Consider the following 57379-nt stretch of genomic DNA (forward strand, 5'->3'; position numbering starts at 1 on the left):
AAATTATCGATTGGTCACTCAGTTCATTGAAATCATTTTGATACCGAAGTATCTGTTTGCCTTTGCTTATAAAAGCGAAAACAAACTTAGTGATATTCATCAACGAGTGCCCACACAGATTGATAGGTTTAAATTGTTAAAGAGCTTTTCTTCGTTGTGACTTACATCACTTCGGAAGAGGCGGCCATTCTAGCGACTTAATTCTCAGTGTCAAACACTTTTTGAAAATTAATTTCTACTTTCTAAAAGTAGAAGCGAAATATCGCTTTAAGCTAGTTGCCGAACTAACATTCTTCGCTGAAGCCTTGTGGCGTCTGCCGTGTCAGTGAGGCGGCATTATAGAGATGCTCCTCACATTGGCAAGCTTTAATTGAAAATAAATAGAGAAATAAGTGTTAAGCGAGCAAATATCGCCCAAAGCCTTATTTGTACAAAAATATACGCATTTTTATACAAAATACCCACAAGCACCTGTGGATAAATCAGCTAGTGCTATCAAAAAAGTAAGTAATCCTAGCCCTTGGGTTTAAGTATTCTTGCACCTGCTGTGGCAACTTACTTGGATGAACTGCGCTCTCAATCTTTATCCCCTTACTTGCTAGGTCGATGATCGGGGCTTGAGTGCTAGGCACGCTCGGGTCATAGATCAAAACATTTGGGTAAAGGATATGTTCCGCATTCACTGAGATAACAATGCCAATAGATTCATTGGACAACTGAACCACCGTTCCTGGCGGATACACTCCCATAAGCTTCACCAAGTGATTCAAATTTTCATGACTATAAAGATGTTTGCAGCTCTTATATAGATGAGACAGTGCTAGATAAGGGATTTTCTGCTCAGCAGCCACTCTATTATGACATAGGGAATCAAAAGCATTCGCGACCGCAACCACTTTGGCAAACTCATCTATTTCATGTTCTTTCAGGCCTTCTGGATACCCTGAGCCATCATTCATTTCATGATGCTGAGCAATAACTTTATGAACACTCTCAGGCATTCCCTCTATCGCACCTACTATATCTACACCATATTTAGTATGTAGCTTGAGGTAATTCGCTTCTGGGACTGTTAATGGTGTCTGCTTGCGAAGAATAGCCACCGGAATTTTCACTTTTCCGATGTCATGGAAAAGAGCACCCAATGCCAACTCTTTTAGTTGATCGCTATCGTAACCTTTCGCTTTACCGATCAATAGAGCAATAACCGAAACATTGAGTGAATGAAAATAGAGATCTTCAAACTCACCTTGGCCCGTCATTAAATGCAGTGAGACATTATCATCACTTAAAAACTTGTCGACGATGTCATCAACTAAAGACTTCACTTCTTCTGCTGCGTCTAAAGGACGGTTTCTTATCTTAGTCATGATGGCGCGCATGCGTGCAAGAGAGCGTTCAAACTCTTTTTCACAATGACTAACTTTTCGGCGGTATGAGCTCAGCGTTTCGATTCGCTCACGTTTATGCTTCCACATAGCCTCTGTTTCTAATGAAACATCTGACGCTTCATCTAGAGGTTCTAACGCTGCTTGCTCAACGGGTAGAGGTGCTGTATCGCTTTGACTAGGGTTTATATAGACGTGCTTGATACCGAGATGACGGATAACTCGAACTTGTTCTTCATCTTTGATTTTAAAGCTATTAAATAAAAATGGGTGTTCATTCCACTTAACCGGTAATCGTATATGTAGGCCCGGTTGAATACGGTCCACTGTAATTTTTATGCTGCCCATTTTATATATAACTTTGATTATAAAACTCTATTTATAATTCTAATCAAATGAGGCAGCAATTTCATTATGCAACTTTGCGCATCAGTTCATTGAGTCGCAATGTATCATCCAGCGCATACCAAACTTATCTTCGACTTTACCAAAGCGAGCTCCCCAGAATGTATCAGCCAGGGGCATCATCACTCTTCCACCCTGTTCTAACCTTTCGAATATTTGCTCTTGCGTTGCTATATCTTCTGTAACCAATGATAAAGCGAGATTGTTGCCTTGAAGCTCTTTTGCGTGAACACCATCTGACATCATAAGTTTCATACCAAAGGCTTCAAATTCAGCGTGCATAACCCAATCAGGCTCTGCCCCTTCAACCACTTGTGGTGCGTCTTTAAAATGTTGTTTAGAAAGAATGACGCCACCAAAACATTTTCTATAAAACTCTAAAGCTTCGTCGCAACGTCCATCAAAAAAAAGGTAAGGGGTCAGTTTCAGCATAGATATCTCCTTGTTGTCTATATAAAACATAGACAACAGAAGATAAATTGAAAGGTAATCTTATGATTTATTTGAGATAAAATTTCTATAGCTTAAAACACTAGTCAAATGGAAACAGTGACGTTTGATTACGCCCTGATTGTTTCGACTGGTAAAGTGCTTTGTCTGCAGATTCCAGCCACTCCAAATGACTCGCGATACAAGATGATAATTCACATACTCCTAAGCTAATCGTAAAATTAATAGGGCCTGAGGAGGTATCAACGCCGTACTCTTCCACTCTTTTACGTAACCGTTCAGCAAAGTAATGCGCTTGATCTGCTGTTGTTCCAGGTAACAATACCGTGAACTCTTCACCTCCGTAACGACCACAGAGATCAGAGTTCCTTGCTGTTTTCTTAAGTAGGCGAGCAGTTTGTCGGATGACTTCGTCACCAGCTCCATGACCATAGGTATCATTCACTTTCTTGAAATGGTCAATATCAAAGATCACTAACGTCGATGGCTGGGTTAATAGCTTTGCACTTTCGTATTCTTTAGATAAGCACGATTCCCAATACGCTCGATTGAATAACCCCGTTAATCCATCTGTGCGGCTCATCGTCGAGAGTCGTTCATTTGAATCACGCAATTGCAGTTTACTGCTCGCGACATCCGACACATCTTGCACCATCACGCACACATGTGAAACGCGCCCATTTAACGATGTTAAAGGTGTCATCACTAAATTCTGGTACATGTTGATACGTTGATGTGACAACGGTGAATAGTTCTTAAAGTCGAAGATATGAGGTCTATCTTCCCAATTTGAAAAGATCCGGCTTTTAAGTTCACTACAAGCGGCAATTTGAGCTTTAAGCCACTCTTCAGGAAGATTGGGGACGACATCAAATAGATTTTGATGCAGGATTTTATCGCCATTGATGCCACTGTAGCTCTGCATAAAGCTATTCCACAGGCATACATTATGCTCTATATCTAACACCACTAGCCCAACATCAATGGTATCCATGACTTGTAAAGCCCAGTGCAATTCATCCATTTCGAAGGTGATTTGGCTCATTACAACACCTCCATCAAACGGTATAGAGTCTCAACTGACTCACCATCTAGAAGCAATAACACTTCACACTCGAAATCCAGATTTTCAGCAAGGTAGGTGAATTCTACAGTAAATGCGCTTTGCTCTACATGGTGGATGGATAAGAACTCATCTTGCTCATTTTTCGCCACTGTCACGGGTTGACGCAGCGAAAAATCAACGACTAACTGACTGGCTAGAGAGTTCAAGTAGGTAGAAACCAACAAGTTGGCAATATTAAGTATCATCTCATTATGGTTCGACTCAGTAGTCGGAAAACCTAGAGCATGCCCTAATCCACCTATATCTTGTCCTCTCATGCAGACTAAGGACTCGCCATGAATACCATTACCCACAAACCGCTGAGTCACGGCGTGTACTGAGTCTCTGTGCAAGGCATCAGCAATGATCATGTTCAACTCACTCGCTTCAACGATCCCTACATTCGGCACAGGTAGATCAATAAACTTACCAATACGGTCAGAAATCACCGCTGCGCCTCGCCCAAGAGCAATATTGGTGATCTCTCTAAATTTACTGATCGGATCGATATCGGGCTCTTGTTGAACAAAGTGCTGAGGTTGAACAGCGGAGGGATTTTTAAAAACGTAGCTTTGTATAAGGTGAGCGACTTCGTCTTGATTAAACGGCTTAGCAATAAACGCAGATGCGCCAAGCTCCATGCATCGTCTTTTGGCCTCTTGCTGAACATCACCAGAGATCACTACTACATCAGTGCTTATTGCGTAGTCTTGCAAATATTGAAGCACTTCGTAGCCATCCATCTCAGGCATAGTGAGATCGAGAAACATCAAGTCGATCTTGTTTTCAATAACTGTCGCAATTGCTTCACGCCCATTCGAACACAAAAAGGTTACAATGCCTAAAGCTGCAGGAGATATACAACGCTGAAGAGACTTTCTTGCTAGAGAGGAGTCGTCACAAATGACTATGTTCATACCAATACTCGATTTACGCGTAACATTGAGAGCCTTCAGCTGTACAAGACTCGCGATTAAATCTAACTGTTGTTCAAGACAATGCTAAAGTCGAATTCAAAAGTTGTTGTTTAAACAAACACTAAGACCTCGAGTATTATTTAAAACAATTATGACAGCACCATTATGATACAAAGGTGGAATGATACCAGTTTCACCCTCCCCCTTCTAAAGCGGACCTCTTAGTTTTCCCTCTTATTAATTACAAAACTATCACTAATAAGTAAGATCTTGCTTCCATTTATCAAATGAGGCAAAAATCCACTGAGTCGCTCTTTCTTGCAACAGAATTCAAGCTCAGCGGAATTCCACTTTTCATTTTATGCTCAGCTTAAAAAGCATATTTTTGTTTGATGGGTTCACAAACTAATTGGTATCTCGCATTGGCGGCTTCCACTCCAGCAAATTCAACCATTGCTTCTGAATACCCCATAGCGGTACCAAACTCTTCCATGATATACGGGTCTTCTTTGACGCTCTTTGTTCGCCCCTTTGATAGTTCAACAATGAACTTGGCATAATCTTGATTCTTATCTAACCCTGCAGCCCAGCCAAAACAATGCGCTGCATCTTGCTTAGGAAATTCATTGAAATCTTCTCCCTTCACCTCTGCCATAGCTGTACCTGCGACCAATGCTGTAAGTAATGAAATTCCGGTAATTAATGTTCTCATTCTGTTCGCCTCAATATTTGAATATGAAGCTATAGTAGCGCCCAAGATGTGAATTAAATCTGAACACATTTGTCATGTTTATACTTTTGGGAATTTAAAATTCACAAACACCCAAAACGACGAAAGGCCGCTATAAAGCGACCTTTCTATATATGGTACCGGTTAGGCGGACTGATTGGACAGGCATTCCTGCCGCTACCGCGAAGGCAACGTTTTCGAGACTCCAGATACAACAAAGCCTCAACTTTCGTTGAGGTTCTGTCTTTAAATATGGTACCGGTAGGCGACTTGGCTGGGCTTGCATCCAAGCCGACACGCTGGATTTCAAATTCACAAACACCCAAAACGACGAAAGGCCGCTATAAAAGCGACCTTTCTATATATGGTACCGGTTAGGTGGACTGATTGGACAGGCATTCCTGCCGCTACCGCGAAGGCAACGTTTTCTAGACTCCAGATACAACAAAGCCCCAACTTTCGTTGAGGCTCTGTCATTTAAATATGGTACCGGTAGGCGACTTGGCTGGGCTTGCATCCAAGCCGACACGCTGGATTTCAAATTCACAAACGCCCAAAACGACGAAAGGCCGCTATAAAAGCGACCTTTCTATATATGGTACCGGTAGGCGGACTTGAACCGCCACGCCCGAAGGCAACGGATTTTGAATCCGTCGTGTATACCAATTTCACCATACCGGCATTATCTGGGGGCTATTGCCCTTTCGATGCTTGGCATTATACGTATGCTTATGAATGTCGCAAGTATAAAAACTTGAAATTCCGTGTGTTTGCCGATAATTTCGCCACTAAGTTATAAGCTGTGCGCAATGTCTCTTTCCACTTTTGGGCTTAGCCTATATTCTGACGCCAAATTTTTAAAAGAAGTATAGTCATGACCTCTACTAACACACTGCCACCAGCGGGCATGTTTCGCCGCTTAGGTGCTCTATTCTATGATGCGCTGATTGTCCTTGCTATTGAGATGATGGCCGGAGGCGTCGTTGTTGCTCTGCTCCACGCTCTTATGGCAACGGGACTGTTTAGCCATGCGGGTTATGCCGATGTGAGCGACTTCCTAACCAATCACCCAATTTGGAGCCCAGCTTACACTTTCTACCTTATCGTAGTGTGGTGCTACTTCTTTGTATTCTTCTGGACTCGCGCAGGACAAACTCTTGGAATGCGAGCTTGGAAGTTGCGTGTACAAAACAGTGACGGTTCTGCGATTAGCGTGACTCAAGCACTTATTCGATTAGGCACTTCTGGCTTTGGTTTGGCGAACTTATGTGTTCCGTTTGATCCTAAAAAACGTGGCTTCCATGATATCTGGGCGAAAACACAAGTTGTAGTATTGCCAAAGGCACAGTAGCAATTACACAAACTCATTTCAGAGACAAAAAAGGGAAGGCACTCGCCTTCCCTTTTTTCATCTATAACTTTCGCCTTAGTAGCATCACAGCAATACCAAAGAATACGATGCTTGGCGCCACCGCTCCAAACACAGGAGGTATCTGATAAACCAAGCTGACGGGTCCAAAGAACTCACTGGATATATAGAAGGTAAAGCCCGCAATTACACCCGACAAAATTCTCGCACCCATGGTTACACTTCGTAGTGGTCCAAAGATAAACGAGAGTGCCATCAACATCATAACGGCAATAGATAAAGGCTGTGTTACCTTACGCCAGAAAGCGAGCTCATAACGAGACGCATCTTGTTCAGAAGCTTGTAAATAAGAGACATAATCATATAAGCCACTTAACGAAAGCTCTTCTGGCTTCACAGTAACAATCGCCAGTTTGTCGGGAGCAAGTGAGGTTTGCCAAGAATAACTCGGTAAGCTCTCTTTGGTGATTTGAACATCGTCCTCGAATGATGTGATCTGCACATCTGACATCGTCCACGTATTGTTACCGTCGTAATCAACCTGCTCAGCGAAGATAGTCGACTGTAGCTGTTTGTCTTGGTCAAAGCGCCACATGTTCATACCATACAACCTTTCATCATCTACCTTGGCGATAAAGATAAAATCGTTGGCATCTCGAGCCCATACACCACTGCGTGTCGAGACAATACTACCACCTGAGATAGAGATAGCTCTTAAGTCACGAGCCATTTTCTGCGCTTGTGGTGCTCCCCATTGACCAAGCAAGGTTACGATGATCATCAGCGGTACTGCTGTTTTAAGTACCGATAAACCGATATCTAACTTAGAAAAGCCTGCAGCTTGCATAACCACCAGCTCAGAACTCGCTGCTAGCATGCCTAAACCTATCAACGCTCCTAACAGCGCCGCCATAGGGAAGAACATTTCGATATCACGAGGGATACTTAAAAGAACAAAGTATAAAGCCTGAAGTAAATCGTATGTACCGCGCCCTACTTTTCTTAACTGCTCTACGTATTTGATGATTCCAGAGAGACCAACAAACGTGACAAGCACCAAAGCAGTGGTAGAGATAATGGTTCTGCCAATATATAAATCGAGAATCTTAAACACGGCTTAGGCCAACCTTTTCTTCTTGAATTTTTCTTTCATGCGCCTTACTGGCACGCTATCCATAAAGTTTGCAGAGACCGCTACAATCAACAATAAGGCGTTGATTGGCCACATACCAATCGTGGCGGGGATACTGCCCTCTTCTATTGATGACTTAGTCGCACTGATCGCTAAGAAGTACGTTAGGTAGATCAGAATCGCAGGCCCCATTTTGGCGAAGCGACCTTGTCTTGGGTTAACTGCAGACAACGGCACAACCAACATGGTGAGTAGTGGAATACAGATCACCAAGGAGATACGCCACTGTAGCTCTGCCTTAGCATTATTATCTGGATGATTAATAAGTTCCAAAGTTGGGATCGCTTCCCAATCACGGCCTTTCTTCTTCACATCTCGCTGACCAATCAGACCTTCGTACTCATCAAAGTGCGTCATCATATAATCAACACGAGTTGGAACGCCCTCATAGCGAGTACCGTCATACATCGCGATCACTTGTCGTCCGTCACTCAACTCTTTTACATCTCCTGACGACGAGAACATCACACTTGGTAAGATTGAATCGCGAGGCGTGAGCTGTGCAACGAAGACATTTTCAAGTTTATTGCCTTTTATGTCATCGATAAAGACAACCGAAGAACCGTCAGGTGTACTTTCAAATTTACCTTTAGGTAATAAGTCGACACTATTTTCAGCGGCCACTTGCTCATACAACTGTTCAACCTTGTCTTGCGACCATGGTGATAACCAAAGCGAGTTAAAAGCTGCAACACTGGCGGTAATCAAAGCTAAATAAAGAGCCGCCTGAATCAAAAATTTATTACCAATACCGGTGGCATTCATCACCACGATTTCACTTTCAGCATACAAACGGCCAAACGTCAGCAAAATACCGATATAAATACTCAGCGGTAACATCAATAGTCCCATCGCTGGCATGTTCAGGCCAACAATCGATAAAATGAGACTTGCGGGAATATCACCGTCCGAGGCGTCAGCCAAAACACTGATAAATTTTTGGCTAAGAAATACAAGAAAAAGGACAAAAAAGATCGCAAATTGGCTCTTGATTGTCTCGCGGATCAAATATCTAACAATAATCACGCTGAAATTACCTATACAAAACTTGTTTTTTTGATTGAATCACTATAATTTCCCGTTGAACCTTTTATTTTTTAAATTTTTAGCTAAGTGTTAGCGCTCTTCTATAAGGTTAGTTCCATTGTAGGATCCAACAAGTAAGATCGCATTATCTAACATTTAGTTCTATTTGTCTTCAGGATGTAGGAGTACGCATGGAGTTCAGTGTAAAAAGTGGCAGTCCAGAGAAACAACGCAGCGCATGTATCGTTGTCGGTGTATTCGAACCACGCCGCCTTTCTCCTGTAGCCGAACAGCTAGATAAGATTAGCGATGGCTACATCAGTTCACTACTTCGCCGTGGTGACCTAGAAGGTAAACCAGGCCAGATGCTGCTACTGCATCAAGTACCAGGTGTACTTTCAGAACGAGTTCTATTAGTAGGCTGTGGTAAAGAGCGTGAACTTGGTGAGCGCCAATACAAAGAAATTATCCAAAAGACCATCAGCACGCTTAACGAAACCGGCTCTATGGAAGCCGTATGTTTCCTTACTGAGCTGCACGTTAAAGGTCGTGACACTTACTGGAAAGTTCGACAAGCAGTTGAAGCGACTAAAGATGGCCTTTACACGTTCGATCAGTTCAAGAGCAATAAGCCAGAAACTCGCCGCCCACTGCGTAAGCTAGTATTCAACGTACCAACGCGTCGTGAGCTAAGCCTAGGTGAGAAAGCGATCTCTCACGGTCTAGCAATTGCTTCTGGTGTAAAAGCATCGAAAGACCTTGGCAACATGCCACCAAACATTGCTAACCCTGCTTACCTTGCATCTCAAGCTCGTCGCCTTGCTGACGACTTCGACACCGTGACAACTAAAATCATTGGTGAAGAAGAGATGGAAAAACTGGGCATGACTTCTTACCTAGCGGTAGGTCGTGGCTCCAAAAACGAATCTATGATGTCTATCATGGAGTACAAAGGCGCACCAGATTCTGATGCAAAACCAATTGTACTTATCGGTAAAGGCCTAACGTTTGATTCAGGCGGTATCTCACTTAAACCTGGTGAAGGTATGGATGAGATGAAGTACGACATGTGTGGTGCTGCATCTGTATTCGGTACAATGAAAGCACTGGCTAAATTGAACCTGCCAATCAACGTTGTTGGTATCCTTGCTGGCTGTGAAAACATGCCGGGCAGCAATGCTTACCGTCCAGGTGACATCCTAACAACCATGTCTGGTCAAACTGTTGAGGTATTAAATACCGACGCGGAAGGCCGTTTGGTTCTTTGTGATGCACTAACTTACGTTGAGCGTTTCGAACCAGATTGTGTGGTTGACGTTGCAACGCTAACAGGCGCATGTGTTATCGCTCTAGGTCACCACATCAGTGGCGTTCTATCGAACCACAACCCACTTTCTCACGAACTAGTTAACGCTTCTGAGCAAGCAAGTGACCGTGCATGGCGTCTACCAATGGCAGACGAGTACCATGAGCAACTAAACAGCCCGTTTGCTGACATGGCAAACATTGGTGGCCGTCCAGGTGGCACAATCACTGCAGGTTGTTTCTTGTCTAAGTTCACTAAGAAATACAACTGGGCACACATCGATATCGCAGGTACTGCGTGGAAGTCTGGTGCAGCGAAAGGCTCTACTGGTCGTCCAGTCTCAATGCTAGTCCAATTCTTATTGAACCGCAGCGGCCATGAGACTGAAGAGTAATCTTCAAAATAATAAAAAGGGCCTACGGGCCCTTTTTTAGTAATGATGGGAAATTTATTCCTCGCTTTTATCGAGTTTGGATAGCGTTATGCAGACAGCCACTTTTTACATCGTGTCGCCAGACAGTCCTCAAGCAGAACCACAAGGTTTTGCCGAGTACGTGCTGTTTCTCGCTCAGCACTTTGCTAAGCAAGGCGCAAAACTCTATCTAAATTGTAACGACAAAGCGCACGCCGAGAGCCTTGCAGAGATCTTCTGGCAAGTCGAACCCGAGCAGTTTATGGCGCACAACTTGGTTGGTGAAGGTCCAAAGTATGCCACCAATATTGAAATCGGTTACGAGGGCGTGAAGCCTAATTGGAACCGTCAATTGGTAATAAATGTGGCCGATAATCATACAACCTTTGCGAACGCCTTTGCTCAGGTGATAGACTTCGTGCCTTGCGAAGAAAAAGCGAAGCAACTCGCGCGCGAAAGGTATAAAATTTACCGTCAAGCTGGGTATCAATTACAAACGATTGAGATTCAGCATCCATAGTCAAACCTCATAGTTAAAGCTATCTTTGAATTAAGGTTCAAGAAGCTTCACTTATGAAGTTTGACCAAGATTAACCATTCACAGTATCCGTAAAAGAGCACTATGGAAAAGACATATAACCCAACATCAATCGAACAAGCCCTGTATCAGGCTTGGGAAGAGAAAGGCTACTTCAAGCCACACGGTGACACATCAAAAGAAGCTTACAGCATCATGATTCCGCCACCGAACGTCACTGGTAGCCTACACATGGGTCACGCGTTCCAAGACACTATCATGGATACTCTGATCCGTGCTGAGCGTATGAAGGGTAAAAACACCCTTTGGCAAGTGGGTACTGACCACGCTGGTATCGCAACTCAAATGGTTGTTGAGCGCAAGATTGCTGCAGAAGAAGGCAAAACTAAGCACGACTACGGCCGTGACGCTTTCATCGACAAGATCTGGGAATGGAAAAACGAATCTGGCGGCACCATCACTAAGCAGCTTCGTCGCCTTGGCGCATCTGTAGACTGGGACCGTGAGCGTTTCACAATGGATGATGGCCTATCAAACGCGGTTCAAGAAGTGTTTGTTCGTCTATACGAAGAAGACCTAATCTACCGTGGCAAACGTCTAGTTAACTGGGATCCAAAACTGCACACTGCAATTTCTGATCTTGAAGTTGAAAACAAAGACAAAAAAGGTCACATGTGGCACTTCCGCTACCCGTTAGCGAACGGCGTGAAGACAGCTGAAGGTAAAGACTACATTGTTGTTGCGACCACTCGTCCTGAGACAATGCTTGGTGATACTGGTGTTGCTGTAAACCCAGAAGATCCACGTTACAAAGATCTTATCGGTAAAGAGATCCTACTTCCTATCGTTAACCGTCTGATCCCTATCGTTGGCGATGAGCACGCAGATATGGAAAAAGGCACAGGTTGTGTGAAGATCACCCCTGCGCACGACTTTAACGACTACGAAGTTGGTAAGCGCAACAACCTACCAATGATCAACATCCTAACCTTCAACGCAGACATTCGTGATGCGGCTGAAGTCTTCACAACTAACGGTGAAGCGAGCGATGTTTACTCAACAGAGCTACCTGCTAAGTACCACGGCATGGAGCGTTTTGCTGCACGTAAAGCTATCGTTGCTGAATTTGAAGAGCTTGGTCTACTAGATGAAATCAAAGATCACGATCTAACCGTACCTTACGGTGACCGTGGTGGCGTAGTTATCGAGCCAATGCTAACTGACCAATGGTACGTACGCGCTGCACCTCTTGCTGAGCCTGCTGTTAAAGCGGTTGAAGACGGTGAAATCCAGTTCGTACCTAAGCAATACGAAAACATGTACTTCTCTTGGATGCGTGACATTCAAGACTGGTGTATCTCTCGTCAACTTTGGTGGGGTCACCGCATCCCAGCATGGTACGACAACGACGGCAATGTATACGTAGGCCGTACTGAAGAAGAAGTACGTGCAAACAACAACCTTGCACCTGTAGTCGTTCTTCGCCAAGACGACGATGTACTAGATACATGGTTCTCTTCTGCACTATGGACATTCGGTACTCAAGGCTGGCCTGAGCAAACTGAAGACCTGAAGACATTCCACCCTTCAGACGTTCTAGTAACGGGCTTCGATATCATCTTCTTCTGGGTTGCGCGTATGATCATGATGACCATGCACTTCAACAAAGACGAAAATGGTAAAGCACAAGTACCATTCAAGACAGTTTACGTTACCGGCCTAATCCGTGACGAAAACGGCGACAAGATGTCTAAGTCTAAGGGTAACGTACTTGACCCTATCGACATGATCGATGGTATCGACCTTGAGTCTCTAGTAGAGAAGCGTTGTGGCAACATGATGCAGCCTCAACTAGCGAAGAAGATCGAGAAGAACACTCGTAAGACTTTCGAAAACGGTATCGAACCATACGGTACTGACGCACTGCGTTTCACTCTTGCTGCTATGGCTTCTACTGGCCGTGACATCAACTGGGACATGAAGCGTCTTGAAGGTTACCGTAACTTCTGTAACAAGCTATGGAACGCAAGCCGTTACGTACTGATGAATACAGAAGAGCACGATTGTGGCATGTCACTATCTGCTGAAGACCGTGCAAACATGGAATTCTCTCTAGCAGATAAGTGGATTGAATCTCAGTTTGAACTAGCAGCGAAAGAGTTTAACGCTCATCTAGACAACTACCGTCTAGACATGGCAGCAAACACGCTTTACGAATTCATCTGGAACCAATTCTGTGACTGGTACCTAGAGCTAACTAAACCAGTTCTATGGAAAGGTACAGAAGCTCAGCAACAAGCGACTCGCTACATGCTGATCACTGTTCTAGAGAAGACACTACGTCTTGCTCATCCAGTGCTTCCTTACATCACTGAATCTATCTGGCAAAGCGTTAAGCCGCTAGTAGACGGTGTTGAAGGCGACACTATCATGACTCAAGCGCTTCCTCAGTTTAACGAAGAGAACTTCGACGCTGAGATCGTAGAAGACATCGAATGGGTTAAGACTTTCATCACGGCTATCCGTAACCTACGTGCAGAGTACGACATTGCACCTAGCAAAGGTCTAGAAGTGATGATCAAAGTTGCTAACGAGAAAGACGCGGCGCGTATCGAAGCAAACAAGGTGGTTCTGAACTCTCTTGCTAAGCTAGATAGCCTAACTGTTCTTGCTCAAGATGCTGAAACGCCAGCATGTGCGACTAAGCTAGTGGGTCAATCTGAGCTGATGATCCCAATGGCGGGTCTGATCGACAAAGATGCAGAGCTTGCTCGTCTTGATAAAGAAGTGAAGAAAACGCACGGCGAAATCAAGCGTATCGAAGGCAAGCTAGGTAACGAAGGCTTCGTTGCTAAAGCACCTGAAGCGGTTATCGCGAAAGAGCGTGAGAAGCTAGTTGGCTACCAAGAAACACTAGCTAAGCTTGAAGAGCAGAAAGCGACTATCGCAGCACTGTAATTGGTTAATTAACTAACCAATTCAAGCATATAAAAAGGGCAGATGATTCTGCCCTTTTTTGATCCTGTCGTTTCTCTAATGACTACTTTTCAATGAATCAATACGTTCGGAGAGTTCTGGGTGAGAGCTCAACCACGCTGGTATTTCAGCCTCATGTTCAGAGCTCTCTTGTAACAATTCAAACATCTCAATCATTGGTTGATTGGTGCCATGTATCTGCCACATCGAATCCGAGGCAAACCTATCTGCTTCTCGTTCTACATGTTGCGATTGACCGTTGTTAGCAACGAAAACACCGATTCCTGCTAAGTTATCGATAACGCCAGAACTCTCTCCTGTCAGTATCGCGACAGAGAGTGAAAGCAAACTAGAACGCACAATCGTTTTCATGATATGCTGTTGTTCAATGTGCCCCAACTCATGCATCAAGATACTATCCAGCTGCTGCTGAGTTTTCGTTAGCTGAACCAAGTCATCAAGTACGATGATGGTATTGTGGCTCAACGCAAAAGCATTTGCCCCGAGTTCAGAAGAGCGAAACAACAAACGAACGTCCCCATCAATACCCAGCTCTCTCAAATGCCCTTCAAAGCGCTGACGAATCGCAGCTTGCCGCGACAGTGTTAACTCCGATGGTTCAAACAACTGCTCATCGAAAGAGACTAAGACCCGCTCCTCTACTATTTTTGAGACAGAATCTGGAAGGTAAACAACCACTTTATCTGTCAGCCAAGGAATACCATGAGTAAAGGTTCCAATGGTCAAAGCCAGTATTGCGATACAGCAAATTAAGATCGCTGAGACATTCTTTTCAAGCTTGCCCATCCAGTCATGTTGGCCATGCTGTTTAAGAAATGCCGTGAGTTCATCAGATGGTTGCGCCACAAACAACCAACCGTCAGGAAATGTAAATTTACTTGGCGTCGAACCCACACCGGCATTGAATTTCACATCAGCAATGTTAGCTGAACTACGCTGATCGCTGGCATTAATAACCAACATCCCATCGAGCGAAATATCGAGAGTGGCCTCACAGCGTTTTGAGCTGCGAGGCGGATGAGCGACACCGTTCAACATTAACCAATACCAAGGTCGACATCAAAGGCTTGCACAACCTCATCTGAAACGGCTGACTTAACGTTAGAGTCTTGATCGCTTGCAACCAACGAGTCTAAATCACCGTAAACAAAGGTATTATCAGCGAGGTAATGTGTTGTTCGAACCATAACCCAAGGTCGAGCTAAACCAATTGTTACCACCTGAAGTAAGAAGTTCGTTACCACTAAACTGACATAACCTTTAACCGTTAGCGTTGAGGAGAAGCTAAATTGCGACGCTTCCTCAGCATCCTTCCCTTCAAGAACCAACTGCGAGAAAGTGTAGTTACGCACTTTTACTTTAAGGTAAGCGCCAATTGCGAGACCGATAGCAATAAAGGCTAAGTAGTATCCGATCATAAAGGTCACCAAATCGCTGTGTCCCATGAGATCAACAAAAGACTCAGGGTTGCTAACGAGGTTCACTCCCGCAATTGCAACAAAGCTCACCACGACGAGAGCCATTAATACCATCCAAATCAGCGTCGCAATCAAATAGGTTTTAAAATAGAACGAGTTAGTGTAATTAGCTTTAAACTGGCGCTCTCCGTAACGATATCCATTAGCGAAATAGTTTGCGATACCCACTAGTGACCAAGCCTGGAGATAGACATAGGCCGGCAGTAACACCAACATCGCAACAACTCCCGCAATCACATTGAGCTGCATTGCAAACACAACCGCACCCATCGCAGCGACGAAGCCTAAGGTTGCAAGTGTACCACGCCCTAAAATCGCCCAATACGCTCCCGCGAGCGTGCCATGAAACGAGAAATGCACATTGCGGAAACTGGTCATCGCAGAATCAAAGCGCGCATTGCTGCGTGACAATAGAGGTAATAGCAGTACAAACGCCACGATTAAGCCTAAAGATAGCAGAGGTGAGATTTGTTCAGACACAGACCAAATCACCACACAAACGACTGCGATAATTCGCCCCTTTAAGATCTGCATAGGTGTTCCGTGATACTCAAAGCTATCGCCTGCAATTGACGTGTGACCATAGAAATAGCGCTTATTGCGCACTTTCGCCCACGCTGAATAAATCCCAAGCGTAATTACCGATAGCAGGATATTCACAATCCATATGCCAAAGTACTCTTTGCCTTTCCCACTAAAGTGAACTTTAGTCTCCAACTCTTTGGTTTCCATTTTTTACTCCATCTGACGTTTATCATTAATCCATGTACATCTAAGTGCACATTGGGAGAATGCACGCTATAGAAACACGCCGTGCTAATCAATCAGCTGGGTTGATAAATCAAAGGAAGTTATCATAATTTTTATAAATAATTACAAACAGTTAGATGATTTTAATTGATGCATTTATCAGTATTTCTATCGTGACTTTTTTGCGGAGTCTTCCCTGTTTGTTTCTTTGATAGCTTTTACCTATCAAAACAATATTAACTTCCCATTAGATTTAATGATAATTATTCTCAATAATAAACCTATCGAAACACATCAACGATTGAGTAATTATCATGAAAAAGACACTAACCTTTGCAGCACTTCATTTTACTATCGCGTTTAGTGTCGCTTACATTCTGACTGGCGACATTCTAATTGGTAGTTTAATTGCCATGATTGAACCTTCAGTAAATACCGTCGCCTTCTATTTTCATGAAAAGGCGTGGGCTCAGGTCCCTGCGCTAAAAGCTCGTCAATGGATGACTAAATTGAAGACTGCCAGCTTCGCTACCATTCACTTCAGCGTCGCATTTACCGTGGTTTACTTATTAACAGGTGATGCCTTTGTGGGCGGCGTAATGGCCATGTTAGAGCCAACATTGAACACAGTCGCTTACTACTTCCATGAGAAAGTTTGGCTGAAACAAACAAGTAGCCAGACAAGACAACCTCAGTTTTGTTTGCATCAACACGCTTAGTCGCAATATATTGAGTCACTTATCAGTGGCCCATTTTTATAGGCAAAGTATGGAAATTATTGCTGGCTTTAACCTCAGACCAATTCAACCACAAGACAACCCAAGCATTGCTGAGGTGATTCGCCAAGTCTCCGCAGAACACGGCCTCACCGAAGACAAAGGTTATGGGGTTGCTGACCCAACTTTGGATGATATGTACTCTGTCTATTCTCAAGATAATGCGATGTATTGGGTAATCGAGTATCAAGGAAAGGTGGTTGGTGGCGGTGGTTTTGCACCATTAGCCGGTAAGCCGGAGGTGTGTGAGCTACAAAAGATGTATTTCTTAGAGCAGACGCGCGGTCACGGGCTGGCCAAACGTATTGTTGCGCTAAGTCTTAAGCTCGCTGAGCAACAGGGCTATAAGCAGATGTACTTAGAAACGACTGCGTGTTTAGGTGCTGCAATCAAGCTCTATGAGTCGTTGGGTTTTGAACACCTAGACAGTGCTTGGGGAGAGACAGGCCACGACGCATGCGAAGTGGTCATGGCCAAAGCGCTTTAATATAGTGGAATAATAGCGATATTCTCTAATGATATTAGCGCAGAAAGTTGCTCACACATGAAGCTGGGTTAAGGGCAACAAAAGAGCTCTCTTTCTGTCCATCAAGCTCAATCTCTAATTCATACAAATGTTTAGGATTGGGCTTGTTAATGTCAAACACCAGCGGAGCTTCAACCTGGAAAATCACGCCAGTATGCTCGGCGCGTACATCAATCGGCATCACGAGCGTCATCCCATTGAACTTAATTGATGCTGACACCAGTCCCGATTTGAGTGTCTGATAAATCACATCGACTTTGAATTCACAACCACCACCGTGGTGCCAGATCTGCTCAGTCACTACCTGCTCTAGCTTTATATGGCGAACAAACTGTAAGTATGGTGCCTGCCAAACTCCCATACGTGAATCAGACTTAGCTACGAGTGTTGTCGGCGTTGCCTCTTCCATATCTTCTTCAAGTAGCAGCCCCTCTTCTTCCTCAAGGAACAAGATCTCAAAGCGATTACGACCCGCTTGCATGTATGGACGGATATCTTTGCGGTACTCTTCTTGGCTACCATCACAATCGAAGACGGCCACACCATTAAGACGAACCTCAGCAAAATAGTCGACGCCCGCCATAACCAACTCTACGAAAGGGCACGCTAACATTGCATCATCGACTTCAATGTCGTGCATCAAATGCCACTCTTGAGCTGCAACCTCTTCTTCACTTAGCGAGTCTGGGAGTTTTGCGCTCAGCGGTGCAGGAAACGTAATATCATCTTGGGGTATAGAGAGGTCAGTTAATGGCGATATTTGCCAAAGACCATCAAGTTGCAGCCGCATATCATTCCTTGAGCTAGATCAATTTTGACCGCATTATAATGAATACACGCACATAAAGACATTGGTTTTTATACGGACAAAAAAATACCAGCAACAATGTGCTGGTATCTTTCAATTCAGTAGCGAAGTTACTCTTCGTCTTCATCATCTTGTGGGTAGATAGCATCTTCACCTTCGTAGTAAGTGCCCCAACCGTCATAGATGATGTCAAATTTCTCAGCCAGATTAACCAGCTTCTCAACTTGCTCGTCAATCGCTTCTGCATTAAGAGCCGACTGCATAGTCGCATCACAGCAAAGTAGCTTGTTGCCGTCTTCGTCTTCTGTCTCTTCTGCTTCTAATACTTCAAAGCCCATCTTGAATGCTTCAACAACCGCTTTCTCAAGTACATCGAAATCTTCAGCAAATAGGTGGTGCTCAATTTCGTAAAGTGCATCAGGATCGCTACCGTCTTCGATCAATGCTGCAATGATATCGCGAGTCTCTTCCTTTTGAATCTCAATTAATTCTTCTACTGATAGATATTCATCTTCGTGAGACATGTTTCTGCTCCAGAGTGTTGACTATGAAAGGATCAAATTTGATTGCCACGAAATATGGCATGGATCGCGCAGAAAAGCCACCTAGATCATCGGGCAACAGCAAACTTTATCCCTTCGTAAAGCCACTCAAACAGAGCCAAAAGTAAAATCGCAATCACAGAAACAAATATTCAACATATTATTAACCAAAAGCACTTTTAGCATTTCATTTCAACGAATGTTCTGGTTGTGTTTGATTGGAAATGCCTGATTAATCACTGTGAATGCATACATACAATTTGTGTGACTTGCATAAGATCTCGCTCTATTCAATTAAAGTGCATATTAGTGAATAAAAAATCACTTTACCGCTGTTTTTAATTTCTATTTCCCAGATGAATAGCAGCATAGAAACGCAGAAATCGATGATTTGGTTCCAACCCATCAAAACAGTCAGAAAATAACAAATATGGCTCAATGGCAAAACTTTTATCCAAATTTACTCAAATAACCTGTTTTTTCTATCTTTCGCTAGGCTTGCATAATGCGATCAAGCTTGTCATAAATAGACGCTGGATTAAAAGTAAGGATGCAAAATGAGTAAGCTGTACGTTGGCTCCGAAGTCGGTCAATTAAGACGAGTTCTATTAAATCGACCAGAAAGAGCACTCACCCACCTCACCCCTTCAAACTGTCACGAACTTCTTTTTGATGATGTGCTAGCAGTAGAAGCAGCGGGTGAAGAGCACGATGCCTTCGCATCAACACTTCGCAACCAAGGCGTTGAAGTGCTATTGCTACACGACCTATTGGTCGAAACATTGGATGTTTCTGAAGCTCGTGAGTGGCTACTCAATACCCAAATTTCAGATTTTCGCTACGGCCCAACCTTTGCGCGCGATCTAAGAAACTACTTAGCGCAAATGGATAACGAACACCTCGCAACAATTTTGCTTGGCGGTTTGGCTTATTCAGAGCTACCTATCGCTTCATCGTCAATGCTGCCAAAGATGCACCGTCCATTGGACTTTGTGATTGAGCCGTTACCAAACCACCTATTTACCCGTGACACCTCTTGCTGGGTATATGGTGGGGTGTCGCTCAACCCAATGATGAAGCCTGCACGTCAGCGTGAAACTAACCACCTACGTGCTATCTACCGCTGGCACCCGGTATTTGCGGGGCAAGATTTCATTAAATACTTTGGCGATGAAGACCTACACTACGACAACGCTAACATTGAAGGCGGTGACGTATTGGTTATTGGTAAAGGCGCGGTTCTTATCGGTATCTCTGAACGAACCAAGCCACAGGGTGTAGAGAACCTTGCCGCTAGCCTATTCAAGTCAGGCCAAGCAAAAGAGGTTATCGCTATCGACCTGCCTAAGCACCGTTCATGTATGCACTTAGATACGGTGATGACACACATGGATATTGATACCTTCTCTGTATACCCAGAGATCGTACGCAAGGATCTTGATACATGGCGTCTAACACCGAAAGAGAACGGTGAGATGCGTGTTGAGAAAGCGGATAACTACTTGTCAGCGATCGAGGGTGCACTAGGTTTAGATCAGCTTAAGATCATCACAACTGGTGGGGACAACTACGAAGCAGAGCGTGAACAGTGGAACGACGCGAACAACGTTCTTACTGTAAAACCAGGCACGGTGATTGGCTACGAGCGTAATGTCTACACCAATGAGAAGTACGACAAGGCAGGCATCGAGGTTCTCACCATTCCAGGTAATGAATTAGGCCGTGGACGTGGTGGTGCTCGTTGTATGAGTTGTCCAATCGAGCGTGACGGCATCTAATTTCAACTTCCTCCCTTCCCTTCTCAAAGGTCGGCTCTAACATGCCGACCTTTTTTATCAAATTAACAAAATAAATATTCACAAATATAGCATTTTTATGTTTAACTAAAGCCTTCATTGATTCTATTTGCTCAAGGAGCGAGATATGGCTTTTAATCTTCGCAATCGTAACTTTCTAAAATTGCTCGACTTTACTCCAAAAGAGATTCAATTCTTACTGGATCTGTCAGCAGATCTAAAGAAAGCTAAGTATGCAGGTACTGAACAGAAAAAACTGGTCGGTAAAAATATCGCACTGATCTTTGAAAAAGCCTCTACTCGTACTCGATGTGCCTTTGAAGTTGCCGCGTTTGATCAAGGTGCTCAAGTCTCTTACATCGGGCCATCTGGCTCACAGATCGGTCAAAAAGAATCAATGAAAGACACCGCTCGCGTACTGGGTCGTATGTACGACGGTATTGAGTATCGTGGTTTTGGTCAGAGCATTGTTGAAGACTTAGGAGCCTATGCAGGTGTTCCTGTCTGGAATGGCCTTACCGATGAGTTCCATCCAACTCAGATCTTGGCCGATTTCCTGACCATGCTAGAACATGGCCGTGGTAAACAACTTCACCAAATCAGCTTTGCCTACCTAGGCGATGCACGTAACAACATGGGTAACTCGCTGTTAGTTGGCGCGGCAAAAATGGGCATGGACATTCGTCTCGTGGCTCCGAAAGCGTTCTGGCCTGAAGAGCAGTTGGTTGAAGAGTGCCAGACCATCGCACAAGCAACAGGCGCGAAAATCACGTTAACAGAAGACGTAGCTGAAGGCGTGAAAGGCTGTGACTATTTATACACAGATGTGTGGGTCTCTATGGGTGAATCCCCTGAAGCTTGGGATGAACGTGTCGCAGTAATGAAGCCGTACCAAGTAAATATGGATGTGATCAAGCTTACTGGAAACCCACAAGTGAAGTTCATGCACTGCTTACCTGCGTTCCACAACAATGAAACCGTAATTGGCCAGCAAGTTGCTGACAAGTATGGCATGAATGGATTGGAAGTGACCGATGAAGTCTTTGAGTCCGATTACTCAATTGTCTTCGATGAAGCAGAGAACCGTATGCACACCATCAAAGCAGTCATGGTTGCAACACTCGGATAGGCCATCAATGTCATAACAATAAAAGGTTGATGTAATCGCTTGCGCTCACAAATTGAAAGCGTATAATTCTCGGCAATTTGTCTGAGAGTAGTGAAAATGACACCTATCAATATTATGACATCGTTGAATATTGCGCGTAAGCTGGCTAGCTTACAAGGTCGTCTATTCTGCTCAGAAACCTCTTTTTAAAGCCTCCCATTATGGGGGGCTTTTTTATGGTCATTACATTATTGTGGGGAAGAAGATCATGGCGAACTCGCTCTATAAAAAGCACATCATCTCAATTCCAGAGCTTTCTCGTGAAGAGCTAGAATTGATTGTTCAAACAGCTGGTCAGCTAAAAGCGGAACCGAATCCTGAGCTGATTAAAAACAAAGTTGTCGCGAGTTGTTTCTTTGAGCCTTCAACACGTACTCGCCTCTCTTTCGAAACAGCAATTCAACGCATTGGCGGCGACGTGATTGGTTTTGATAGCGGCGGTAACACTTCTCTAGCGAAGAAAGGTGAAACCCTAGCGGACTCGGTACAAGTTATCTCTTCCTACGTCGATGCTTATGTTATGCGCCACCCTCAAGAAGGTGCAGCACGTCTGGCTTCTGAGTTTTCTAACGGCGTGCCTGTGATTAACGCCGGTGACGGTGCTAACCAACACCCAACACAAACGCTACTAGACCTGTTCTCTATCGCTGAAACACAAGGTCGCCTTGATAACCTTAACGTCGCGTTCGTGGGTGACTTAAAGTACGGCCGTACCGTTCACTCTCTGACTCAAGCACTGGCCAAGTTCAATAACATTCGTTTCTACTTTATCGCGCCTGAAGCTTTAGCAATGCCAGATTACATCTGTGAAGAGCTAGACGAAGCGGGTATTGAATACCAACTTCTGACTGATATGGATGCGGTAATTCCAGAGCTGGATGTGCTGTATATGACGCGTGTACAAAAAGAGCGTTTTGATGAGTCAGAGTACGCACACATTAAGTCTGCTTACATCCTAACAGCTGCGCTACTAGAAGGTGCAAGAGATAACCTTAAGGTTCTTCACCCGCTACCTCGCGTCGATGAAATCACTATCGACGTCGATAAAACGCCACACGCTTACTACTTCCAGCAAGCTGAGAATGGTGTTTACGCACGTGAAGCACTGTTAGCCCTTGTTCTTAACGAAACGCTGTAATAGGAGAGATATCATGTCTAAAGGAACTCAGTTAAAAGTTGAAGCGATCAAAAACGGCACGGTAATCGACCATATTCCAGCGAACGTCGGTATTAAGGTATTAAAGCTGTTTGATTTGCATAACTCTCACCAGCGCGTGACTATCGGCCTTAACCTTCCTTCTTCTGCATTAGGTGGCAAAGACCTATTAAAGATTGAGAATGTATTCGTAACAGAAGAACAAGCGAACAAACTGGCACTTTACGCACCACATGCAACCGTGAACCAGATTGAAGAATACGAGGTCGTTAAGAAACTAGCACTGGAACTTCCAGACCAAATCAACGATGTATTTGAGTGCCCTAATACCAACTGTATTACTCACAATGAGCCAGTTGAGAGCAGCTTTAAGATCTTTGAAAAGAATGAAGATATTCGCCTGAAGTGCAAATACTGTGAAAAGGTCTTCTCTCGCGAGATCGTTACTGAGAGATAAGCTTCGTGTAGCACGAGCTTAATGTAAAAACTATGAAATACCTCGCCTGTGCGGGGTATTTTATTCTTTACCTAATGCAGCTTTGAAGGCACACTGAATTTCGATTTTTATCTAATAAAATGATGGAACCTATAATGACTAAAGTACTTCACACAGAATCAGCTCCAGCAGCAATCGGCCCATACGTACAAGGTGTTGACCTAGGCAACATGGTACTGACTTCAGGTCAGATCCCAGTAAACCCAGCTACTGGTGAAGTGTCTTCTGACATCGCAGAACAAGCTCGTCAATCTCTTGAAAACGTTCAAGCTGTTGTAGAAGCTTCTGGCCTAACAGTAAAAGACATCGTAAAACTAACGGTATTCGTAAAAGATCTTAACGACTTCGGCACAGTAAACGAAGTTTACGGCAAGTTCTTCGACGAGCACGGCGTTGCAAACTACCCTGCACGTTCATGTGTTGAAGTAGCTCGTCTTCCTAAAGATGTTGGTATCGAAATCGAAGCTATCGCAGTTCGCAAATAGTCTCGACCAGATACAAAAAAGGTTGCCACGACGGCAACCTTTTTTAATATCGGATAAACGCTAAAGTGATTACTTGCTGTTGAGTGCTTTCACTTCTTCATCAAGCTCAGCAAGTTTTGCTTTCATCTGCTCACGACATTCATTCGCTAGTTCACGAACATTTGACTTATCAAAGCCTTCAACACTAACCGGTGGTAGCATCTCTACGATAACGTGACCGTTATTCCAACGGTTCAGCTTAACTCCGCCTGTTGAACTACAAACGATTGGGATAATCGGTAGACCAGCACCAATGGCTGCGTGGAATGCGCCCGTTTTAAATGGCAGTAAACCACGGCCACGCGAGCGAGTCCCCTCTGGGAACATCCATACCGATACATCACTGCCTTTTAAGTTATCAACCACTTGGTCAATTGTACCAACCGCTTTGCTACGGTTCGCACGGTCAATCAGGATATTACCTGTCAGCCAGTAAAGCTGACCAAATAATGGCATCCACGCTAGGCTTTTCTTACCAACGGTAACTACTTTTGGTGTTACAGCAGAAGAAACTGTGAATAGATCCCAGTTATTTTGGTGGTTGGCAATGTAAACGTGTTGGCCGCGTGAGTAGGCGTCTTCTGGAATACGTAGCTCCAAAGTGATACCGAAGATCTTTGACATACGGCCAAAGTAACGACCAAAAGTAAATACGTGCTTTGGATTACGTGGGCTCAACAAGCAGTAACCACAACCAAACACAAACATGAAAATCGCAAATATTGCTACAGCGAAAATACGTAATATTGCTATCATTTTGTTCCTCAACAACCGCTTAACTAGGTCTGTTTTTATTACGCATGATGGTAACAGAGTCGTAAGCGGCAAAATACAATAAAAAAGCCGAAACCAAAGTTTCGACTTTCTTTTTTATTATCTCGTCATGCTTCGTAGTATCGAGGCTTAGCTCGATTCACGAAAACGCGTGATGTTAGCGCCCAAAGCAGACAGTTTATCTTCAATCTTATCGTAGCCACGATCGATGTGATAAATACGGTCAACAATGGTTTCACCTTGTGCGATACAACCTGCAATCACTAAGCTTGCTGACGCTCGTAGATCCGTTGCCATCACTTGAGCACCGCTCAGTTTTTCAGTATCACCACAAATTGCAGTATTACCTTCAATCTCAGCTTTTGCGCCCATACGCTGCAGTTCAGGGATGTGCATGAAACGGTTTTCAAAAATCGTTTCTGTAATCACGCCACTGCCCTTCGCCATCATGTTCAACAGCGTAAATTGAGCCTGCATGTCGGTTGGGAAACCTGGGTGTGGAGCCGTTACAATCTTAACTGCTTTTAGCTCGCGATCTGTCATATCCAGACTGATCCAATTTTCACCGGTTTCAACCTTTGCGCCAGCTTCTTCAAGCTTTGCAAGAGCCGCTTCTAGTAGGTGTGCGCTCGTGTTACGACAAACCACTTTACCACCAGACACAGCAGCAGCCACTAGGAAAGTGCCTGTCTCAATACGGTCAGCAACCACAGAGTGTTTACCACCACCAAGGCGCTCAACACCTTCGATAGTAATGGTATCTGTGCCTGCACCAGAGATCTTAGCACCCAGTTTGTTTAGGAAGTCTGCAGTATCTACAATCTCAGGCTCACGCGCTGAGTTATCCAATACTGTAGTGCCTTCTGCCAGTGTTGCCGCACACATGATAGTGATGGTTGCACCAACACTCACCTTGTCCATTACGATGTGCGCGCCCTTTAGGCGACCATCAACATTGGCTTTCACATAACCGTCTTCTAGTGTAATTGTCGCACCTAGCTGCTCTAGACCGTGAATGTGTAGATCCACAGGACGAGCACCAATCGCACAACCACCTGGCAGTGAAACTTGGCCTTGACCAAAACGCGCCACTAGTGGGCCTAAAGCCCAAATCGAAGCACGCATTGTTTTTACTAAATCGTACGGTGCGCAAAATTCATTAATTTCGCTGCCATCAACATGTACGCTACCATTGCGTGATACTTTCGCACCTAGGCGCTTTAATAGCTCCATAGTCGTGTCGATATCACGTAGGTGAGGAACATTACTTACTTCAACTGGCTCTTCCGCCAAGATTGAAGCAAACAAAATAGGTAGTGCAGCGTTTTTTGCACCAGAGATCGTCACTTCGCCGTTTAACGGCTGATCGGATCCAATAACTCGAAACTTTTCCATCATAAACCTTAAAGTGACATCAGTTTCTTATCACGTTCCCACTCTTCTGGCGTGTACGCCTTAATAGAAAGAGCATGGATGTCATTACGCTGAATGTATTCCATTAGTGGGCCGTAAATCAGTTGCTGCTTCTTAACGCGGTTCATGCCGTCAAAACATGCATCCACTGCAACAACTTCGTAATGGCTGCCTTCACCCTTCACGATAATCTCTTGAAGGTTAAGTGCCTCTGCTAATAATTCTTGTACTTTTGTGCTGTCCACAAATAGCTCCTGCCTAATCTTTTAAGTGTTCTGCCATCATTGGCTGGATATTGCTCAATTGGAACAACGTTCGTAATTGTTCTGGCACGAAACTGAACATTATATGACAGTTTTGATTTTTTGCATGCTCTATTAAGTGAATTAGCATCACCATTCCTGATGAATCGATGCGCTCAACGGTGTTGAGGTTCACTTGCACGTAAGATTCTGTCGTTTTCCATGCTTGTAATGTGCGCCAAATTGCAGGCACGCTGTCGCGGTCAAGATCGCCACTTAGCTGAAATTCGACGGAGCTGAGTTCACTCCATTGCGTTTGACTCATTTTTTCGAGCTCTCAAAACGAATAGGTTGTGCTGCTAGCTGCTCTAATTCTTTGGCAACAGATAGAATACCCTGCTGGCGAATCTTGGTGTTCCATTCCGACTGCTTGCTTGAGAGTAAGCTAATACCCTCAGCTACCATATCGAAAGCTTTCCATTCGCCCGTTTTCTTGTCTTTACGTAGCTTGAATTCAAGCTTGATGTTTGGTCTTGGCGAGTCAATGATGTCGACCTTGATGCTGGTAATGCGGCTATCAGGCTTAATCTTTGGCTCAGGGCCAAACTGAATAGTTTGATCTGTGTATTGCGTCAGTACTTGAGCGTAAGAAGACACTAGATATTTACGAAACGCGCCAATGAAAACACGCACGTCCTCTTTCTTTGCGCCTTTCAGGTTAGGGCCCAAAAGTTTAAGTGCTGCATACTGTGCGTTGACGTAGGGCATCAACTCTTCTTCAACAATTACCTTCAACAGCTCAGGGTCTTGTTTGATATTCTCTTGCTCAGCCTTCAGGCGATTAAATGCCACCTCAGAAACCTGAGTCATCATTTGATAAGGTTGAGTGCGGTCGATGCTCTCTTCTGCCACAACATTGGTCGCAAAGATCATAGCCACGACCATCATAAACATTCTTTTTAACATGAATCTATTCCTCAGTTGTCGCTTCATCAGAGCCGCCAACGCTGTATAGCACTTGGCCTATCAGATCTTCTAATACTAATGCAGATTTGGTGTCTTCGATAACATCACCATCAACCAGCATCTCTTCATCTTCGAAGACAAAGCCAGGAACAAGGCTAATGTACTGCTCACCGATCAAACCTGACGTCAAAATCTGTGCGCTTGACGTCTCAGAGAACTGATCATACTTCGCATCAATCGACAGCTCGACAACAGGTAGGTAACTCTCGGCATCTAGCTGAATACTGTTCACGCGCCCAACAACAACCCCACCGACCTTCACAGGAGAGCGCACTTTCAAGCTACCGATATTATCAAACGTCGCTTTTAGGGTGTAAGTATGGTTGGAACCGAGCCCTTTCACGTCAGCGACTTGAAAGATCATGATTAAGATTGCGCAAATTCCCGCGATAACAAAGCTACCGACCCATAATTCTAATTTTCGAGTTTGTTGCATGATTAATTCCCGAACATCAATGCTGTAAGAACAAAATCTAGCCCTAACACTGCTAGAGAAGAGTGAACCACGGTACGCGTGGTCGCACGGCTAATACCTTCCGAGGTTGGTATTGCGTCATAGCCATTAAAAAGAGCAATCCAAGTTACGGTAATCGCAAATACCATACACTTAATCATGCTGTTGCCGATGTCCCGGCCAAGTTCCACCGATGATTGCATCGCCGACCAGAAGCTGCCATGGTCGATGCCCTTCCAGTCAACACCAACCAATTGACCGCCCCATATACCAATGGCCATAAAGATCATCGCCAATAGCGGCATAGAGATGAGACCGGCCCACAGTCGTGGTGCAATAACTCGTTTAAGAGGATCCACCGCCATCATTTCAAGGCTGGAGATTTGCTCGGTTGCCTTCATGAGTCCGATTTCAGCCGTCAGCGCTGAACCTGCTCGACCAGCAAATAACAGTGCCGTCACTACCGGCCCTAATTCACGTAGCAGCGACAGTGCAACCATTTGACCAAGGTTGCCTTCTGCCCCGTAGTCAATCAACACAACGTAGCCTTGCAAACTAAGCACCATGCCGATAAAGAGCCCTGAAACCACAATGATCGCAAGTGACTGTACACCTACGCTGTAGAGCTGTTTCACCAATAATGGGAAGTTTTTCAAGCGAGGAATACCAAAGAAAGCGCCCCACAACATCAAGCTTGCGCGACCAAATGCTTCGCACATAGCTAGTGTTCGGCGCCCAACCCCAGCGATATAATTTACAAACATACTAGAATAGATCCTTCTCTAAACTCTGAGCTGGGAATCGAAACGGCACTGGACCATCGGCTTCACCATTCAAGAACTGCTGCACTCTTGGATCGCTATTTTGTCGCAACTCCTCAGGTGTCCCTTTGGCAATAATTTTGCCATCGGCCAATAAGTAAACCCAATCGGCAATGCTCATCACCTCTGGAACATCGTGTGACACCACAATTGAAGTGAGACCTAACGCTTGATTGAGATTGCGGATCAACTCTACCAGGACACCCATGGTGATAGGGTCCTGACCAACAAAGGGTTCGTCGTACATAATAAGATCGGGATCGAGCGCAATTGCTCGCGCTAAGGCAGCACGTCTTGCCATACCTCCCGACAGTTCGCTTGGCATCAACTGCGCGGCACCACGAAGCCCAACGGCCTCTAACTTAAGCAGCACAATGGTACGAATCAGTGATTCATCCAGTTCAGTATGCTCGCGCAGTGGAAAGGCGACGTTATCGAAGACATTCAGGTCAGTGAAAAGTGCCCCTGACTGGAACAACATGCTCATTTTTTTACGAGCTTGGTAAAGCTTTCGGCGCGACAAACGAGGAATGTTGTCGCCATCAAACCAAATTTCACCTTGGTCTGGAGGGAGCTGACCACCGATCAAGCGCAACAAGGTTGTTTTACCAATCCCTGATGGCCCCATGATGGCTGTCACTTTTCCTTGAGGGACTTCGAGATCGATATTATCGAAGATCATTCGCTCCCCTCGAGAAAAGCTGAGGTTTTTAACTTTCACAAGCTCATTGTTTAGCATGCTTTTGTTATTTCCTTGCTCTAAAAAACGCCAATAATTGTGCTCATGATAAGTAGTCTGAATGAGAATTAAAAGCACTGTTCGATTAATTGTAGCAAATCAAAACCTCGAGCAGGGAATTGAAAGTATTAAGAAATATCCCTACAAATGCACTTTCTTTACAACTTAGTCAGAATTAATTGTATCCGTGACTTCCCTTTTATCTAGCAACACGTCAAAATTAGCGGTTAATTGTCCATTTTTTATTAATTTTTAGGAATCATCATGCTTGAAGCGATTGCGTTTCTTATTATCGGCCTAGGTTTTTTGGTGTGGAGTGCAGATAAACTGGTTTACGGTGCGGCGGCATTGGCTCGCAACTTCGGAATCTCCCCCCTAGTTATCGGTATGACGATTCTTGCAATGGGCTCTTCTGCCCCTGAAATGATGGTTTCTGCAACCGCTGCGCTTGACGGAAAAACGGACACAGCCGTAGGTAACGTGCTTGGTTCCAATATCGCCAACATCGCACTGATTTTAGGTATTACTGCACTGATTAAGCCGCTTTCTATTAGCTCTGCGGTTATCCGTCGTGAACTGCCACTAATGATTGGTGTCACACTACTAGCTGGCGCACTTCTGTGGGATAGCTACCTTGGCTTCTATGAAGGTGTTTTACTGTTCGTACTGTTTGGTGCTTTCTTGTTTGCGATGTTGCAAATCAGTCGTCGTGAAAAGAGCAAAGGCGACGCTTTTATCGAAGAACAAGAGTCAGAGATTCCTGAAGGTGTGAGCAACATCAAAGCGGCAATGTGGGTGGTTGTTGGTCTGATCATCTTGCCTATCTCTGCTGATATGTTGGTAAACAACGCCGTCGTTATCGCAAAATACTTTGGTATGAGTGACCTTGTTATCGGTCTTACCATTATTGCTGTGGGTACTAGCCTACCTGAATTGGCGGCCTCTCTTGCGGGTGTCATGAAGGGCGAAGACGACATGGCCGTGGGCAATATCATTGGTTCAAATGTATTCAACATCCTAGCCGTAATGGGTATCCCAGGTATTTTGAACCCTTCTATTCTAAGCGAATTCGCTATGGGTCGTGACTTCTGGGTCATGCTCGGCGTTTCTCTGCTGTTGGTTGTTATGGCGCTGGGTAAATCGCGCAGCGTCAACCGCATTGAGGGTGGTGCTCTTGTGATCTGCTTCTTGGCATACCAAGGCTACCTGCTGATGAACATGTCAGCGTAATCACTAACAAAGTATTCCTTTTATAAGACTCTGGAGTATCTGATGTCTCAGTCATTCGATTACCGTAGTGTTGCTAAACAAGTATTAGAGATTGAGGTTGCTGGCCTCAATCAACTTGACCAGTATTTTAATGAAGATTTCTGTCGCGCTTGTGATCTCATCCTTAACAACAAAGGCAAAGTCGTTGTGATGGGGATGGGGAAATCAGGTCATATCGGCAATAAAATTGCTGCAACACTGGCAAGTACCGGTACCTCTGCGTTTTTTGTTCACCCAGGTGAAGCAGCGCATGGCGATTTGGGCATGGTTGAGTCGGGCGATATCGTGCTTGCTATCTCCAACTCCGGTGAATCAGATGAGATCCTTAGCCTATTCCCAGTATTAAAACGCCTGAACATTAAGATCATCAGCATGACTGGTAAGCCAAAGTCAAACATGGCGACTCTGTCTGATATCCATCTTCAAATTACCGTACCTGAAGAGGCATGCCCGCTTGGCCTTGCGCCAACCAGTAGTACAACGGCCACTCTTGTTATGGGTGATGCTCTGGCTGTCGCTCTGCTACAAGCTCGTGGTTTTACCGCAGAAGATTTTGCTCTATCCCACCCTGGTGGAGCCCTCGGTCGACAACTGCTTTTGAAGCTTGAAGATATTATGCATACCGGTGATGCACTACCTATGGTATCGCCTAACGCACTGGTTCGTGACGCTCTGCTTGAGATATCACAAAAAGGCTTAGGTATGACAGCGGTTGTCGATGCACAAGGCAAAATGCTCGGCATCTTTACCGATGGGGATTTACGTCGAATTCTCGACAAGCGTGTCGATATCCACACCACTCAGATTGGTGAAGTGATGACACAAAACCCAACCGTTGCCGATCCAAACATGTTGGCAGTTGAAGGCCTTAATTTAATGCAAGAGAAAAGCATCAACGGCTTGATGCTTTGCCAAGATGGCGATCTCGTTGGTGCACTTAACATGCATGACCTATTAAAAGCGGGAGTAATGTAATGGCTGAAACAGTATCAACACTTTATGGCTCAGTCGATGCGGACGTTTTTAAGATCGCAAAAGAGATAAAGCTGCTAATCTGTGATGTAGATGGTGTGTTTTCTGATGGCCTTGTTTACATGGGAAATCAAGGCGAAGAACTCAAAACCTTCCACACTCGTGATGGATACGGTGTGAAATCTCTAATGAACGCAGGCATTGAAATCGCCATTATTACTGGACGCCAATCGCAAATCGTTGAAAACCGCATGACCGCTCTTGGTATTAAGCTGATCTATCAAGGCCAAGACGACAAAGTTAAAGCTTATCAAGATATCTGCGATAAACTGAATATTGCCCCAGAACATACTGGCTACATTGGTGATGACCTGATTGACTGGCCAGTGATGGAAAAAGTCGCATTAAAGGTGTGTGTTGCAGATGGACATCCACTGTTGGTTCAACGTGCAAACTACGTAACCAATATCAAAGGCGGTCACGGCGCAGTACGAGAAGTTTGCGACCTTATTTTACAAGCAAGGGATGAGCTAGACGTGCACAAAGGTCTAAGCATATGAGTTTAACTCGTATTATCTATTTAATTTTATTGTTTGTTGCTTCTTGGTCAGCCTATTACCTGTATGACAAAGAGCAGAACACAGCGATCCAGGTTGCCCCTAACCTGGAGTTGCCAGTATTCAGTGGAAGAAATCTAGATAATATCAGCTACGACCAAGCCGGCATTCGTAGCTATCAAATTGAATCAAGTCATCTAGAGCACTACTCCAAAAGTGGCGATACCATTTTTGAAAACCCAGTGCTCTCGGTATTTCGCGACGGCCACACGATCGAATGGCAAATGATCGCCAGACGTGCGGTACTCGACGAAGACCAAACCCTGACACTTTATGATAATGTAATAGTGAAAAACCTATTACCAGAAGCCAGCTTCGACAACATGACTATGGATAAGTTGGTTGTTGAGCTCACCAGCCGAGACTTTCATTCGGAAAGCACAGTACGTCTGATCGGCCCATTATTTGAAACAGAGGGACAAGCTATGAAGGGCAACTTCGATAGCAATACTGCAACCCTCTTTGAAACTGTTCAAGGTAGATATGAAACTCTTACACCTTAGTTTACTAGCTTTCGCGTTTGCAGCGCCAAACGCCCTTGCCCTGTCATCCGATACAGAGCAGCCTGTTTATATCGACTCTGATAGCCAGCAACTCGATATGAAGAGCAACAAGGTTACGTTTGAAGGCGATGTAAAACTTAAGCAAGGCAGCATCAATATTAACGCTGACAAAATCATCGTTACGCGTAATGCAAGCAGCGGTGAAATCGAGGCGATTCAAGGTTTTGGTAAACCAGCGCTTTTCTCACAGCTTACCGACGATGGTAAAACGCTAAACGGACAGGCGTTTGAGCTGAATTATCAGCTGAGCACAGACAAGCTCATCATGACCAAAGAGGCACAACTGTCTCAAGACGGCAACTTGATTCGTGGTTCTAAGATCACCTATCAGATCTCCTCACAAAAACTGGTTGCTGACAGCGATAAAAATGAGCGCGTTTCAACCGTTCTTCAACCTGCACAAGTGAACAAATAACTATGGCAGTCTTAAAAGCGCAAAACTTAGCTAAGACCTACAGCAAACGTAAGGTCGTGACAGACGTGAGCCTACAAGTTGAGTCTGGACAAATTGTTGGCTTGCTGGGTCCAAATGGCGCCGGTAAAACCACCTCTTTCTACATGATTGTGGGCTTGGTTGCGCGTGATGAAGGCACCATCAGTATCGACGATAACGACATCAGTATCCTACCGATGCACAGTCGTTCACGTTTAGGTATCGGCTACCTGCCACAAGAAGCTTCGATCTTCCGCAAATTGTCAGTTGAAGACAACATCATGTCCGTACTGCAAACGCGTAAAGAACTGACCCCTGAAGAGCGCCAAGATAAGCTCGAAGACCTACTTGAAGAGTTTCACATCCAGCACATTCGTACCAGTAACGGTATGGCGCTTTCGGGTGGTGAGCGACGTCGTGTTGAAATCGCTCGTGCGCTTGCTGCAAACCCTCAGTTTATTCTGCTCGATGAGCCGTTCGCGGGTGTTGACCCAATCTCAGTTATTGATATCAAGAAAATCATCGAACATCTGCGCGATCGCGGTCTAGGTGTATTAATCACAGACCACAACGTTCGCGAGACGCTAGACGTGTGTGAAAAGGCTTATATTGTGAGCCAAGGGCACTTGATTGCGGAAGGTTCACCGGAGGATGTTCTCAATAACGAACAGGTGAAACAAGTTTATCTAGGCGAACAATTCCGTCTATGATTATATAGAGCGTATCGAGAATTCTAAGAATAATAACTAGGTAAGTAATACTGAATGAAACCCTCATTACAACTTAAGCTAGGCCAGCAATTAGCAATGACCCCGCAGCTACAACAAGCGATCCGTTTGTTGCAGTTGTCTACGTTGGATTTGCAACAAGAGATTCAAGAGGCTTTAGAGTCGAACCCACTTCTCGACGTAGAAGAAGGGAATGATGACGCTCCTACGAACTCTGAAGAAAAGCCTAGCCGTGACGAGAAAGAAGCAGCAGAAGCGACTGCTGAACCAGACTTACCTGACAGCTCAGATCTAATTGAAAAATCAGAGATCGGCAACGACTTAGAAATCGATACCACCTGGGAAGACGTCTACAGTGCCAACACTGGTAATACAGGCATTGCTATCGATGATGACATGCCGGTTTACCAAGGCGAGACAACTCAAAGCCTGCAAGACTACCTGTTATGGCAATTAGACCTGACGCCGTTTTCTGAAACAGACCGCACTATTGCATTAGCGCTTATCGATGCTATCGATGACTACGGCTATCTGACCGTCTCAAGCGAAGACATCCTTGAGAGCTTCGACAACGAAGAGATTGAGCTCGACGAAATCGAAGCAGTTCGTAAACGCATCCAACAATTCGATCCCCTTGGTGTTGGTTCGCTTAACCTACAAGACTGCTTGCTATTACAGCTCGCAACTTTCCCTGAAGATACCCCATGGCTGAAAGAGGCTAAGTTAGTACTTACTAGCCATATCGACCAACTGGGTAATCGTGATTACAAGCTGATCATCAAAGAGACTAAGCTTAAAGAGGCAGAGCTACGTGAAGTTCTGCAGCTTATACAGCAGCTAGACCCACGTCCAGGCAGTAAAATCACACCGGACGAAACCGAGTATGTGGTGCCTGATGTATCGGTGTTTAAAGACCTAGGTAAGTGGTTAGTGACCATTAACCCAGATAGCGTACCAAAGCTGAAAGTGAACCAGCAGTACGCCGATTTAGGCAGTAAAGGCAACAGTGCTGACAACCAATACATTCGCTCCAACTTGCAAGAGGCAAAATGGCTAATTAAGAGCCTAGAGAGCCGAAATGAGACGCTACTCAAAGTTGCGCGATGCATTGTTGAACATCAGCACGATTTCTTCGAACATGGTGAAGAAGCCATGAAACCTATGGTGTTAAATGATGTTGCACTTGCAGTCGACATGCATGAATCAACAATATCTCGTGTTACGACACAGAAATTCATGCACACACCACGAGGCATCTTCGAACTGAAATATTTCTTCTCTAGCCATGTCAGCACAGACAATGGCGGAGAGTGTTCATCAACAGCAATTCGTGCTCTGATCAAGAAACTGGTGGCCGCTGAAAACACAGCCAAGCCGCTCAGTGATAGCAAGATTGCTGCTTTACTGGCTGACCAAGGAATTCAGGTAGCTAGAAGAACCATAGCAAAATACCGTGAATCTTTAGGCATTGCCCCTTCGAGTCAGCGTAAACGCCTGCTATAAGCTAATTTAGCTATAAATATCAGACAACTAACTGAAAAGGAAAGTCTATGCAAATCAATATTCAAGGCCATCACGTTGATCTTACCGATTCAATGCAAGACTATGTTCACACCAAATTTGAAAAGCTTGAACGCTTTTTTGAACACATTAATAACGTTCAAGTTGTATTAAAAGTTGAGAAAATTAACCAGATTGCAGAAGCTACGCTTCATGTGAATCAAGGCGATATTCATGCGACAGCTACCGATGAAAATATGTATGCTGCAATTGATTCATTAGTTGATAAACTCGTCCGCCAACTCAACAAGCACAAAGAAAAGCTAAGTAGTCACTAACATGCAATTAAGCGAAGTACTTTCATTGGACTGCACCAAAAGTGCAGTCCAATGCACAAGCAAGAAAAGAGCCCTAGAAATCATCAGCCAGATCGCAGCCGAAAGTTGTGGTCAAGACTCAACCGAATTGTTCGAGTGCATGCTGAGCCGAGAGAAGATGGGCAGTACCGGCATCGGAAATGGTATCGCTATTCCCCATGCCCGTATGAATGTCAGCGATAAAGCGATCGCAGTCCTATTGCAGTGCCAAGACCCTATCGAATTTGATGCGATTGATAACCGCCCTGTCGACCTACTATTTGCACTTTTGGTTCCTAGTGAGCAATGTAAAGAGCATCTTAAAACCCTTTCTTGTATGGCAGAGCGACTCAACGACAAACAAACATTGAAACAACTGCGTAATGCGCAAAGCGACCAAGAGCTTTACGACATTATGATTCAAGTGCCAACTTGCGAGCAATAACATGCGCCTTATCGTAGTCAGTGGTCAATCGGGAGCTGGGAAAAGTGTCGCACTGCGAGTTCTTGAAGATCTCGGTTATTACTGCGTTGATAACTTACCTGTCGACCTGCTCGGCAACTTTGTCGAATCAGTCAAAGAGAGCAACCAAAACGTAGCAGTAAGCATCGATATACGTAACCTTCCTAAAGAACCTCACCTTGTTACAGAGACGCTGGTTCAGTTAGAAGATGCCGCTAATATCGATGTCAGCGTACTGTTCTTGGATGCGAGTAAGCAAACACTGCTCAAGCGCTACAGCGAAACTCGTCGCATTCACCCACTCTCGCTGGGTAATGACAAGCTCTCTCTAGAACAAGCCATCGACCTCGAAAAACAGCTGCTTTCGCCATTGTCTGACCAAGCCGATATCTTGCTCGATAGTAGTGATTGCAACCTCTACGAATTAAGTGAGCAGGTGCGCCTTAAGATTGAAGGCAAAGAGAAGCAAGAGCTGATTATTGTTTTCCAATCCTTTGGCTTTAAATACGGTTTACCTAGCGACGCTGACTACGTATTTGATGTGCGCTTCTTACCTAACCCACATTGGGAGCCAGACCTAAGACCGCTAACAGGGCTTGACGCGCCAATTCACTCTTTCCTAGAGAAACATCAGGAAGTGCTCGAATTGAAGCAACAAATTCAAGGCTTTGTCGAACAATGGCTGCCTATGTTAGAGAAGAACAATCGCAGCTACCTCACTGTAGCGATTGGTTGTACTGGCGGTAAACATCGCTCTGTATACCTTACTCAAAAGATCGGTGAATACTTTGACCAACTCGGTCACCAAGTACAGATTCGACACGCTTCATTAGAAAAGAACCAACAGGCCTAAATCATGGAATTGACCCGCACTGTACTCATTCAAAACCGTTTGGGACTTCATGCTCGCGCAGCAGTAAAACTGGTCGAGCTTGCTCAGAGCTTTAATGCAACTCTGACAATCCATAGCGAAGACGAAAAAAGCGCAACCGCAGACAGTGTGATGGGACTGCTTATGCTTGAATCGGCACAAGGTCAACACATCCGCATTCAAGCTGAAGGCGATGATGCCCAACAAGCGCTTGATGCCGTGTGCCACCTAATCGAAGACAAGTTTGACGAAGGCGAGTAACTAAAACGAGGGTACTATGCCCTCGCTGTTATCTCCCCTTACAGCTCCTACCAATCCTAAATCTTAGTTCTCTTAAGTTAATGATTTAAATACGTCATAGAATTAAGTTACTATTCCTAGCATCCATAGAATAATGAGAAGAGGAGGAAAACATGGCCGAGCAATTAGATTTTGACCAAGCTCACCAAACCCTCCAAGAAGTCAGCGAAGCCCTTGAAAACGGCCGATTTGTTCACGTACGTCGACAACTTCAGGACATGGAACCTGAAGATATTGCACACCTTTTAGAAGCCTCCCCTCGCAAGAGTCGTGACGTACTTTGGCAACTTACCGATCCTGAAGACTACGGTGAAATTCTTGATGAGCTGAACGAAGACGTTAAGGATGCGTTGGTGTCAAAAATGGCACCCGAAACCCTCGCAGAGGCAACCGAAGGTATGGAGACCGATGATGTCGCCTACGTACTTCGAAGCCTACCTGATGATGTGTCTCGTGAAGTTCTTTCACAGATGGACTCAGCAGACCGAGCCTTGGTTGAGAATGCTCTTTCTTACCCTGAGGACTCTGCGGGTGCGTTAATGAACACCGACGTAATCACCATTCGTGGTGATGTTGACGTCGATGTTGTTCTACGTTATCTGCGCATTCGAGGCGAACTACCCGATGCGACCGATGCTCTTTATGTTATTGATGAAGAAGACCGATTAATCGGTAACCTCTCTCTAACAACGCTGATTACCACCCAACCAGATACGCTTGTTTCTGAAGTGATGGACGATGCGGATGAGGCAATCGCAGTTGAGACAAATGCGTCTGATATTGCCAGCCTGTTTGAGCGTCGTAACTGGGTATCTGCGCCGGTGGTAGATGAAAACCAACACCTTGTCGGTCGTATCACCATCGATGACGTAGTTGACGTGATTCGTGAAGACGCTGAGCACTCGATGATGAGTATGGCGGGTATGGATGACGACGAAGATACCTTCGCGCCGGTCGTAAAATCTGCGCGTCGCCGTAGTGTGTGGCTTGGTGCAAACGTGTTAGCGGCACTCGCTGCAGCTTCCGTATCGAATATGTTTGAGGCGACCTTAGATCAGATGGCCGCCATTGCGGTACTCATGACCATCGTACCGTCAATGGGTGGTGTGGCAGGTAACCAAACTGTTGCTCTAGTGATTCGTGGCTTAGCACTGGGTCACATCGGTGACAGTAACAAACGCGAATTGCTACTCAAAGAGGCCGCAATCGGCTTCCTAAACGGCATTCTATGGGCGTGTATCATTGGTGGTATTGTGGTTGCTTGGAAAGGCAATTGGATACTCGGTGGGATTATCTCAGCCGCAATGATGACTAACTTGATTGTTGCAGGTATTGCTGGGGTAACCATCCCTGTCATGCTCAAGAAGATGAACATCGACCCAGCATTGGCTGGCGGTATGGCACTGACCACCGTGACCGATGTAATCGGCCTATCGGTATTCTTGGGCTTAGCCACGATACTGATCTAATCTGAGCAATAGCTTACTTGATACTAGACACCAAATAACAAAAGGGAGCCAGCGGCTCCCTTTTTAATTGTTCAGATTTGCGAGAGTTGAATTACTCACCCGCTACTTTCATTGATTCAAGCAAGATAGAACCCGTTTGGATCTGAGAGCGAGTCTCGACATCGCTACCAACCGCTACAATCTGGTTAAACATATCTTTCAGATTGCCTGCAATGGTCACCTCAGACACAGGGTATTGGATTTCACCATTCTCTACCCAGAAGCCGGCAGCACCACGAGAGTAATCGCCCGTTACTGTGTTCACGCCTTGTCCCATTACTTCGGTCACAAGGAAGCCTGTACCTAGCTCTTTCAGCATTTGCTCGAAGCTTTGACCTGTCGACTGTACAAACCAGTTGTGAATACCACCAGCATGACCCGTTGGCGTCATATCCATCTTGCGAGCTGCGTAGCTAGTCAGTAGGTAAGTCGCAAGCACACCGTCAGTAATGATTTCACGGTCTTGGGTATAAACGCCTTCGCTATCGAATGGGCTCGATGCTAAGCCACGTAAGATATGCGGTCGCTCAGAGATATTGAACCACTCTGGTAAAACCTTCTCACCAAGGTGATCGAGTAAGAACGAAGCTTTACGGTAAAGGTTACCGCCGCTGATCGCCATAACGAGGTGCCCGATAAGACCGGTGGCCACATCGGCAGCAAACATGATTGGGTATTGGCCTGTTGGTAGCTTCTTGGCATCCAAACGGCTAATTGTCTTCTCTGCCGCTTCTTGACCAACACGCTCAGGCGTCCACAGCTCGTCACGGTGACGTGCAACGGTGTAGCTGTAATCTCGCTCCATTTCACCGTTTACGCCCTGCCCAATCACACAACAGCTGGTGCTATGGCGGCTTGATGCATAGCTCGCGAGCAAGCCGTGGCTATTACCGTAAACCTTTACGCCGTAGTGACTATCGTAGCTAGCACCATCGCTCTGCTTGATCTTATCACTGTACGCCAGTGCTTGCTTCTCAGCCGCAATCGCGATCTCAGCTGCGTAATCAGGGTTTGGTTCATCTGGGTGGAACAGATCCAAGTCTGGTATCTCTTTAACCATGAACTCTTTTGGAGCTGGACCTGCGTGAGGATCTTCAGAGGTGTATTGAGCGATATCCAAAGCTGCGGCTACCGTTTGGGCAATCGCCTTTTCGCTCAAATCAGATGTAGATGCACTGCCTTTTTGTTGGCCGCGATAAACAGTAATACCAAGGGCACCATCACTATTAAATTCAACGTTTTCAACCTCACACATGCGTGTAGAGACACTCAAACCCGTTGATTTAGTAATAGCCACCTCTGCAGCATCCGCACTGACTGAAGCCATATCTAACGCTTTTGCTACTGCTGCTTCTAACTCAACACGTTGCTGAGCGACTTGCTGTTTTACATCCATATCTATTCTATTTTTGAGGGTCAATATTACGTAGGATAACAAGAATTTCGCTTTCTCCCCAAGATTCTTGCTAAAATAGCGGATATATTCGATTGAGATAGTGATATAGGCAGAAAAGATGGCTCGCAAAAACCAAAAAGCCCCATGGGAACCAGAAGAAGAAATCATCTGGGTAAGTAAGACGGAAATGAAAGAAGACATGGAAGCGCTACAAAAGTTGGGCGAAGAGCTCGTAGAACTTAAGCCTTCTGTACTAGAGAAATTCCCTCTGTCTGAAGATTTGGCGGAAGCGATTAAAGATGCGCAACGCTTTAAAAATGAAGCGAAGCGTCGTCAGCTGCAATACATCGGTAAAGTGATGCGTAACGAAGATCCAGAGCCAATTCAGGCTGCTCTAGATAAGGTTCGTAACAAGCACTCTCAAGCAACGGCTGAACTGCATAAGCTTGAACAGTTGCGTGATCGTATTGTTGAAGACGGTGATGCTGCTATCTCTGAAGTTGTTGAAGCGCACCCGGAAGCAGACCGCCAACGTCTACGTCAATTAGCGCGTCAGGCAAACAAAGAGAAAAAAGCTGGCAAGCCAGCAAAAGCGTACCGCGAGATCTTTCAAGTTCTTAAAGAACTGAAGCAAGACGAGCTTTAAGACTTACAGTGCAATCGAAAAGGCCTAGCTTCTGCTAGGCCTTTTTCATATCTGCGTATTTTCTACTAAACCTATTTTAGAGTAAGAGATTACTCACCGGCTCGGACAAAGGCTGCCAACTCAGGTTGCGAGTGCTTTACAGTAAGCGCGTCTATCGCATCAGCCACCAGCACCTGCCCTTTAGCAACAAACGCAAATTTATTGGCGATACTGCGAGCGTCTCCCAGATGATGAGTCACCATAATCACCGTAATATTTCGCTCAGCCGCTAACTGCTTCACCAAAGCCAACATCTCTTCTCGCAACAAAGGGTCAAGAGCAGAGAACGGTTCGTCTAATAGCCAAATAGGATGCGGCTGTACAAAGCATCGAGCCAGCGCGACGCGCTGACGCTGCCCGCCAGAAAGATGCTCCGGTAATCGGTCAAGATACTCTGCCACACCCACCTGTTCTGCGGCTTGTAACACTTGCTGTTGCTGCTCTTTGGTTAGCTTAAGACCTGGGTGCAACCCTAAGCCGATATTTTCTCTAACGGTAAGGTGCGCAAACAAATTGTGTTCTTGGAATAACATTGCGAGTGGACGCTGATAGGCATCCAAACCAACAAGGGATTGGCCGGAGACCGCAATGGCTCCTGATGACGGTTCAATGAACCCAGCAATCAATGCGAGCAGTGTCGACTTACCCGCACCGCTAGGCCCCATCAAGGCAACAACATCACCTTGTTCTGCCATGAAATCAAAGTGAAATAGCTCCTGATGGTAGTGGTAATCAACATCTTGCATCACTAACATTAGGCACCTCTCTGGTTAGATGTTCGAGTAAATAAGAATTCAATGAAACTGAAGCTACCAACACTCAGTATCAGTAGACTAACAGACACCACCGCTGCCGCTTCCATCTGATAGCTGCCCAGCAGTTGAAACAGGTATAAAGGTAGAGTTCTAAAGTCGGCGCTTCCAAACAGCGCGATTGCACTCAAGTCCCCCATCGACAACATGAAGCTAATCGAGAAAGCTTGCGCCATCGGTTTACGCAGAGCACGCCACTCCACCAACTTAAATCGGTGCCACCCTTTCATACCTAAACTCGCACACAAGTACTGATATTGCTGGGCAACGTGCAGCATAGGCTGAGCTAAGTTTTTAATCACGTACGGGAGCGCCATCAAGCTATTAACGGCAATCACAACAAAGAAGGCTAAGCTAAACACATCGGTTATTGAGCGAAGCAATAGAAAGATACCAGTGCTCACCACCAAGCCGGGAGTCACCAAAATAATGGTGCCGATGAGTTCAATCTTATCAGCGCGAAAGGTTTTGTTTTGCAAGCGCCATGCTCGACTGGTCATCAAAATGGCGACCCCAACTAATAGTGCAATCACACTTGCACTAAGTGCCACTTTCAGTGAGTTCAACAGCGCTAACCAAAACGGCTCGCTGGTTAGCACCGTTATCGCTTCACTGTTTAAACCACCCACAATCACCATCAACAGTGGAGGTAAAACCAGTAATGAGGCTACGATGATCCAAAAGCTATCCCAAGCTTTTGAACTATAGGTGTCCTTAACCAAGAACTTCGCTTCAGACAATTGGCCAACGCTGACGGATACAGGCTTGGAAAGGCGTTGAATACTCACAGCCAATACACCACAGAGCAGCATCTGCCAGATTGCTAACAGAGCCCCAGCTTGAAGATCAAAATCAAATTTAATCGCTTGATAGATAGCAAGCTCGATGGTTGTCGATTTAGGGCCACCACCCAATGCCATCACAGTCGCGAAGCTAGTAAAGCAGAGCATAAATACCAAACCACACACATGCGGCAACTGCTGTTTAAGACGCGGCCATTCAACCCATTTAAATTTATCCCAGTGACTCATTCCAAGGTGGGCACACAACTTGTGTTGCTCAACCGGAACCGTGTCCAGAGCTTGAAGTAACAGTCGACTTGCATAGGGCAAATTGAAAAAGACATGCGCAAGCAAAATACCATTCAATCCATAGATGGAGAATGGCAGATCCAGTTCAACCGTTTGGAGCAGTTTAGCGAGCCAGCCACTGTTACCATAGATAGCCAAAAGACCAAAGACACCAACCAAAACAGGCAGAACCAAGGTTGATGCGAACAATCTTAGCAGCAGAGAACGCCCTGGAAATTGACGACGTGACAAGGCATGTGCGACTGGAATAGCAAAAACGACACTCAACAAAGTAGATAGCGTCGCTTGATAGAAACTGAACTTGGTAACGTGCCAGTAGTAAGGATCAGACCATACTTGGCTGATATCAAGAGAAGGGGCATTGCTTAGCAATGCCCCTACCGATGAAACCACAAAGGCGGTAATGATCATCGCGACCCAAATACCCACCTTAGGTGTATTCTTTAACATAAAGAGTGATTGTCTCGATGTTTAGCCTCTAATTTAGATATAGGCTGAGTACCCAACACCGGGCACTTAATTAAAAAGTCAGGGCGTTTTGCCACTCACGAATCCACGGCTTACGCTTCTCTGCCACTTCCTCTGAGGTAAAGCTCAGAGATTTTTTAGGCATGGTTAGCTGTTCAAATCCTTTCGGCAACTCCACACCTGTCACTGGGTACATCCAGTTACCGGTTGGCATCGCCGATTGGAATTCATCACTTAAAATGAATGCCATGAACTCATCCGCTAGCTTCTCATTATCACTGCCTTTCACTTTTGCTGCCACTTCAACTTGCGTGTAATGACCTTCAGCAAAATCTGCAGACGCGTACTTAGTGTCGCTCTCTGCAATGATGTGATAAGCCGGAGAAGTCGTGTATGAAAGCACCATATCTGATTCTCCCTCTAAAAACATAGAGTAAGCCTCAGACCAACCTTTGGTTACGGTCACGGTTTTCTTTGCTAGCTGTTTCCAAGCTTGAGTTGCATCATCGCCATAAACCGACTTCATCCAAAGCATCAAACCTTGGCCTGGAGTTGAAGTGCGAGGGTCTTGGTAGATCACTTTTAGATCATCACGCTGCTCAACCAACTCTTTCAAGCTCTTTGGTGGGTTTGATAACTTTTCAGTGTTGTAGATAAACGAGAAGTAACCGAAGTCATAAGGAACAAAGGTGCTGTCGTTCCAGCCATTAGGTAGCACAACAGAAGAGGTATCAACGCTGTGTTCAGCAAGTAGGCCTGTTTTCTTCGCTTCCGCCATCAAGTTCTGGTCAAGACCAAGCACAACATCGGCTTTGCTGTTACCGCCTTCTAGGCGCAAACGGTTAAGAATAGAAACCCCGTCCTCCAACGCAACAAAGTTGACGTCACAGCCACATTTTTCTTCAAACGCTTTTTCCACTGCTGGGCGCGGGCCCCAATCTGCAGCGAAGGAATCGTAAGTATAAACAGTTAACGTATTATCGGATGCTAATGCGGAAAAAGAAGCAGCTGTGGTTACAGCAAGAGTGGTTAATGCAAATTTCACTGGACGCTCTCCATGGTCTGAGCGGCACAGGCTTGAGGGAGGACAATGGAAAAGTACTGCCTAACTCAATTCCTACGCCAGCATTATCTGGTTCAGGTTTACGGGTCCCAAGTTGATACTTGATCTCAGCCGCCATTCATAATTTGAATGGTTAGCTCCCCGATGAGTGAGCAGAATTGTAATTGTATTTTAACCAATAAGCTACAAAGTTCGCCTTAATGGCGCTGATCGTAACCCCATCTTGGCACTAACCCCTGCTCGATACCCAAGTGGTCAAGAATGCGAGCTACCATGAAATCTATGAGGTCATCGATCGACTTTGGTTGATGATAAAAGCCAGGAGCAGCAGGCATGATAGTCACGCCCATGGTCGAGAGTTTGTGCATATTCTCTAAGTGCAGTGTTGAGAATGGCGTCTCTCGAACGACGAGAAGCAGTTGACCGCGCTCTTTCATGACCACGTCTGCAGCGCGTTCAATTAAGTTATCTGACATACCATGAGCAATCGACGCAACACTTCCTGCCGAGCAAGGGCAAACCACCATCTGCTTGGGAGCTGCGGACCCAGAAGCAACAGGAGAGAACCAATCATCTTTACCACACACTACTAAACGGTCAGGGTCGCAATCTAGATGTTTAACCAACGCTGCTTTGGCAGCATCCGGGCCTGAAGGCAGTTTGAGAGCATGTTCGGTTGCAAGCACCACTCTAGCCGCCGACGAGATCAACAGGTAAACCTGATAATCAGCGGCGAGCAAGCACTCTAATAAACGCAAACCATATGGGGCACCGGAAGCGCCAGTGAATGCGAGGGTAATCGCTTTACTCTGTTTCGTCATGATCTCTCGTACTTCTTAAATCGATTGGAACGCGTGTATTTAACCTTTGGCTGCCAATCCATCAAGCAATTTCTGATGAATACCGCCAAAACCACCATTGCTCATCACCAAAATTTGATCGCCAGGTTGTGCTTGATCAACAATGCTCTTCACGAAGGCATCGAGGTCATCACTGACTACTGCGGGTTGGTGACAAGCATCTGCGACGTCTTGAACCGACCAATCAATGTTGTCTGGTTGGAACAAGAAAGTGCTGTCGGCTTGCTTTAACGAATCGGCAAGGGTTTCTTTGTGAACCCCTCGTTTCATCGTAGCAGAGCGAGGCTCTAACACGGCGATAATTTTGTTGTTGCCGACCTTATTACGTAAACCACCCAAGGTTAGTTCAATTGCAGTTGGATGATGTGCAAAGTCGTCGTACACCGTTACCCCTGCCACTTCCCCTTTAAGCTCTAAACGGCGCTTAGTATTGATAAATTTCGCCAAAGACTCACACGCCAAGTCCGGAGTCACACCCACGTGTCTTGCGGCCGCGATCGCCATCAAGGCATTATTAACGTTATGGTCCCCGACTAGCGGCCAATCAACCTGACCAACACATTCACCTTGGAAGAACACATTAAACTTCGAGCCATCTTTGACTAGCTTTTCAGCACGCCAATCCGCTTCTTCACCAGCAAATTCAGTTTCACTCCAACAGCCGCGAGACAAGACATCTTCCAAAGCACTATCCTGCTGAGGAGCAAAAATTCGACCATTGCCCGGAACAGTACGGATCAGATGGTGGAATTGACGCTTAATCGCCTCAAGATCGTCGAAAATATCCGCATGATCAAACTCGAGATTATTCATAACCAAGGTGCGCGGATGGTAGTGAACAAACTTAGAACGCTTATCAAAAAAAGCACTGTCGTACTCGTCAGCTTCGACGACAAAAAACATGCTTTCACCCAGTCGCGCTGAGATACCAAAGTTACCCAACACCCCGCCAACTAAGAAGCCCGGCGCATAACCACAATCTTCGAGAACCCATGCCAGCATACTGGCAGTCGTGGTTTTTCCGTGTGTCCCGGAAACAGCAAGAACCCAACGGTCATGCAGTAGGAACTCTTGCAACCACTGCGGGCCTGAGGTGTATTTCAGGTTGTTATCCAGTACATATTCAACACAAGGATTACCACGGCTCATCGCATTGCCAATCACGACCAAATCAGGTCTTGGTTCTAATTGGCTTGGGTCAAAACCTTCAATAATTTCGATACCTTGAGACTCTAATAGTGTGCTCATTGGCGGGTAAACATTGGCATCACAACCTGTCACTTTGTGACCTAATTGACGGGCTAATACCGCTGCACCACCCATAAAGGTGCCGCAAATTCCTAAGATATGAATATGCATATATCGCTTCCAAAAACGGGGCAAAAAGACTGATTTCTTAATCAAGATTATGTGCATTTCTTATCATGAATCGCCCAACAAAAGCGAGTCACAATGCAAAACAAATTTAGTCGACATTCTAAGTGAGATCTGTGTCGCTTACTTCATTACCATTAAAAAGATCTAAAGCTTAGAATTTAAGTAAGCGACTAGATGAATAATGCCCACTTAAGAGGCAACCCAGTAGCGCTTGAATCCCCCAATTATTCAGAGAAGTTTAAGGAAATAACATGTCTGAGATGCGCACCCTTGGTGAGTTCATTGTTGAGAAACAAAGTGACTTTCCCCATGCAAGTGGTGATCTATCATCCCTTTTATCGTCGATCCGTCTTGCTGCGAAAATCGTTAACCGAGAAATCAATAAAGCGGGTCTTGTCGACATTACAGGTGCTGTCGGCACCGACAACGTACAAGGCGAAGCTCAACAGAAGCTTGACCTTTACGCGAATGACAAATTCAAAGCAGCTCTGGAAGCTCGTGACCAAGTATGTGGTGTAGCGAGTGAAGAGGAAGACGAAGCGGTAGCATTCAATAAAGAGTTGAATAAAAACGCTAAGTACGTGGTGCTAATGGATCCTCTAGATGGTTCATCAAACATCGATGTGAACGTTTCTGTGGGTACGATCTTCTCGATCTACCGCCGCGTATCACCGATTGGTACTCCACCGACTCAAGAAGACTTCCTACAGCCTGGTAACAAACAGGTTGCTGCAGGTTACGTAATTTACGGCTCTTCAACCATGCTGGTTTACACAACAGGTAATGGCGTAAATGGCTTCACTTACGACCCATCGTTGGGCACTTTCTGTCTTTCTCACGAAAACATGATGATTCCAGACGAAGGTAAGATCTACTCAATCAACGAAGGCAACTACATTCGTTTCCCAACGGGCGTGAAGAAGTACATCAAGTACTGCCAAGAAAATGAGCCAAGTGATAACCGTCCATACACATCACGTTACATCGGTTCTCTGGTATCAGACTTCCACCGTAACCTTCTAAAAGGCGGTATTTATCTGTACCCAAGCACGCAAAGCCACCCGAATGGTAAACTGCGCCTTCTTTATGAGTGCAACCCTATTGCCTTCATCATGGAACAAGCAGGCGGCGTAGCTTCTGATGGTGTTCAGCGTATTATGGACATCAAGCCAACTGAACTGCACCAACGAGTGCCATTCTTTGTTGGTTCCAAGAAAATGGTAAACAAGGTAGAAGAGTTCCTTGAGCTAAACCGAGATGAAGCTTAAAACTTAATTCTCCCTGAAACTAAAAAGCCAGTACTCACGTACTGGCTTTGTTGTTTTTAGAGTTTCGAAAGGTCTAGCGAAGATCAAACTTCGATTGCGCACCACCTTCAAACTTAATACGGAACCACTTGTCGATATCATCACAGATACCGTGGTATTGCTCACCTTTACGACCCAATGATCTTGGATTTTGAGAGCAATACTCAATCCGTCCCGCCTCGTACCCTTTGTCATAAGCCGCATAAAGTTCAGAATCAACAGGTGACGCAGCTGACTTAGACAGTGTCGCTTCATCTTTTTTCGTGTAACCCTTCATCGCAGTTTGTTCACCAAACAACTGCCAATCATCAACATTCGATGTAGATGGTGGGGATTGAGCACAACCGAAAAGCACTAAAGAAAACACCAATATTAGATATTTCATAATTTCCTCCTACTAGAAAGACTCATTGAGACTCTAACTACTACGTCGGAACTTTACTCCTGGCTCATACTTCAAACACTTATTTTCGTTTACACCAGTCACCAGAAAGAATCTCTCGTTGCTCAGATAAATCAAACTGATACAAATAAACCCACGCTAATCCAAATATAGTCTCAATTTGTTCACGACGGTACTCAATAGGTACATCTTCGAGCCGATCGAGCGAAGCCAAAACATCGTCGTTGACTATATAGACCTCCCCAACTACTTTTTTCTTTCCGAAAATCATGCCTGGATAGCGGCCTAAATCGTACAGTGCAAATTGAGCTGGGGTTACCCAATCGCCCAACTTCTTGCTCTGCTTTAGAAAGTGATGGTTATGCTGCCCTTTTCTAAGCGTCCCATAGACAAATACAAGGTGCGACATCATCTAGCCCAACTCATTTATCGATTACTCAAACTCGAACTGATAGAGCAGGTCTACCGCACTATCTACGCCAGACACCGCTTCTACATATAGGTCTTGCATCAAACGGTAACGCACAGTGAACTCGCCCAAAGAGTCGAAGATACCAACACCGTATTTCACTTGTAAGCCAGGTAAGATATAACCACTCACTGTCACTTGTGAGTCTTCACCAGAACCCGCGGTATCAAGCTGAAGATCTTGGACACCGAAGGCCTCACCAATCTCTCCCACCACCTTACCGCTCTTAGCTAAGCTTAAGCCAATCAAGGTTGTTGTCATCGAGCCACTACCCGCTTCACCATCGATATCTTGTCCACGAAGTAGGTACGAAAGCGCATTAGCTTGTGGCATCGAAGGTTCCGAGTAGATATCAATCGTTGGTTCCGTCGCTGGTCCTGTCACCCTAACACCCGCGGTCACATCATCTTGGGTATTGTCAGGGTTTCGAATTGCGTTGATTGCGACATAAGGCTGATCAGGTGGACCATTCATCAAGATCTTACCTTCTTCAATGATCAAATCCTGCCCAAAGGATTGGTACGTACCATCAACGATATTAACCTCACCCGTAATGAATGGACCTTGATCTTTTTGAGCCACATTCAACTTACCGACTAGGTCACCTTCAAGACCGAACGCCGACAGTTTAAAGTCATCACCAATCGAAATATTGATATTCGTTTCGACATTAAATGGGACTTTAGTTTCGCCCTCTGGCTGCAAGTCTTTATTGAGAATCACTTGATCCGAAGATATGCCAACAGCACTTGGTGGCAGCTCTTCAACCACTATCCGTCCCCAAGGCAGCGCAATATCACCCGTGATACGAGCAAGCTTTGGAGAGACGTCAATCGTCATATCAGGTACAACTTTCACTTTGACCATTGGCGGGACATCGACCATCAAGTCATCTGCAAACACTCGCACCTGAGTACTCCACGCCTCAAGATCTTGCCATTGCCCGGTACCTTCAACGTCTAGTTGCCCATCAGGGGTAACGATGTCAGCATCCAGTTTTGCACTATAGCCATCAAAATCGAGCCCTATACGCCCATCTTTAATATCAACAGGCGTAATGTCGCCCTTCATTTGCATATCATCTACCGCAAATGAGCCAAAGACTTGAGGGTGCATCAGTGAACCTTGTACCTTAAGGTCACTCGACAAATTTGCTTGTAATAAGCTGTATTCACCTAATAGCGGTGCAAGGAAATCAAGATGGAAAGTGCTGAGCTTGAGCGCGGCTTCTACTTGCTTATCTTCAACCACAACATCAGGCAATACCAGTGAGCCGGTTAGGTCTCCATTATCGGTCACATCAAATAGCCAATCTGCCTCAAGTCGATTGTCCTTCAACTCGGCATTAACGGTTATGCTCTCCCAGCCTAATGTAATGGACTCTCCTGCATCTTGAATCACTTGACCTTTCGGCAGCTCTACTTGAGCGTTCACTTGAGGTGCGAGTTTCTCGTCCCACTTCGCTTCAGCTTGAACATTGATGGAACCTGTTAGTTGAGTGGCCTTAGGGATGAACTGTTTTACCTGCTCAAAGTCGAAATCAGTGATCGCAAGTTTAGCCGCACCAGATTTACCCGCTCTAATATCTTCCGTTAGACAGACACTTGAACCGGCCTGTAGCCAACAGTGCGCGGCAACATCGGCAAACTGCTTATCAATATCCGCTGTGATAGCAACTGGCTTCTCAAGTCGCCATGGCCCCTGCTCTGTTGTGATCGTCACGCGTTCAAGTGCACCTTTCCAGATCATTGATGGCTTCTGAACCAATTCACCAGAGATAGCCAGACTGGTTGAGACAATATCGGACACCACATCGAGAGTGAGCTTATGGTTCTTCTCACCGCCATCAACTCTGAGCTCAACACTCTCTACTTTCTGTTCTTGATAGCTGATGCCATTAGCATTGAGCACAATGTCAGCTTGAGGAGCCGGTAATGGTGTCACAGAGCCGTTTAAAGCTAAGCTGTCGAGTGTTGCCTCATCTTTCCATTTAACGCTATTGATGTTCAGACCCAAATCGACATTTGGCTCTTTCATTGGACCCGATAGAACGATATCGCCAATCAAGGTACCTCTTAAATCAGGGACACTTTTCACCAACTCAGGGAAATCAATGGATACATTCATATCCCATTGCTTATCAAGCTTACCCACTACGTTGATAGCATTGATACCATGCGATAAACGTAATCCAGATGTCTGAACGCTTGGTTCTCCAGAGGCTGTTTTATCAGATGCGGAAAGCTGACCTTGAATATTGAGGGGGTACTCTCTCAAGATGCCATCGATATCTAAAGTTGGAAGCTCCACCTGCCAGCCACCTGCCTCAGTTAGACTGCCTGATGTTTTTAGGTTACCACTGATGTCCCCTTCGGCTTCTGGCCATTGCAACCCAGGCTGAATATGTTGTAAGCCAATGTCCGCTTGCCAGTTCACAAGGTCTTTCCAATTGGCTTTCACAGCACCAGTGACATGCCCGCCCAATGTTGCGATATCAAGGCTCTGCAAGTCAATGTGCTCTGTGCTACCCGCACCTTCAACATTAAGACCAATGTCCGGGATATCCTTACCCTTAGCGTCCGCATCCAGATTTAATTGGAAATCTTCCAAAGAGCCATTGGCTTTTAGTTGTTTGATAGCAACCTGATAATCGCTACTCCCTTTCAAAGGCCATTGCGCTTGCCCATCCGTCAGTTTAAGGTCAAACGGCAAGGTAGGCTCTAGAGGTTTAAGTTCGCCAGAGAGCTTTGCTTCAATCAAATCCGATAAGGTAGCATCCAGCGTTAACTCTTCCACGCTGCCTTTTGCTGATAGTTGTAGCTTTTGCCCTGCAACATCGGTCTCTTTAACCAATGCACTGAGGTCAAGTTCAAGAGGATAGCCGCCCTTTAGAGCCACTTGTGCTGCTAGGTTTGCTGTGGCTTGTGGCATGTCCAGCTCAAGTGTTTGCACATCCACATTGTGTCCACCGACTTTCGCTTCTAGCCCTAGGTGATGAACGACAATGGGTGTCTCTTGCTCAAGCGTAAAGCGATTCAAATCAAAGCGTTCTAAAGCGACGGTCAATGGAATCCAAACTTCTGGTAAAACTATTGCTTCGGCTTCTGTAGTTGCTTCAGGTTTTGCATCCTCTTCAACGGAAGGCTCAGCTTCCGCAAGCTTAACCGTTATATCATCGAACAAGGTCGGAGAGATGGTTAACACGTCCCCCTTCATATTCATCGCCGTAGAAAAACGTTTCCAATCGACCTTATTTCCCAAGATATCGAGGGAGATATCCTCAAAATTGATTCGATTCAATGTAATAGGTAACGGCGTCGAGATAGAAGTCAGTGGTGCTGTTGGCTCTGGCTCTTCTTCTGCTGGTGGTGGCAGTTCAGTAAAGGCGAAATCGAGCCCTTTTAGCGTCAGTTCATCCACGCATACCTGAGGGTCTAGTAGACATCTTGGATTGATCGCCAGCTCAACCTTTTCGAGCTGAGTATTGATATGTAGGCTGTCATCGACAAATTGGACATTATGAAGGCTAAAACGAGGGAAAAGCGCCCCTTTGGTGCTCTCAACCTTTAATTGTGGTAACGCTTTTTCGGCTCCCCAAAGCACAGCATTTAAACCTGGATTGGTAAACAGAGCGAGGCCAACTAAGGTCAAGACAAGAAGCAAAATAGAGACGATAGAGATCGAAGTCCATTTGAAAATTTTGCCGATCACTTTAATCATAACTCAGGTCCTAAAGTGAAGTGGATTTGGAATTCATCACCAGGGTCTGCATCTAGACCCCATGCGAAGTCTAGGCTAACCGGCCCCACTGGAGATGCCCAACGAATACCGACACCAGTACCTGCTTTTAAATCAGGTGTATCGTTGAAGGCATCACCAACATCATAGAACATAGCCCCCCACCAGTTGCCATAGAGACGATACTGATACTCAAAGCTTGCCGTGGTCATAAACTTTGCACCCGTTAGTGCATTACTCTCATCTCGAGGAGAGATAGACTCATACCCATAACCACGAATACTATTGTCACCACCCACGAAGAATCGCAGGGATGGCGATAGCTTTTCAAATTCATCCGCAAAGTTAGCGCCATACTCCAAGCGCGTCAGGCCGCGATGATTCTCACCAAGGCTACGAATCCAAGCTGTACTACCCTGAAAACGAATCACCTTAGTCTCAGACAACAGTGAATCATCACCGGCTTCCAACATAATAGTTTGCTTGTCACCCCACATCGGCATCGCCCCACCACGAGTTCGTGTGCGAGAGAAAGAGACACCCGGCAAAACAAACTGAGCGACATCATCTTGAAGACCCTGCTCATAGTTCTCTAATAGGTAACGAACAAACACCGTGCGCTGCCAACCATTATCTAAACGCCAATAGCGCTCAAGTTTCAGGTTTGACTCCAAGCTCTTAGTATCTCGGTTATCGACATTTTTCATACCGTAAGTGACTTGGTAGTAGTCGTTAAGCACATCATCAAGCGGTATTTTATAACTCGCCGTAATGGTCTGTTCTGGTTTTGAGATTGAGAGACTGCTATTGAAGCTGTGGCCGCTGCTATTTACCCACGGTTTTTTCCACTTCAGGCTACCTTTAACCCCTAAATCAGTAGAAACACCAATACCCGTTTCAATCTGATTTCGAGCTTGAGGCGCTAAACTCACCTTCATTGGAATCTCGCGGCCGCTGCCTAATTGACCAAGGTCGGGTTCAACGAACACTGAAGAGAACCAATCGGTATTAGAGAGGTTTTGATTATATTCCCCTACTTTAGCGATTTCGTAGGGCTGACCTTGCTCAAAAGGCTTCAATGACTGCACTTTATCGTCTTCAATCTGGCTGCCTGTCACGGTCGTTTCACCAAAGTGATAGCGAATCCCACTGTCGTAATGCAACCGAACATAAGCGCGATTCAATTCGGGAGCGACCTCTAAACGACTCAATTCGTAATTGCCATCAAAGTAGCCTTTGGCTAAACCCAGATTACGCATTGAAGACTTTAACGAGTCGTAATGGCTGTGGTTAAGAACTTTTCCCTTCTCTAGGTTGCTCTTTTCTACTAACGCTAAGAAGTCAGGATCGTTTTCCGCTTCTCCAGAGATAACAATATCAGAGGTGTAGATGACAACTGGCTCACCTGGCTTAACGTTGACCAAGAGTTCAGTGTTGTCTTCAGAGGGCGTGAAGGTAATCTTAGGGTGGTAATAGCCGAGCGCGTTAACCGCTTCTTTGATCATCGATTCTAGACGGGATTGAAAACGTAAAGATACAGAATACTCCTCTTCTGGAATGGCGCTTAGGTAAGCATCTACATTATCTTCAAGCGCACCATCTAGCCCCTCAATCTCAAGAGAGACATCGGCAAAGGCAAGGCTTGATGACAGCAAAGTGCCAATCAGAACTGGTAAAGTTTTTCTTATCATGTTTAATTGGTGAAAGTTATCAATACGTTAAGAATCAAAGGGAAATCATACCGCTAATTCAATGTCGCGTCTGTAATAATTCAAGCAATAAAACGGTCTAATTTAAAGAGTTAGTCGTATATTTAAAGACGTTTAAAGCGTAATGATACCTCTAAAAGGAACACAGACATGCTTAACAAACAACAAATGGTTTCTGAAGCAACGGCTTTGCCAGGGAACCTTCACCCCATCACAGTATCTGAACCACATTTCGTCAACCAAAGTGATCTGTCTGCTCCACCAGCCGCTGGACAACAAGAAATATTACTTGGCCTTGGGTGTTTTTGGGGGGCTGAGCGCTTGTTCTGGCAGCTTGAGGGGGTCGTTTCAACCTCTGTCGGTTATGCTGGTGGCTTCACTAAAAACCCGACATACCAACAGGTTTGTACTGGTGAAACCGGTCATACAGAAGTAGTACGCGTGATATTCGACCCGAGTATCTTACCCCTTGAAACACTGCTCAAAACGTTTTGGGAACGTCATGACCCAACTCAAGGTATGCGCCAAGGGAATGATTTAGGCACACAATATCGCTCTGCAATCTACACCTTTAGTGAGCAACAACAATCAATTGCTGAATCCTCGAAACAGAGTTACCAAAAAGCAATGCAAGCTGCGCGAGGATCAGAGATCACCACTGAGATACAACCAGCCGGTGAGTACTTTTATGCAGAAGATTATCATCAACAATATTTAGCTAAGAACCCAAACGGCTATTGTGGACTAGGCGGAACAGGAGTTTGTTTCCCACCTCAGTAACACGAGTCACTCATCGACAGAAACAAAAAAGGGCTTTGATATCTCAAGCCCTTTCATTCCAGCTATATCAGTCAAGCAATTACATCGACATACAAGCGATGGTGCCATTCACTTCTTTAAATACATCTAGCTTTTTTTGATCCGTTACTTCAGGAAGAAGAACTTTACCTTGGTCGAATCTAAATTCACCGATACCTTCGATGCTGAATTGACCTTTGAATAGGACTTTAACGAAACGCGCCACTTGACGAGGGCGGTAAGTAGAAAATTCACGTAGCATAAACAACCTCAATTCCTTTTGAGTACAACAGTTTGTGATCAGCTCTTCACTTTTGAGCAAAGCACAAATAACAGCCATATCCGTTGGCTGATAGCAAGAAAACCTGCCGATTCCCCTGATATAGTTGCATTATACCCTTTAGTAACAACTCCGCAACACCTTTCGACAACGTACGATAAAAAAGTAAGCAAGGCATTTTGTTTATTTCATATTATACTTCGAGGGCAAACCAACAAGCGGAACAAAAATATAATGAAAAACAAAACTCTACTGGCTTTATTAGCCACAGCCTCTCCACTCTTCGCCAATGCTCACAACCTAACGGTCGGCGAAACTCTACCACCTGTCAGCGTCACTGCTCATGGTGAAATCACCTTAAATGACGGTTCGACAGGCTATCAAGCTTGGGCAACCACAGACATGCTAGGTAAGGTACGCGTTGTTCAAGCGATTGCTGGACGCAGCAGCTCGAAAGAGCTCAATGCTCCTCTAATGGCAGCGATTACCGCTTCTAAATTTCCAGAAGATGCTTACCAAACCACAACCATCATTAACCAAGATGATGCCATCTGGGGTACCGGTTCTTTTGTGAAGTCATCGGCAGAAAGCAGCAAGGAAGAGTTTCCTTGGTCTTCAATGGTACTGGATGAAGAAGGTACCGCAGCATCTGCTTGGGCTCTACAAGAAGAGAGCTCTGCGATTATCGTTCAAGACAAACAAGGTAAAGTCCTATTTGTAAAAGAAGGGGCGTTAAACGAATCCGAAGTCTCTGAAGTCATTCAACTTATTAAAGCAAATCTTTAATAATAATTACTCTCTTTTACGAGATTTCTTGAAAGGACATTGTTATATTATAACAACGTCCTTTTTCTTTTTTGGTTCAACTCATCATGATCTGGCGAGCCCACTCACTCACATCTAGACGTTCTGTCCTGTGCATGCTCGGGTTAATGATCATGTTGTCGTGGTCTGTGGCCCACCACATCGTTGATGCCGATATTGAACACCACACACACCATCAATGTGAACTTTTTTCAGCCAGTCAGTTTGGTTTTGCTCACGATTTACCACAACTACCTGAATTAAGTATCGATTTCATTGTCCTAACCAGTGAACCAGCTCGTAAGCTACAAAGACTATACTTTGCTTATCTCGCGCGTTCACCACCTGTGAAGATGACTTAATCAATTAACTTGCTTTTAATTCATCTTTTTTATTTAGGAATACCCAATGAAACCTTCTATTTTAGCCGTTGTTATCGGCATGACTGTATCTGCTACCGCTATCGCTGATGATCACTTCCGTTCTCATGATGCTCACATTCACGGAGCGGTTGAAGTCAATATCGCTCAAGACGGCAACGAGCTTTTGGTTGAAGTAACCGCTCCAGGTGCTGATGTTGTTGGTTTTGAGCACGCACCTCAGACACCAGAGCAAGTCGCAGCACTAGAAAAAGCAACTGCGCTACTGAATCAACCAAGTAAGCTATTCATGTTCGAAGGTGCGGATTGTACGCTAGAGTACAAATCTGTAACTCATACCTTGGGTGAAGACGAGCATGAAGGCCATGATCACGACGACCACGCAGGTCATGACCATGACAAGCATGAGCATGATGACCACGAAGGCCACGACCATGACAAACATGATCATGATGACCACGAAGGGCACGACCATGACAAACATGATCACCATGACCACGAAGGTCACGACCATGACAAGCATGAGCACCATGGCCACGAAGGTCACGACCATGACAAGCATGAGTACCATGACCACGAAGGCCATGACCATGCTGCAGGTGGTCACGGTGAGTTCACTATTGAATACCATTACCAATGTTCAAACGTGGCTAAATTAGACACAGTTGAGACACAGTGGTTTTCTAACTTTGCCAATACAGAATCAATCACAGTTAATCTATTAACAGATCGTGTACAGACTCAACAGAAGCTAGCACCAAACAACACTAGCTTCCGTTTCTAACACTGTATTGATACAGAAGCACAACGTACAGCAGCCAAGTGAGCACTCACT

The 57379-nt window shown here is 45.2% G+C and carries 59 protein-coding genes, 1 tRNA gene and 1 riboswitch; of the genes, 29 read left to right on the plus strand and 31 right to left on the minus strand.

Translation table 11 applies throughout. The features are described from left to right. Positions 1 to 482: 482 nt before the first annotated feature. The 6 genes from L1D60_RS14750 to L1D60_RS14775 all read right to left on the minus strand — a co-directional run bounded on the left by L1D60_RS14750 (position 483) and on the right by L1D60_RS14775 (position 5676). Entirely contained in the window at positions 483 to 1736 is a 1254-nt protein-coding gene (locus L1D60_RS14750; RefSeq protein ID WP_239841766.1) for an HD-GYP domain-containing protein, read from the minus strand. Positions 1737 to 1817: 81 nt separating this feature from the next. Continuing rightward, the gene (locus L1D60_RS14755; RefSeq protein WP_239841768.1) at positions 1818 to 2225 is read right to left on the minus strand and encodes a VOC family protein; all 408 of its coding nucleotides are present in this window, start codon (positions 2223 to 2225) and stop codon (positions 1818 to 1820) included. Between the two features lie 100 nt (positions 2226 to 2325). Next, positions 2326 to 3288, minus strand: a complete 963-nt coding sequence (locus tag L1D60_RS14760; protein WP_239841770.1) for a diguanylate cyclase — start codon at positions 3286 to 3288, stop codon at positions 2326 to 2328. After that, positions 3288 to 4265, minus strand: coding sequence for a response regulator (locus tag L1D60_RS14765; protein ID WP_239841772.1), 978 nt, complete (start codon positions 4263 to 4265; stop codon positions 3288 to 3290). Before L1D60_RS14765 ends, L1D60_RS14760 begins: the two co-directional genes overlap by 1 nt. Positions 4266 to 4635: 370 nt before the next feature. Beyond that, positions 4636 to 4977, minus strand: coding sequence for a hypothetical protein (locus tag L1D60_RS14770; protein ID WP_239841773.1), 342 nt, complete (start codon positions 4975 to 4977; stop codon positions 4636 to 4638). A gap of 614 nt (positions 4978 to 5591) precedes the next feature. Next, positions 5592 to 5676, minus strand: a tRNA-Leu gene (locus tag L1D60_RS14775). A gap of 193 nt (positions 5677 to 5869) precedes the next feature. On the opposite strand from L1D60_RS14775, the gene L1D60_RS14780 reads away from it, so the two are divergent. Beyond that, complete coding sequence (locus tag L1D60_RS14780; RefSeq protein WP_239841774.1) at positions 5870 to 6346, plus strand: RDD family protein; 477 nt, start codon at positions 5870 to 5872, stop codon at positions 6344 to 6346. Between the two features lie 61 nt (positions 6347 to 6407). Here the strand turns inward: L1D60_RS14780 and lptG are convergent, their stop codons facing one another. After that, a complete protein-coding gene (lptG, locus tag L1D60_RS14785) occupies positions 6408 to 7478 on the minus strand; it encodes an LPS export ABC transporter permease LptG (RefSeq protein ID WP_239841776.1) in 1071 nt (356 codons plus the stop codon). A 3-nt stretch (positions 7479 to 7481) separates the two neighbouring features. Further along, positions 7482 to 8582 (minus strand): LPS export ABC transporter permease LptF, encoded by a 1101-nt coding sequence (gene lptF / locus L1D60_RS14790; protein WP_239841779.1) that lies wholly within the window; start codon positions 8580 to 8582, stop codon positions 7482 to 7484. A 191-nt stretch (positions 8583 to 8773) separates the two neighbouring features. Between lptF and pepA the strand changes: the two genes are divergently transcribed. The 3 genes from pepA (at position 8774) to L1D60_RS14805 (ending at position 13796) form a co-directional block, all read left to right on the plus strand. Continuing rightward, the gene (gene pepA, locus L1D60_RS14795; protein ID WP_239841780.1) at positions 8774 to 10282 is read left to right on the plus strand and encodes a leucyl aminopeptidase; all 1509 of its coding nucleotides are present in this window, start codon (positions 8774 to 8776) and stop codon (positions 10280 to 10282) included. Between the two features lie 88 nt (positions 10283 to 10370). After that, positions 10371 to 10820 carry a DNA polymerase III subunit chi gene (locus L1D60_RS14800; protein ID WP_239841781.1) on the plus strand — a complete coding sequence of 150 codons (450 nt, stop codon included), beginning with the start codon at positions 10371 to 10373 and terminating at the stop codon, positions 10818 to 10820. A 102-nt stretch (positions 10821 to 10922) separates the two neighbouring features. Next, a complete protein-coding gene (locus L1D60_RS14805) occupies positions 10923 to 13796 on the plus strand; it encodes a valine--tRNA ligase (protein WP_239841787.1) in 2874 nt (957 codons plus the stop codon). Between the two features lie 75 nt (positions 13797 to 13871). Here L1D60_RS14805 and L1D60_RS14810 read toward each other — a convergent pair whose 3' ends face one another. Together L1D60_RS14810 and L1D60_RS14815 are read right to left on the minus strand one after the other, a co-directional pair. Then, complete coding sequence (locus tag L1D60_RS14810; RefSeq protein ID WP_239841788.1) at positions 13872 to 14873, minus strand: M48 family metallopeptidase; 1002 nt, start codon at positions 14871 to 14873, stop codon at positions 13872 to 13874. Further along, on the minus strand, positions 14873 to 16045 hold the full coding sequence (locus L1D60_RS14815) for a YjgN family protein (RefSeq protein WP_239841790.1): 1173 nt from the start codon (positions 16043 to 16045) through the stop codon (positions 14873 to 14875). Before L1D60_RS14815 ends, L1D60_RS14810 begins: the two co-directional genes overlap by 1 nt. A gap of 332 nt (positions 16046 to 16377) precedes the next feature. Here L1D60_RS14815 and L1D60_RS14820 point away from each other — a divergent pair, with 332 nt between their 5' ends. Both L1D60_RS14820 and L1D60_RS14825 read left to right on the plus strand, forming a co-directional pair. Beyond that, on the plus strand, positions 16378 to 16782 hold the full coding sequence (locus L1D60_RS14820; protein WP_239841792.1) for a DUF2061 domain-containing protein: 405 nt from the start codon (positions 16378 to 16380) through the stop codon (positions 16780 to 16782). A gap of 49 nt (positions 16783 to 16831) precedes the next feature. Then, on the plus strand, positions 16832 to 17326 hold the full coding sequence (locus tag L1D60_RS14825) for a GNAT family N-acetyltransferase (RefSeq protein WP_239841793.1): 495 nt from the start codon (positions 16832 to 16834) through the stop codon (positions 17324 to 17326). A gap of 34 nt (positions 17327 to 17360) precedes the next feature. Here L1D60_RS14825 and L1D60_RS14830 read toward each other — a convergent pair whose 3' ends face one another. After that, the gene (locus L1D60_RS14830) at positions 17361 to 18155 is read right to left on the minus strand and encodes a hypothetical protein (RefSeq protein ID WP_239841794.1); all 795 of its coding nucleotides are present in this window, start codon (positions 18153 to 18155) and stop codon (positions 17361 to 17363) included. A gap of 128 nt (positions 18156 to 18283) precedes the next feature. After that, positions 18284 to 18697, minus strand: a complete 414-nt coding sequence (gene rraB / locus L1D60_RS14835) for a ribonuclease E inhibitor RraB (protein WP_032553248.1) — start codon at positions 18695 to 18697, stop codon at positions 18284 to 18286. Positions 18698 to 19272: 575 nt separating this feature from the next. On the opposite strand from rraB, the gene arcA reads away from it, so the two are divergent. From arcA to L1D60_RS14860, 5 genes are all read left to right on the plus strand, one after another. After that, positions 19273 to 20493: an arginine deiminase gene (arcA, locus tag L1D60_RS14840; RefSeq protein ID WP_032553249.1), complete on the plus strand. Its 1221-nt coding sequence runs from the start codon at positions 19273 to 19275 to the stop codon at positions 20491 to 20493. 145 nt (positions 20494 to 20638) lie between these two features. Continuing rightward, entirely contained in the window at positions 20639 to 21640 is a 1002-nt protein-coding gene (locus L1D60_RS14845; protein WP_239841795.1) for an ornithine carbamoyltransferase, read from the plus strand. A gap of 247 nt (positions 21641 to 21887) precedes the next feature. Beyond that, entirely contained in the window at positions 21888 to 22817 is a 930-nt protein-coding gene (gene pyrB / locus L1D60_RS14850) for an aspartate carbamoyltransferase (protein WP_239841796.1), read from the plus strand. 13 nt (positions 22818 to 22830) lie between these two features. Then, entirely contained in the window at positions 22831 to 23292 is a 462-nt protein-coding gene (pyrI, locus tag L1D60_RS14855) for an aspartate carbamoyltransferase regulatory subunit (protein ID WP_239841797.1), read from the plus strand. Between the two features lie 134 nt (positions 23293 to 23426). Continuing rightward, on the plus strand, positions 23427 to 23816 hold the full coding sequence (locus tag L1D60_RS14860; RefSeq protein ID WP_239841798.1) for a RidA family protein: 390 nt from the start codon (positions 23427 to 23429) through the stop codon (positions 23814 to 23816). A 69-nt stretch (positions 23817 to 23885) separates the two neighbouring features. Here L1D60_RS14860 and L1D60_RS14865 read toward each other — a convergent pair whose 3' ends face one another. From L1D60_RS14865 to mlaF, 8 genes are all read right to left on the minus strand, one after another. Continuing rightward, a complete protein-coding gene (locus L1D60_RS14865) occupies positions 23886 to 24611 on the minus strand; it encodes a 1-acylglycerol-3-phosphate O-acyltransferase (RefSeq protein ID WP_239841800.1) in 726 nt (241 codons plus the stop codon). Between the two features lie 147 nt (positions 24612 to 24758). Then, positions 24759 to 26024 (minus strand): UDP-N-acetylglucosamine 1-carboxyvinyltransferase, encoded by a 1266-nt coding sequence (gene murA / locus L1D60_RS14870; protein ID WP_239841802.1) that lies wholly within the window; start codon positions 26022 to 26024, stop codon positions 24759 to 24761. 8 nt (positions 26025 to 26032) lie between these two features. Then, positions 26033 to 26287 (minus strand): BolA family iron metabolism protein IbaG, encoded by a 255-nt coding sequence (ibaG, locus tag L1D60_RS14875; RefSeq protein ID WP_032553259.1) that lies wholly within the window; start codon positions 26285 to 26287, stop codon positions 26033 to 26035. A 13-nt stretch (positions 26288 to 26300) separates the two neighbouring features. Next, positions 26301 to 26609 carry a lipid asymmetry maintenance protein MlaB gene (locus L1D60_RS14880; protein ID WP_239841804.1) on the minus strand — a complete coding sequence of 103 codons (309 nt, stop codon included), beginning with the start codon at positions 26607 to 26609 and terminating at the stop codon, positions 26301 to 26303. Beyond that, positions 26606 to 27250, minus strand: coding sequence for a phospholipid-binding protein MlaC (gene mlaC / locus L1D60_RS14885; RefSeq protein WP_239841806.1), 645 nt, complete (start codon positions 27248 to 27250; stop codon positions 26606 to 26608). Before mlaC ends, L1D60_RS14880 begins: the two co-directional genes overlap by 4 nt. 4 nt (positions 27251 to 27254) lie before the next feature. Further along, the gene (gene mlaD / locus L1D60_RS14890; protein ID WP_150893337.1) at positions 27255 to 27746 is read right to left on the minus strand and encodes an outer membrane lipid asymmetry maintenance protein MlaD; all 492 of its coding nucleotides are present in this window, start codon (positions 27744 to 27746) and stop codon (positions 27255 to 27257) included. A gap of 2 nt (positions 27747 to 27748) precedes the next feature. Beyond that, positions 27749 to 28528, minus strand: a complete 780-nt coding sequence (gene mlaE / locus L1D60_RS14895) for a lipid asymmetry maintenance ABC transporter permease subunit MlaE (protein WP_239841808.1) — start codon at positions 28526 to 28528, stop codon at positions 27749 to 27751. A 1-nt stretch (position 28529) separates the two neighbouring features. Next, positions 28530 to 29324, minus strand: coding sequence for a phospholipid ABC transporter ATP-binding protein MlaF (gene mlaF, locus L1D60_RS14900; RefSeq protein WP_239841814.1), 795 nt, complete (start codon positions 29322 to 29324; stop codon positions 28530 to 28532). Between the two features lie 264 nt (positions 29325 to 29588). On the opposite strand from mlaF, the gene L1D60_RS14905 reads away from it, so the two are divergent. The 12 genes from L1D60_RS14905 (at position 29589) to mgtE (ending at position 38865) form a co-directional block, all read left to right on the plus strand. After that, positions 29589 to 30554 (plus strand): calcium/sodium antiporter, encoded by a 966-nt coding sequence (locus L1D60_RS14905; RefSeq protein WP_239841818.1) that lies wholly within the window; start codon positions 29589 to 29591, stop codon positions 30552 to 30554. A gap of 42 nt (positions 30555 to 30596) precedes the next feature. Further along, complete coding sequence (kdsD, locus tag L1D60_RS14910) at positions 30597 to 31568, plus strand: arabinose-5-phosphate isomerase KdsD (RefSeq protein WP_239841819.1); 972 nt, start codon at positions 30597 to 30599, stop codon at positions 31566 to 31568. After that, positions 31568 to 32125, plus strand: a complete 558-nt coding sequence (gene kdsC, locus L1D60_RS14915) for a 3-deoxy-manno-octulosonate-8-phosphatase KdsC (RefSeq protein WP_239841821.1) — start codon at positions 31568 to 31570, stop codon at positions 32123 to 32125. The genes kdsD and kdsC overlap by 1 nt, the downstream gene beginning before the upstream one ends. After that, positions 32122 to 32685 carry an LPS export ABC transporter periplasmic protein LptC gene (lptC, locus tag L1D60_RS14920; protein WP_239841823.1) on the plus strand — a complete coding sequence of 188 codons (564 nt, stop codon included), beginning with the start codon at positions 32122 to 32124 and terminating at the stop codon, positions 32683 to 32685. The genes kdsC and lptC overlap by 4 nt, the downstream gene beginning before the upstream one ends. Continuing rightward, the gene (gene lptA, locus L1D60_RS14925; RefSeq protein WP_239841828.1) at positions 32666 to 33160 is read left to right on the plus strand and encodes a lipopolysaccharide transport periplasmic protein LptA; all 495 of its coding nucleotides are present in this window, start codon (positions 32666 to 32668) and stop codon (positions 33158 to 33160) included. Before lptC ends, lptA begins: the two co-directional genes overlap by 20 nt. A 2-nt stretch (positions 33161 to 33162) precedes the next feature. Then, the gene (gene lptB, locus L1D60_RS14930; RefSeq protein WP_032553270.1) at positions 33163 to 33888 is read left to right on the plus strand and encodes an LPS export ABC transporter ATP-binding protein; all 726 of its coding nucleotides are present in this window, start codon (positions 33163 to 33165) and stop codon (positions 33886 to 33888) included. A 54-nt stretch (positions 33889 to 33942) separates the two neighbouring features. Further along, positions 33943 to 35409 (plus strand): RNA polymerase factor sigma-54, encoded by a 1467-nt coding sequence (locus tag L1D60_RS14935; protein WP_239841829.1) that lies wholly within the window; start codon positions 33943 to 33945, stop codon positions 35407 to 35409. A gap of 47 nt (positions 35410 to 35456) precedes the next feature. Then, positions 35457 to 35744 (plus strand): ribosome hibernation promoting factor, encoded by a 288-nt coding sequence (hpf, locus tag L1D60_RS14940; RefSeq protein ID WP_032553272.1) that lies wholly within the window; start codon positions 35457 to 35459, stop codon positions 35742 to 35744. Position 35745: 1 nt separating this feature from the next. Further along, positions 35746 to 36207: a PTS IIA-like nitrogen regulatory protein PtsN gene (gene ptsN / locus L1D60_RS14945; protein ID WP_032553273.1), complete on the plus strand. Its 462-nt coding sequence runs from the start codon at positions 35746 to 35748 to the stop codon at positions 36205 to 36207. Between the two features lies 1 nt (position 36208). Further along, positions 36209 to 37078 (plus strand): RNase adapter RapZ, encoded by an 870-nt coding sequence (rapZ, locus tag L1D60_RS14950; RefSeq protein WP_239841830.1) that lies wholly within the window; start codon positions 36209 to 36211, stop codon positions 37076 to 37078. A 3-nt stretch (positions 37079 to 37081) separates the two neighbouring features. After that, entirely contained in the window at positions 37082 to 37357 is a 276-nt protein-coding gene (locus L1D60_RS14955; RefSeq protein WP_150893324.1) for an HPr family phosphocarrier protein, read from the plus strand. 152 nt (positions 37358 to 37509) lie between these two features. Then, a complete protein-coding gene (gene mgtE, locus L1D60_RS14960) occupies positions 37510 to 38865 on the plus strand; it encodes a magnesium transporter (RefSeq protein ID WP_239841831.1) in 1356 nt (451 codons plus the stop codon). Between the two features lie 91 nt (positions 38866 to 38956). Here mgtE and pmbA read toward each other — a convergent pair whose 3' ends face one another. Continuing rightward, on the minus strand, positions 38957 to 40300 hold the full coding sequence (gene pmbA, locus L1D60_RS14965; protein ID WP_239841832.1) for a metalloprotease PmbA: 1344 nt from the start codon (positions 40298 to 40300) through the stop codon (positions 38957 to 38959). Positions 40301 to 40418: 118 nt separating this feature from the next. Here pmbA and yjgA point away from each other — a divergent pair, with 118 nt between their 5' ends. Continuing rightward, positions 40419 to 40946, plus strand: a complete 528-nt coding sequence (gene yjgA / locus L1D60_RS14970) for a ribosome biogenesis factor YjgA (protein WP_032553278.1) — start codon at positions 40419 to 40421, stop codon at positions 40944 to 40946. A gap of 89 nt (positions 40947 to 41035) precedes the next feature. Here the strand turns inward: yjgA and thiQ are convergent, their stop codons facing one another. The 5 genes from thiQ to mpl all read right to left on the minus strand — a co-directional run bounded on the left by thiQ (position 41036) and on the right by mpl (position 46638). Next, positions 41036 to 41740 (minus strand): thiamine ABC transporter ATP-binding protein, encoded by a 705-nt coding sequence (gene thiQ, locus L1D60_RS14975; RefSeq protein ID WP_239841833.1) that lies wholly within the window; start codon positions 41738 to 41740, stop codon positions 41036 to 41038. Beyond that, on the minus strand, positions 41740 to 43338 hold the full coding sequence (gene thiP, locus L1D60_RS14980; protein ID WP_239841836.1) for a thiamine/thiamine pyrophosphate ABC transporter permease ThiP: 1599 nt from the start codon (positions 43336 to 43338) through the stop codon (positions 41740 to 41742). Before thiP ends, thiQ begins: the two co-directional genes overlap by 1 nt. A 70-nt stretch (positions 43339 to 43408) precedes the next feature. Then, positions 43409 to 44401 (minus strand): thiamine ABC transporter substrate binding subunit, encoded by a 993-nt coding sequence (gene thiB, locus L1D60_RS14985; RefSeq protein ID WP_239841839.1) that lies wholly within the window; start codon positions 44399 to 44401, stop codon positions 43409 to 43411. Between the two features lie 52 nt (positions 44402 to 44453). After that, positions 44454 to 44573: riboswitch (TPP riboswitch) on the minus strand. A gap of 43 nt (positions 44574 to 44616) precedes the next feature. Continuing rightward, positions 44617 to 45240: a flavin prenyltransferase UbiX gene (locus tag L1D60_RS14990; protein WP_239841845.1), complete on the minus strand. Its 624-nt coding sequence runs from the start codon at positions 45238 to 45240 to the stop codon at positions 44617 to 44619. A 39-nt stretch (positions 45241 to 45279) separates the two neighbouring features. Then, a complete protein-coding gene (gene mpl / locus L1D60_RS14995; protein ID WP_239841854.1) occupies positions 45280 to 46638 on the minus strand; it encodes a UDP-N-acetylmuramate:L-alanyl-gamma-D-glutamyl-meso-diaminopimelate ligase in 1359 nt (452 codons plus the stop codon). A 269-nt stretch (positions 46639 to 46907) separates the two neighbouring features. On the opposite strand from mpl, the gene fbp reads away from it, so the two are divergent. Continuing rightward, entirely contained in the window at positions 46908 to 47924 is a 1017-nt protein-coding gene (gene fbp / locus L1D60_RS15000) for a class 1 fructose-bisphosphatase (RefSeq protein ID WP_239841856.1), read from the plus strand. A gap of 73 nt (positions 47925 to 47997) precedes the next feature. On the opposite strand, the gene L1D60_RS15005 is transcribed toward fbp, so the two are convergent. The 4 genes from L1D60_RS15005 to L1D60_RS15020 form a co-directional block, all read right to left on the minus strand. Then, positions 47998 to 48348, minus strand: a complete 351-nt coding sequence (locus tag L1D60_RS15005; protein ID WP_239841857.1) for a DUF2799 domain-containing protein — start codon at positions 48346 to 48348, stop codon at positions 47998 to 48000. Positions 48349 to 48427: 79 nt separating this feature from the next. Then, complete coding sequence (locus L1D60_RS15010) at positions 48428 to 48775, minus strand: gamma-glutamylcyclotransferase family protein (RefSeq protein WP_239841984.1); 348 nt, start codon at positions 48773 to 48775, stop codon at positions 48428 to 48430. 24 nt (positions 48776 to 48799) lie between these two features. Then, entirely contained in the window at positions 48800 to 52555 is a 3756-nt protein-coding gene (locus L1D60_RS15015; RefSeq protein WP_239841858.1) for a translocation/assembly module TamB domain-containing protein, read from the minus strand. Continuing rightward, entirely contained in the window at positions 52552 to 54264 is a 1713-nt protein-coding gene (locus L1D60_RS15020) for an autotransporter assembly complex family protein (RefSeq protein ID WP_239841859.1), read from the minus strand. Before L1D60_RS15020 ends, L1D60_RS15015 begins: the two co-directional genes overlap by 4 nt. 168 nt (positions 54265 to 54432) lie before the next feature. On the opposite strand from L1D60_RS15020, the gene msrA reads away from it, so the two are divergent. Beyond that, positions 54433 to 55062 (plus strand): peptide-methionine (S)-S-oxide reductase MsrA, encoded by a 630-nt coding sequence (gene msrA / locus L1D60_RS15025; RefSeq protein WP_239841860.1) that lies wholly within the window; start codon positions 54433 to 54435, stop codon positions 55060 to 55062. Between the two features lie 79 nt (positions 55063 to 55141). Here the strand turns inward: msrA and L1D60_RS15030 are convergent, their stop codons facing one another. Continuing rightward, the gene (locus tag L1D60_RS15030) at positions 55142 to 55342 is read right to left on the minus strand and encodes a DUF1107 family protein (RefSeq protein WP_239841861.1); all 201 of its coding nucleotides are present in this window, start codon (positions 55340 to 55342) and stop codon (positions 55142 to 55144) included. Between the two features lie 252 nt (positions 55343 to 55594). On the opposite strand from L1D60_RS15030, the gene L1D60_RS15035 reads away from it, so the two are divergent. The 3 genes from L1D60_RS15035 to L1D60_RS15045 all read left to right on the plus strand — a co-directional run bounded on the left by L1D60_RS15035 (position 55595) and on the right by L1D60_RS15045 (position 57328). Next, the gene (locus tag L1D60_RS15035) at positions 55595 to 56146 is read left to right on the plus strand and encodes a YtfJ family protein (RefSeq protein WP_239841862.1); all 552 of its coding nucleotides are present in this window, start codon (positions 55595 to 55597) and stop codon (positions 56144 to 56146) included. A 152-nt stretch (positions 56147 to 56298) separates the two neighbouring features. After that, on the plus strand, positions 56299 to 56526 hold the full coding sequence (locus tag L1D60_RS15040; RefSeq protein ID WP_239841863.1) for a DUF2607 family protein: 228 nt from the start codon (positions 56299 to 56301) through the stop codon (positions 56524 to 56526). Between the two features lie 46 nt (positions 56527 to 56572). Then, positions 56573 to 57328: a DUF2796 domain-containing protein gene (locus tag L1D60_RS15045; RefSeq protein WP_239841864.1), complete on the plus strand. Its 756-nt coding sequence runs from the start codon at positions 56573 to 56575 to the stop codon at positions 57326 to 57328. Positions 57329 to 57379: the final 51 nt, after the last annotated feature.

It is taken from the genome of Vibrio sp. Isolate30 (assembly GCF_022397975.1).
GTDB lineage: Bacteria > Pseudomonadota > Gammaproteobacteria > Enterobacterales > Vibrionaceae > Vibrio > Vibrio fortis.

What these genes read in the sequence shown, in the direction of transcription:
- L1D60_RS14750 (WP_239841766.1), bottom strand. Translation starts at nt 1,736, where the DNA reads ATGGGCAGCATAAAAATTACAGTGGACCGTATTCAACCGGGCCTACAT.
- L1D60_RS14755 (WP_239841768.1), bottom strand. Translation starts at nt 2,225, where the DNA reads ATGCTGAAACTGACCCCTTACCTTTTTTTTGATGGACGTTGCGACGAA.
- L1D60_RS14760 (WP_239841770.1), bottom strand. Translation starts at nt 3,288, where the DNA reads ATGAGCCAAATCACCTTCGAAATGGATGAATTGCACTGGGCTTTACAA.
- L1D60_RS14765 (WP_239841772.1), bottom strand. Translation starts at nt 4,265, where the DNA reads ATGAACATAGTCATTTGTGACGACTCCTCTCTAGCAAGAAAGTCTCTT.
- L1D60_RS14770 (WP_239841773.1), bottom strand. Translation starts at nt 4,977, where the DNA reads ATGAGAACATTAATTACCGGAATTTCATTACTTACAGCATTGGTCGCA.
- L1D60_RS14780 (WP_239841774.1), top strand. Translation starts at nt 5,870, where the DNA reads ATGACCTCTACTAACACACTGCCACCAGCGGGCATGTTTCGCCGCTTA.
- pepA (WP_239841780.1), top strand. Translation starts at nt 8,774, where the DNA reads ATGGAGTTCAGTGTAAAAAGTGGCAGTCCAGAGAAACAACGCAGCGCA.
- L1D60_RS14800 (WP_239841781.1), top strand. Translation starts at nt 10,371, where the DNA reads ATGCAGACAGCCACTTTTTACATCGTGTCGCCAGACAGTCCTCAAGCA.
- L1D60_RS14805 (WP_239841787.1), top strand. Translation starts at nt 10,923, where the DNA reads ATGGAAAAGACATATAACCCAACATCAATCGAACAAGCCCTGTATCAG.
- L1D60_RS14810 (WP_239841788.1), bottom strand. Translation starts at nt 14,873, where the DNA reads ATGTTGAACGGTGTCGCTCATCCGCCTCGCAGCTCAAAACGCTGTGAG.
- L1D60_RS14815 (WP_239841790.1), bottom strand. Translation starts at nt 16,045, where the DNA reads ATGGAAACCAAAGAGTTGGAGACTAAAGTTCACTTTAGTGGGAAAGGC.
- L1D60_RS14820 (WP_239841792.1), top strand. Translation starts at nt 16,378, where the DNA reads ATGAAAAAGACACTAACCTTTGCAGCACTTCATTTTACTATCGCGTTT.
- L1D60_RS14825 (WP_239841793.1), top strand. Translation starts at nt 16,832, where the DNA reads ATGGAAATTATTGCTGGCTTTAACCTCAGACCAATTCAACCACAAGAC.
- L1D60_RS14830 (WP_239841794.1), bottom strand. Translation starts at nt 18,155, where the DNA reads ATGCGGCTGCAACTTGATGGTCTTTGGCAAATATCGCCATTAACTGAC.
- rraB (WP_032553248.1), bottom strand. Translation starts at nt 18,697, where the DNA reads ATGTCTCACGAAGATGAATATCTATCAGTAGAAGAATTAATTGAGATT.
- arcA (WP_032553249.1), top strand. Translation starts at nt 19,273, where the DNA reads ATGAGTAAGCTGTACGTTGGCTCCGAAGTCGGTCAATTAAGACGAGTT.
- L1D60_RS14845 (WP_239841795.1), top strand. Translation starts at nt 20,639, where the DNA reads ATGGCTTTTAATCTTCGCAATCGTAACTTTCTAAAATTGCTCGACTTT.
- pyrB (WP_239841796.1), top strand. Translation starts at nt 21,888, where the DNA reads ATGGCGAACTCGCTCTATAAAAAGCACATCATCTCAATTCCAGAGCTT.
- pyrI (WP_239841797.1), top strand. Translation starts at nt 22,831, where the DNA reads ATGTCTAAAGGAACTCAGTTAAAAGTTGAAGCGATCAAAAACGGCACG.
- L1D60_RS14860 (WP_239841798.1), top strand. Translation starts at nt 23,427, where the DNA reads ATGACTAAAGTACTTCACACAGAATCAGCTCCAGCAGCAATCGGCCCA.
- L1D60_RS14865 (WP_239841800.1), bottom strand. Translation starts at nt 24,611, where the DNA reads ATGATAGCAATATTACGTATTTTCGCTGTAGCAATATTTGCGATTTTC.
- murA (WP_239841802.1), bottom strand. Translation starts at nt 26,024, where the DNA reads ATGGAAAAGTTTCGAGTTATTGGATCCGATCAGCCGTTAAACGGCGAA.
- L1D60_RS14880 (WP_239841804.1), bottom strand. Translation starts at nt 26,609, where the DNA reads ATGAGTCAAACGCAATGGAGTGAACTCAGCTCCGTCGAATTTCAGCTA.
- mlaC (WP_239841806.1), bottom strand. Translation starts at nt 27,250, where the DNA reads ATGTTAAAAAGAATGTTTATGATGGTCGTGGCTATGATCTTTGCGACC.
- mlaD (WP_150893337.1), bottom strand. Translation starts at nt 27,746, where the DNA reads ATGCAACAAACTCGAAAATTAGAATTATGGGTCGGTAGCTTTGTTATC.
- mlaE (WP_239841808.1), bottom strand. Translation starts at nt 28,528, where the DNA reads ATGTTTGTAAATTATATCGCTGGGGTTGGGCGCCGAACACTAGCTATG.
- mlaF (WP_239841814.1), bottom strand. Translation starts at nt 29,324, where the DNA reads ATGCTAAACAATGAGCTTGTGAAAGTTAAAAACCTCAGCTTTTCTCGA.
- L1D60_RS14905 (WP_239841818.1), top strand. Translation starts at nt 29,589, where the DNA reads ATGCTTGAAGCGATTGCGTTTCTTATTATCGGCCTAGGTTTTTTGGTG.
- kdsD (WP_239841819.1), top strand. Translation starts at nt 30,597, where the DNA reads ATGTCTCAGTCATTCGATTACCGTAGTGTTGCTAAACAAGTATTAGAG.
- kdsC (WP_239841821.1), top strand. Translation starts at nt 31,568, where the DNA reads ATGGCTGAAACAGTATCAACACTTTATGGCTCAGTCGATGCGGACGTT.
- lptC (WP_239841823.1), top strand. Translation starts at nt 32,122, where the DNA reads ATGAGTTTAACTCGTATTATCTATTTAATTTTATTGTTTGTTGCTTCT.
- lptA (WP_239841828.1), top strand. Translation starts at nt 32,666, where the DNA reads ATGAAACTCTTACACCTTAGTTTACTAGCTTTCGCGTTTGCAGCGCCA.
- lptB (WP_032553270.1), top strand. Translation starts at nt 33,163, where the DNA reads ATGGCAGTCTTAAAAGCGCAAAACTTAGCTAAGACCTACAGCAAACGT.
- L1D60_RS14935 (WP_239841829.1), top strand. Translation starts at nt 33,943, where the DNA reads ATGAAACCCTCATTACAACTTAAGCTAGGCCAGCAATTAGCAATGACC.
- hpf (WP_032553272.1), top strand. Translation starts at nt 35,457, where the DNA reads ATGCAAATCAATATTCAAGGCCATCACGTTGATCTTACCGATTCAATG.
- ptsN (WP_032553273.1), top strand. Translation starts at nt 35,746, where the DNA reads ATGCAATTAAGCGAAGTACTTTCATTGGACTGCACCAAAAGTGCAGTC.
- rapZ (WP_239841830.1), top strand. Translation starts at nt 36,209, where the DNA reads ATGCGCCTTATCGTAGTCAGTGGTCAATCGGGAGCTGGGAAAAGTGTC.
- L1D60_RS14955 (WP_150893324.1), top strand. Translation starts at nt 37,082, where the DNA reads ATGGAATTGACCCGCACTGTACTCATTCAAAACCGTTTGGGACTTCAT.
- mgtE (WP_239841831.1), top strand. Translation starts at nt 37,510, where the DNA reads ATGGCCGAGCAATTAGATTTTGACCAAGCTCACCAAACCCTCCAAGAA.
- pmbA (WP_239841832.1), bottom strand. Translation starts at nt 40,300, where the DNA reads ATGGATGTAAAACAGCAAGTCGCTCAGCAACGTGTTGAGTTAGAAGCA.
- yjgA (WP_032553278.1), top strand. Translation starts at nt 40,419, where the DNA reads ATGGCTCGCAAAAACCAAAAAGCCCCATGGGAACCAGAAGAAGAAATC.
- thiQ (WP_239841833.1), bottom strand. Translation starts at nt 41,740, where the DNA reads ATGTTAGTGATGCAAGATGTTGATTACCACTACCATCAGGAGCTATTT.
- thiP (WP_239841836.1), bottom strand. Translation starts at nt 43,338, where the DNA reads ATGTTAAAGAATACACCTAAGGTGGGTATTTGGGTCGCGATGATCATT.
- L1D60_RS14990 (WP_239841845.1), bottom strand. Translation starts at nt 45,240, where the DNA reads ATGACGAAACAGAGTAAAGCGATTACCCTCGCATTCACTGGCGCTTCC.
- mpl (WP_239841854.1), bottom strand. Translation starts at nt 46,638, where the DNA reads ATGCATATTCATATCTTAGGAATTTGCGGCACCTTTATGGGTGGTGCA.
- fbp (WP_239841856.1), top strand. Translation starts at nt 46,908, where the DNA reads ATGTCTGAGATGCGCACCCTTGGTGAGTTCATTGTTGAGAAACAAAGT.
- L1D60_RS15005 (WP_239841857.1), bottom strand. Translation starts at nt 48,348, where the DNA reads ATGAAATATCTAATATTGGTGTTTTCTTTAGTGCTTTTCGGTTGTGCT.
- L1D60_RS15010 (WP_239841984.1), bottom strand. Translation starts at nt 48,775, where the DNA reads ATGTCGCACCTTGTATTTGTCTATGGGACGCTTAGAAAAGGGCAGCAT.
- L1D60_RS15015 (WP_239841858.1), bottom strand. Translation starts at nt 52,555, where the DNA reads ATGATTAAAGTGATCGGCAAAATTTTCAAATGGACTTCGATCTCTATC.
- L1D60_RS15020 (WP_239841859.1), bottom strand. Translation starts at nt 54,264, where the DNA reads ATGATAAGAAAAACTTTACCAGTTCTGATTGGCACTTTGCTGTCATCA.
- msrA (WP_239841860.1), top strand. Translation starts at nt 54,433, where the DNA reads ATGCTTAACAAACAACAAATGGTTTCTGAAGCAACGGCTTTGCCAGGG.
- L1D60_RS15030 (WP_239841861.1), bottom strand. Translation starts at nt 55,342, where the DNA reads ATGCTACGTGAATTTTCTACTTACCGCCCTCGTCAAGTGGCGCGTTTC.
- L1D60_RS15035 (WP_239841862.1), top strand. Translation starts at nt 55,595, where the DNA reads ATGAAAAACAAAACTCTACTGGCTTTATTAGCCACAGCCTCTCCACTC.
- L1D60_RS15040 (WP_239841863.1), top strand. Translation starts at nt 56,299, where the DNA reads ATGTTGTCGTGGTCTGTGGCCCACCACATCGTTGATGCCGATATTGAA.
- L1D60_RS15045 (WP_239841864.1), top strand. Translation starts at nt 56,573, where the DNA reads ATGAAACCTTCTATTTTAGCCGTTGTTATCGGCATGACTGTATCTGCT.